This window comes from Arenicella sp. 4NH20-0111, assembly GCF_040366405.1.
Lineage (GTDB): Bacteria > Pseudomonadota > Gammaproteobacteria > Arenicellales > Arenicellaceae > Arenicella.
On record NZ_BAABWF010000003.1, the window covers coordinates 173,015 to 230,685 of the forward strand.

Here is a 57,671-nt window from a genome sequence, read left to right on the forward strand (position 1 = left end):
TGGGCAAATGACGGCTAGAGTTGAGGTTGAAATAGACGCGTTCACTCGGATTATTCTGATTCAACTACATCCTTGGGCAGCGTCGAGCCTATTTGACTTGCTTGGGTTTACCGATGAAGTACGCGAAGTCGATGACGCTATTTTTCAGGGAGGGGTTTCTCTTAATCCTGCTACTACTTGCTGTCCTAAAGAACTGGCGAATTCGCTAAATAGGTATTGCGATAAGACGGCGGCGACGCAGAAAGTTTCTTTAGTTGAAAGGGTATGTCGTCAGATAGGCGATGTTAGTTTTGATAATAATGTGACCAACTTAATGGCCAGTCAGCCTTATTCTAAGCGAACGCTTCAAACTGCTTTCAAGAAAGCAACTGGACTAACCATAAAGCAATACGCCGACATTATTCGATTGCGATCTGCTGTAGATTCAGTCTACAAAAATCAAAATGTGTCAGGCGCCGGTGTTCTGGCCGCTGTTGATCATCAGTTTTACGATCAATCCCATCTGGCAAAGTCATTTAAACGAGTTGTGAAGGTAAGCCCTTCCAAGTTCGATCGGACTAAATTTATTATGCCGACGGATGATGAATAATTGCGCATTTATCCTATTTCTTAGATAGTTGAGTCGCTAGAATTTTCTGTCTGAAAACAATTCTCAGAAAAGGTGTCGATCTTGAAAGTATTAGGAATGCTATTTGTTGTAGTTTGTGCCGTTTCACTTTGGGTTCTGGAGCCAATCTCGCTTAACCCGTTTTCAACACAGAGTTATCTCATTTCGTCGGACAGTTCTTTATACAATTGCTCACCGTCGCAAACCAACGACGTCGACATATTGATCACTGAGACTGTTTCTTCCAAAAAATTACTCGGAGTGAGTACTGGATTTTTTAGTAAGAAATGTGGAAGCTATTTAGCCAGTGTAGGGTTTAGCAATAAGTCAGATCGTCTGACCCTAGATTATCGAACCCCAGTACGTATAGCATCCATTGCTAAGCCGATGACCGCGGTCGCGATAATGCAGCTAGTTGAGCAAGGGGCGGTCGATTTAGATCAGGCTGTTAGTCAATATTTGCCACAAGTTAAAGGAACTCCGCTAGAGCAGGCGACGATTAGGCAGTTGCTAAACCATTCGTCAGGCATCGCACATTACGCTTCACCCTTGGCGTCAATGTCGTTCACAAATTATCCAACACTGATCGATGCAACCAAGACATTCATCAATAAGCCGTTGGCACACGCTCCTGGTACAGCCTTCAAATATTCTTCTTATGGGTATACTGTTTTGGGTGCTCTGATTGAGGAAGTTTCAAAGTTGAGCTATGAGCAATACATGCGAGAAAATATTTGGAGTAAGGCGGGAATGGTTGATACTAGCGTTGAGCGTTTCGGTCGCCAGGTGGATTCATCAAAACTCTATATAAAAGTCAGCTCAAAGTTTATTAGAAGTCCGGTGACTGACTTGAGCATTATTGCTTCGGCAGGCGGTATTCAGTCAACGGCAAATGACTTGCTCATGTTTGGGCGGGCGATCATAGATAATAGGTTGATCAGTCGCGACTCTTTAGAACAAATGATCGACGTCAATGAAGCGCTGTCTGAACGTATCGGCGATGACCCGTATGGTCTTGGTTGGGCCGTATTAAAAGATAGAAACCAAAACCGACTTATCGCGCACAGCGGGAATCAGTTTGGTGCCAGTTCATTTTTGTCTATTGATCTGGAGCGTGCATTTGTCTCGGCGGTGATTTCAAATGCCGCCAACTCGAAGGGCTCAGTTTACAAGCTTAATAGAAACATCATCAAGCGGATGGTCGTCGGCCAGAACTATTTATAGTCAATACTTGGACTAAAGCTGCTTAAGAATAATGTCTTTAATAATGCCAACGTGTTGATCTGAATCGTTTAAGCAAGGTATGTAGCTATAAGCTTCCCCGCCGGCGTCCATGAAATAGTCCTTATTTTCGCCTTCAATTTCTTCTAAGGTTTCCAGGCAGTCGGCACTGAATCCTGGGCACACGATATCCACAGATTTGATGCCTTCTCCGGGCAGGGCTGTAAGCGTTTTATCGCAGTAGGGTTGAAGCCATTCTTCGGCGCCTAGCCGTGATTGAAAGACCAGTATCCATTCATCCGATGTGAGTTCTAAATAGTCAGCAATACGTTGTGCTGATTCTCTACACTGCCATTCGTATGGGTCACCACGTTCAGTAAATTTTTTTGGTACGCCATGGAACGACATCACCAGCTTTTGTTTTTTACCGTGTATTTTCCAGTGGGTTTTGATTGAGTCCCCTACACCCGCAATGTAGCTTTTCTGTTGATAATAATCACTGACAAATTTAAGGTTGGGAACCCATCTTTGCTTTATCAAGGCGGCCGAAAGTGCATCGAATGTTGACCCATTGGTACTGCCTGAATACTGTGGGTACATTGGAATTACAATTACGGTTCTAACCCCAGACTGATGTAACTTTTTGACTTTGCTTTCAATACTTGGGTTCCCATAACGCATAGCAACTTCAACTTGAAACTTATCCCCAAGCGATAGACCTACTTTATCTGATAAGCGTTGACTGTTTAACAGTAACGGAGAGCCGTCCTCAGTCCAAATCTCCCTGTAAGTCGCGGCGCTTTTGTGTGAGCGGAAGTTGACGATAATGCCTCTCACCAAGATTGTTCTAAGCAATTTAGGCAGTTCAATAACGCGGGGGTCCATCAAGAATTCAGCTAGGTATTTTCTCAAACTTGGGCACACCGGGCGATCAGGTGTGCCTAGATTGCATAACAGCACCCCAACTCGTTGTGAACTGTTCGAGAAGTCACTTTCTTGGCCTAAGTATTTCATGTTGATGCGCAGTAAATTTGGATGCTGAGATGTTAACGGAACGTCGGTAAAAATTAGGTTAGATGAGGGAATAAACGTTTGCCCCCCGTTCAAACGCCCTTCAATGGTCTTGATGAGGCGGCGTCTCGCTTGCTGCCGCAATCTGCACAACTAGGGGGCTATAAGCTAGCGAGACAGCCGGAGTGCTAACGCTAGGCGTTGCCCGTGACTTTCAAGCCGGGTCTGATGTGATCGTTTGCGAAATCGACCATGCGTCGCAGAGATCGCTCCGCCTTGGCGCGAACCTCTTCTTCGATCACAATCTCGTTATCACCGGTCTCAAGAACTTTGGCCAATCTTTGTAAATCATTCATCTTCATCCACGGGCATTGTGCGCAGCTTTTGCAGGTTGCGCCATTGCCTGCAGTCGGGGCAGCAATGAATTCCTTGTCGGGAGAATATTGTTTCATTTTATGAAAAATACCGTCTTCCGTAGCGACAATGAATTTTTTGTTTGGCATTTCCCGTGTGGCGTTTAGGATTTTGCTGGTTGATCCGACTACGTCGGCCAGATCAACCACGCTCATTGGTGATTCTGGATGAACCAACACAGCTGCATCAGGGTGCTCCTTTTTCATGGACAAAAGCGATTCGGCTTTAAACTCTTCATGCACAATGCAAGAGCCTTGCCACATAATCATGTCTGCACCGGTTTCCTTTTGAATATAACCGCCGAGAAAACGATCCGGGCCCCATATTATTTTTTCACCCTTATCTCTGAGGTAAGTGCATATCTCTAGCGCTATTGAGGAGGTGACAACCCAGTCGGCGCGGGCCTTAACTTCAGCGCTTGTATTAGCGTAAACCACGACTGTTCGATCTGGGTGCTGGTCGCAAAAAGCGGAAAATTCATCGATAGGGCAGCCTATGTCTAGTGAGCATTCTGCTTCACTATCGAGCAGTAAAACTCGTTTTTCCGGGCTAAGAATCTTTGACGTTTCGGCCATGAATTTGACACCGGCAACCACAATTGTGCTGGCGTCATGTTCATACGCATAACGGGCCATTTCTAAGGAATCAGAGACCGTGCCGCCACTGGCTTCCGCTAAGTCCTGTAAATCATCGTCTACGTAATAATGTGATACCAAGATCGCATCTTGCGCTTTCAGTTTGGCTAGGATGTCCGCTTTCAGGTTTTCTTCGGCTACGTTACCTAAGGCGCTGTGCGTAATGGAGCGCGCTTGCGCGGCGGTCAGATCAATTTCATTTTCTAACTGTTGAGGTACATCGAAGGCTTTTGACATGGTTTACTCACACGGTCAACGTCGTAATCTAGAGCATAATCCTATCACAGCTCGTACAAAAGTATGAGTGGTTACGCCGTTTGTATATTCCTTTACGATAAGGTGTCTTAGAATAATGTCATGATGCCATTGTGTTGACGGTCCTTTGTTAGTCAATCGTGGCATATTTATAGAAATTTAACGTTCCGTTTAGTATGGTGAGAGACGTATTGCGTAACATGGCTTGAATTGGACATATGACTGAAAAAATTAAATTCGTAAGCACGGCATTTTGTGCGTGTTGGTTAGCGGCAGGCTGTGTTAGTGCAACTGAGCCAACAGTAACGTCTTTTGAAGATGCTGCTGAGCGCGCTGTAAAGAGTGAAAACAATGAAGTTGGGCGAACGGCGTACATTGATCCTGACACTGGCGAGTTGATTTCAAAGCCTTCGCAAGAGGCTGATAAGGGGCTTCAGTCAGAACGCGCTATAGAGGTTGCTCCTGCGGCACCCAAAGTGATAGAACATGATGACGGAATGGTGGAGGTTGTGCTGGATGGGCATATGCACAGCAGTCTGACTGCTGAAATAGATTGTGATGGTACCGTAGACACGAAACACGCTGATTCCTCGCACAATGAAGAATCGCAGATCGATTGTGAAAAATAGGGTTAAGATTTGATGCGTTCTTTAAGGTTATTGCCGGTATTACTGGCTTTTTTTGGGTTGGTGTCAACGGCAAGCGCGTTCGATATCGTTTTAAATGTGACGGATGGGGTTGGTGAAGGGTTTAATGACAACTCAGCGCCTTTTGCCGCGCAAACGGGTAACACGGGTACTACGTTGGGCGAACAGCGTTTGGAAGTGTTTCAAGCCGCCGCCGATTACTGGGAGCAACACTTATTCCTTACGGTTGATGTGGCGGTGGACATTAGCTTTGATCCATTGGACTGCCAAGCTAATTCTGCTGTGCTGGGATCGGCGGGTGCTACAACGCTTTTTCGGGATTTTGACAACGCGCCGCGAGCGGATACTTTATACGTTTCTGCGGTAGCAAATAATCTTGCCGGTCGACGTTTGGGCTCTAACTCATCGGATATTTCCGCTAGGTTCAACAGTAGTATTGATAACAATAATAACTGTCTAAACGGTACCAATTGGTGGTTAGGCATAGGTAGCTCAGCTCCCGCAGGAACAATTGGCTTATACGATACCGTTTTGCATGAGATAGGCCATGGGCTAGGCGTTTCGTCTGGCGTTCGACAAGATGGCGAGTTGTTGGCAGGGTCAATCGATGCTTATGCCTTGTACTTGTATGACGAATCTCTGGGTATGTATTGGCCAGACATGACGATTTCACAACGCATAACATCGGCAACGAATTCCGGCAATGTCACGTTTCGCGGACCTAATGCTGAATCGAAATCTGACCATATTACAAGTGGTAAGACCAATGGTCATATGCGCGTTTTCGCCCCGAATCCATATCAAACTGGTTCTTCAGTTTCTCACTGGGATACAGCATTGATCCCGGATGAATTGATGGAGCCGTCGGCGACGCCTACATCCGATGACCGTTCTACCGTGCAAATGTTAAAAGACCTGGGTTGGCAGTTGAAAGCTGATCAGCCTAACGCGTTAGCTGGATCGATTGCATTTAGCTCGGCGCTTATCAGTGTGACTGAAGGGGATGGTTCCGTATTGGTTTCTCTGAGTAGAACGGGTGGCACTGATGGCGATGTTTCTGTGTTAGTCGATTCGACGGACGGCACCGCATTCGCTGGTTCGGATTATTCGCCCTTAGAGAACCAGTTGGTATCTTGGAGTGATGGTGAGACCGGCACGAAAACAGCGCTGTTAACGATCGTTGATGACGCGTTTTTAGAATCTGATGAAACATTGAGTTTAGCCTTAAGTAACGTTTCTGGTGGTGCCGCTCTTGGTACCGCTTCAGCCATCGTTACCATCAATAATGATGATGTGATGGCGGCGCCAGTTCCTGGAACAATCGGGCTTGTAGCGGCCACGTTGTCGGCAGACGAAGATCAAGGCGTGGTTGCGATTGAGTTAGAGCGCAGCTCTGGTTCTGACGGAATGGTTAGTGTCTTATTAAACACGGCGAACTCGAGCGCTCTGGCTGGTTCCGATTACACAGCCATCTCTAATCAAGAGGTATCTTGGGCAGATGGAGAGAGTGGTGTTAAGAGTATTAATTTGTCTTTACTCGATGACGATGACGTCGAGGAGAATGAAAGCCTGGTGGTGTCTATTGGTACCGCTACTGGGGGAGCGTCCTTAGGTAATTCTTCAACCGTTATTACAATCGTCAGTGAAGACGTCGCGCCAATGCCTGAGCCTGGATTTGTCGGGTTTGTTAGCAGTGGCTTATCTGTTGATGAAGATCAAGGGATTGTTGCTATTCAAATTCAACGATTCTCTGGTTCTGATGGTGCAGTTACCGTGACGCTGAATAGCTCAGACGACAGTGCCATAGCGGGCATGGATTATATGGCCATCACCAATCAAATGGTGTCCTGGGCTGATGGAGAGTCCGGTGTAAGGTCGCTCAATTTACGTTTGATAGATGATGACGCCGCTGAGCCTGATGAGACCTTCACATTGACCCTCAGCGGGATTACTGGTGGCGCTTCGCTGAGCGGTTCTGTTACCACTGTGACCATTGATAGCGAAGATGTTTCGCCCGTTCCCGTGCCAGGAACAATCGGTTTTGTCTCCGCAGCCCAGTCGGTAAATGAAGATCAGAATAGCCCCAGCATACAACTTCAGCGCACACTTGGGTTTGATGGGTCTGTCACCGTAACGCTTAATACCGTTGATGGCACCGCATCGGCCGGAGTGGATTACTCTCCTATTTCCAATCAGGTTGTGTCATGGGCGGATGGTGATCAGAGCATTAAAACGGTAGACCTCTCTTTAGTTAATGATGAAGAGGTTGAGCTTGATGAAACTTTCACCGCAACACTCAGCAACGTGACCGGTGGTGGTGCTTTAGGTCAGTCAAGTTCGTTAATCACTATCGTTAATGATGATCTGGATCCTGGGTCAATTGGGTTCGTTGTTACTCAAAAAGCAGTATCGGAGTCAACGGCTTCAGTCTCTTTAGAAGTGAGTCGAGTGGGCGGCAGCGACGGCGCGGTTTCCGTCAGAGTTAGATCGTTTGATGTGACCGCCTCCGCGTCTGATGATTACGATGGCCCCATTAACGTGGTTTTGAATTGGAGCGATGGGGAGTCTGGTGTCAAAACTGTTTCAGTGATCATCTTTGAAGATGAAATCGAAGAAGAGGGTGAGCTGGTTGATTTTACTCTTAGCGATGTTGTCGGTGGTGCAAGCCTTACCAGTGATAGTTTCTCCTTGACGATAGAAGACTCGGCCCCATCAAATTCTGACGACGAGATTATTCTGAATACGATTATTCCAATAATAGCGGCTTCGGCTCGTCGCGCTAAAGAGAAAGCAGCTCGAGAAGAAGAGGCAGATTAGTTCGAGACGTCTTTCCACGGCAAGTAAGGTTATAGGATGGTCAACGGTCATATGGCGCACTGCGGTCAAATAAAAAGCCTCCAATATTGGAGGCTTTTTATTTTTCTGTTGGTTAAGCCACTAAATAGTCATGCTTCGTCTATAACAGCTTACCTTTAGAATGGCCTTGGAATACTCAATCCGGCCTTTCGGGCACGCTTTTTAGCTACTTTTTTGGTTGTTCTCTTAGCAACCTTTTTTGAAGCCTTTTTAGCGGCTGTTTTTTTAGCTACTTTTTTGGTTGTTTTCTTAGCGACCTTTTTTGAAGCCTTTTTGGCGGCTGTTTTCTTAGCGACCTTTTTTGAAGCCTTTTTAGCGGCTGTTTTTTTAGCTACTTTTTTGGTTGTTTTCTTAGCGACCTTTTTTGAAGCCTTTTTGGCTGCTGTTTTTTTAGCTACTTTTTTGGTTGTTTTCTTGGCGACCTTTTTTGAAGCCTTTTTGGCTGCTGTTTTTTTAGCTACTTTTTTGGTTGTTTTCTTGGCGACCTTTTTTGAAGCCTTTTTAGCGGCTGTTTTTTTAGCCACTTTTTTAGATGTTTTCTTGGCTACCTCCTTGGCGGCCTTTTTGGTCGTGACCTTATTGGCTGTTTTTTTAGAATCAGCCTCAGTTGTTTTGTTCTCTGCAGCCTTCTTCGTTTTCTTTTTAGTGCTTTTTGTAGCCATGAGTTCCTCGCTAAGGGTGATGTTAGGTAGCGTTACTAGCACACAATAATTTCAAGAAATATTTCAAGATTAGTACTAACGAAAAGTGCTTTGAACGTGCAATACACTTGAAGAATATGTTTGACCTTCGCCTAATGTCAAGTAAACCTATAATTCGCATGTTACAAAAACCGCTGAGCTGTATAATGCCGAGCTTTAAAAGTGTAAATATATACGTGCAGAATGTCTGAATTTTTCTTTTCTTACGGCTTGTTTATTGCCAAAGTTATTACCGGTCTCATCGCTCTAGTTTTTGCCGTTGCCATTGTGGGTAGCAGCAGAAAGAAAGAGGACGGATCTAAATTGAAAGTGACCAACCTAAACGAAAAGTTATCCGAGCTCACCGATGCTGTAAAGGTGGCGCTCATGGATAAAAAAGAGCTCAAGAAGGAACTCAAGTTAGAGCAGAAAGAAGCCGCTAAGCTCGCAAAGCAAAGTAAAAAAACCGGTGCCAAAGAAAAGCGTAAGCCTAAACTTTTCGTGTTGAATTTCGATGGTGATGTAAGGGCTAGTGAAGTTGAAACTCTTCGCGAAGAGATTACGGCGTTGTTAAGCGTTGCTCAACCGCAGGACGAGGTTTTGTTGCGGCTCGATAACTCAGGCGGAATGGTTCATGAACATGGCCTAGCAGCATCTCAACTTCAGCGTATTAAGGATGCGAATCTTACTTTTACGGTTGTCATTGATAGAGTGGCCGCCAGCGGTGGGTATATGATGGCCTGTGTGGCGGATAAAATTATCGCGGCGCCTTTTGCGATAATCGGTTCAATTGGCGTGGTAGCACAACTACCAAATTTCCACAGACTTCTTGATAAGGCTGGGATTGATTTTGAACAGCATACTGCTGGTGAGTTCAAGCGCACTGTCACCATGTTTGGTAAAAATGGTGAGAAAGAGCGTGAAAAACTAAGGACTGAATTACAGGAAACGCATAACCTATTTCAAGATTTTGTTTCTGAGAATCGTTCAAAGTTAGATGTCGATAAAGTTTCTACCGGAGAGCACTGGTATGGTAAGCAGGCTCTGGCTCTTAACCTTGTTGATGAGTTAAAAACCAGCGATGAATTTTTGACGAGTAGCGTAGATGTCTATGACATATATGAGCTGACGATGGAAGTTAAACAAAGTCTTCAGGATAAATTTCTTGGAGGTCTTTTTTCTAGTATCGATCGTATTAAAAATCGACTGAACGATGAGCAAAGCGCTGCACGTTATTGATTAGAGGAGCGTTTTTTCCCAAACGTTATGCGTTTAAATTGAGGAAAAACGCAATTTACTGCTCTGTGTAGTCAGGTAGTATTTACATTGTAGATACTTGGATTCACCAGTGTGCTCGCTGAGTACCGAGGTTGATATGACTGACATAATGAATAAGAGTAGTAAGCAACGTAGTATACAAACTGTCCTAGAACGTGGTGCAGAAGAAGCGAAATGTTCTAGGCGAGCTAAGAGATTGGCGCAGCATCAGCATTGGATGCGGGTGATGATGGAAGGACAGGCGACGCCAGACCTTACCTATCAAAAGCCTAAAGTGTAAAAAAAAGCCGGCATTTAAAAGTGCTGGCTTTTTTGTTTTTATCCTTAGGTCTTATTTGAGTAGATTTTAGGATTTAGCATCGGATCGTTGTACATTTTGAATTGACGATACAATTTGTTTTGCTTTTTTCCGTCGACGATTTCATTCATGAAGTGTTGCATCGACGTTCCTAAGTCTTGTTGCTGGACGGTTAGTCTGGCTAGCTTAGCTTTGCATTCAGTAACATGATCTGCCGTGACGTCTTTGCGTTCTGTTTGTTCTAACATATGGAAAACTTTCAAGCTAGCAATCGAGAGCCTATCAATAATGCTACCAATGGTCTCCGAGTTCCAAGGTAGTGCTTCGTTTTGAAACTCTGCCAATTGATGTTCGGCTAGCCAGATATCGATTTCAGTAATCAAGTCATTTCTGCATTGATTGTGCGCATCGATGTTGCGTTTTACTTGAGCAATTGTGGCATTGGAAGCGAGGGGGTCTCTTGCTTTATCTTCCTCGTGCCATAGGTCAAAGTTTTGCTCATGCTGACTGGCAATTAGTTTCGGAAGCCCATCGGCGGGCAAAATTCTAGGTGTTTCTGTATGCCATTCGTTGGTGTAAAAAGTTTGCAGTTCTATTGTTTTTTCAGCGAAAGATGATAATGAAATCATGTTTTTTTCTTTTTTGTTACCGATGTGACTATCGGGTTAACCCCGAGTCTCTTTAGTTTATTTTTAACAGTTTTAGCTTTTCTTTTATCTGGGAAGGGCCCAAGTCTTACTCGATAATAGGTACCTCGTTCTTCTGAGGTTCGAGATTGTGTCATGGACTTAAATCCTTTTAATGCGAGTCGGGCTCGCAACTTTTCTGCATCGGCATTTTTGCGAAAAGAAGCAGCCTGAACATAATAGTCAATGTCGGCTCGTGGTCGTGCTGGTTCGGCATCCGGCAAATCATCCGGCATGACCTTTTCGATTTCCGGTAGCACTTCATAAAAGTCGAATTCTTTTTCAGTGCTTTTTGCGACTAGATCTTGAATTGCTTGTGTGTCTTCATCGTCATTGACGGATTTTTGTTCGAATAAGGTTTTCAGGCCTGCCCCAAAACTTGACTCACCATTTTGAGACCCGTGGATCAGTTTTCCTAAGACTACGCCCGTGACTAATACCACAAGTAGAAGCCCCCACGGTACATCGCGTTTTTTAGTGTTTCTTTTCTTGGGTTTCGGTTTAGCTTTGATGCGCTTGGCTTGAGGCATGGTCTCTGTATCCGTTTCGGTTGCGTTACATAGACTCGGGTGCGCCGACGCCGATTATGCCTAATCCATTCTTGATCACCTGTTGAGTGGCTTTGCACAAAGCAAGCATGGCATGACGCTTTGTTTCTGGCGCATCTAACACTTTATGCGAGTTGTAATATGAGTGGTAGGCGGTGGCAACGTCTTTCAAATAGTATGTGATCTGGTGTGGTTCGAAGTTTTTCGCCGCTTTTTCTACCACTTCAGGGAAGCGTTGTAATGCGGTAATGAGTGTGACCTCTTGATCGAAGTTTAACTCTCCAAAGTCCGCTGTTTCTAAGTCTAGGATGTCAACCTTTTGATCGACTGCGGTTTCGAACAGGCGACAAATTCGCGCGTGCGCATATTGTACATAGTACATTGGGTTTTCATTGTTTTGCGCCTTAGCTAGATCTAAGTCGAAATCCATGTGTTGTTCAGATTTTCGCTGTGCATAGAAAAAGCGTGCTGCGTCAGAACCAATATCGTCTCTGAGCTCACGCAGTGTTACAAACTCTCCGCTGCGAGTAGACATGCCTACTTTCTCCCCACCTCGATACAACACAGCAAACTGAACCAGCAAAACCTTTAGCTTGTCTTGGTTCAGACCTAGAGCTTGTAGAGAGGCTTTTACCCTAGGGATGTATCCATGGTGATCTGATCCCCAGACATTGATCGAAAGGTCAAACCCGCGGTCAAGTTTGTCCTGGTGATAGGCTATATCTGAGGCGAAGTATGTGGGTTGGCCATTATCCCTGACCACGACACGGTCCTTTTCATCGCCGTACTTAGTTGTCTGGAACCACCAAGCGCCTCCTTTTTCGTAAACGTCTCCCGAGGACTTTAGCTTGTCAATCGCACGTTCAATTTTGCCGCTGTCAAACAATGAGCGCTCTGAATACCAAGTATCATAATCCACCCCAAACTCACTTAAATCTTGTTTAATGTCATCAAGTATCGAACTTAAAGCGAGTTTGAAAAACACGTCGAACCCTTCTTGATTTAGATGGTTCTTGGCAAATTCAATACGGTTGTCGAGATATTCCTCTTTGAATTTTTTCTCAAAAGAAGATTCAAATTCATCTTCGCTCTGGTTTAGCTTTGTTCGTTGAGCTTCCTTTTCGCTGGCCGATAGGTTTTTCAGTGTTGTCAATGCGGTCGAGTCATCTCGGCTAAGTTCTGAGGCAAGGTAGTCCTCGAGCGGGATCGAGAATCTATCACCATGCGTGCTTAGGATCTGCGTGGCGAAGTCCTTAACGTAATCCCCTTTGTAACAGTTGCTGGGAAACTCTATATCGACTTGGTTGGCTTGAAGGTATCTAAACCAAACGCTCACAGCCAGTATGTCCATTTGCCGGCCAGCATCATTAACGTAATACTCACGCTCTACCTTGTTACCAGCAGCGCTTAAAACGCGAGCAAGAGCATCACCGTAGGCAGCCCCACGCCCGTGACCGACGTGAAGGGGGCCTGTGGGGTTTGCTGATACAAACTCCACCATGATTTTTTGCTTGGAGTCTGGTTTCGCCAGACCATAGCGATCACCTTGGTCAAAAATGCTTGTCAATGTAGAGGTTTGGGCATCGCTAGCAAGAAAGACGTTAATGAAACCCGGTCCGGCTATTTCCACCTTAGTAACCAGTGGATCGTTGGGCAGTGCATCAACAATTAAGGAGGCCAGTTCTCTTGGGTTTTTGCGTGCAGGCTTAGCAAGCATCATTGCCACGTTACAAGCAAAATCGCCATGCTCTTTTTGCCGAGTGCGTTCAAATACCAATTTTACCTCGTGATCCTCAGGGATTACGCTGCTTTCTTTAAGGGTGATAATTGCCTGGCTGAACAGGCTGTCTAATTGGTCTTTCAAGGAATACTCTCTTAAGCAATGCTAAAATTGGCCAGATAGCCGAAGCGCGTAATTTTAACGGTTTCTATCGCTAGAAAATAGCTCAGCTCTCATTTTTATTGAGGTTTTAAGCTGCGTGTTTTCGTTGCCACCAGAAAGCCAAGCCTTGAGCGTTTAAATTCGCATCTAAGCCTATCCATTTATCAATCACAGTTTTATCGACAGTGGGTAGTTCATTACTGCAACGCCGAACGAGGTATTCCGTGATTGAGCTGGCAAGACGAGTTTCAAATGAAGCTTCGTCCCCTTCGGCTGCTTGCTGAGTGAGCATGACAAAATCATCTATTTGCTCATGCAAACCGGAAATCATTCTTTGATTGGGTGTTAATGCACTGTAGTGAGTTAAATACAACGTGTCAGGATTGTACTCCATCACTTTGTCGATCGAGTGGTGTAGTGCCTCTGGGTTGAATTGTACAGGCGTGGTCGTTGGCATGACAAAAGCGTGACCCTCGCTACGCAACGCTCGATACCCTATCCCTAGTGTGTCACCAGTGAATATGGCGTTACTCTCATGCTCAATAATACAATGATGGTGATTGGCATGTCCGGGTGTATCGATAAAGGTAAGGGGACGAGTTTTCCACGGCAAGGTTTCCCCATCTTGGGGTTGAATGACCCGGCTTGGATCAATTTTTCCGATTGTGCCGTACAAGCGATTGAATTCGGTATCTCCGTAAACGGCCATGGCCCCCGCGACCAGCTTGCTTGGGTCTATCATGTGTCGAGCTCCCTTGGGATGAACGACAAGCTCCGCATTAGAACACAAGGCCATTAACGAACTGGCGCCGCCCGCGTGGTCAAGATGAATGTGAGTGAGAATGATGTAGTCAACGTTATCGAAGCTCAGCCCGAGTGCGTCTATCGCCGTTTTAAGTTGAGGAACCGAAAATTGCGTTCCTGTGTCTATGATACTGAGTCTGTCTCCGTCTCTGATGATGTGAATAGAAGCAAGCTGCTCTTGATAATACAGAGCGTCTACGGTGTAAATGTTAGAGTCAGGGATATATTCACGCATGGTTCGGTCTTTAGATGATCAGAACGTAAGCATTGCTTACGTTGGATTAGGATATTAACGCCATTGATTGGTGTCACCAATGGAATGTGAAACTTTGATAAGTAAGCGAGATATTTGCAAGCATTTTGCAGTCCCACGGTTCTTATTAGTCAGTGTAACCTGAAAAACTTTAAAACTGAGGTCTAGAAAATAATGAAAACTGTTAAAACCACTGAGAAATCCACAAAAACACTGAGTGCCGCATTGGCGACATCAGTATTGGCAACCGCGTTAATGAGTGTGTCGCCAGTTGCGTCTGCAGCGTCTAGTGAGCGTTGTGCTGACATTGTTAAAGGTGGCAAAAATACCTGTGCATCTAAGTCGTTGGGTATTTCATGTCAAGGCAACGCGAAGGAAGATAATATGGTCGGCGCCTGGATTAAAGTTCCGGCAGGAACGTGCGGCAATATTGTTTCAATTTGCGCTGGCACAGCAGAGGCACCTGAAGGCACAAAGGAAAAGAAGCTAGCAAAAGCGTGTAAAAAGATCGCCGAACAAACTGACCCCGCTGTCGTCGGTGGGCGCTTGGTGGATAAATTCGGAGAGTCAATTTAAAGACTTGACCTGAAGATCAACAAACTATGATCTAATAAAACGGCTTCGACGATGTATCGCGAAGCCGTTTTGCATTTTGTGCAACCCTTTAAACTACCAAGAGGAATTTATAATGAGTATACAATCTAAAGCCCCTATCGCCGCCGCTTCTATCCTAGCCGTTGCCCTTGTTGCTGCCCCCGCTATGTCTCATGCGGGCAAAGAGGGTTATGAAAAGTGCCAAGGGGTTGCCAAGGCCGGCATGAATGACTGTGGCGCGAATGGACACGCGTGTGCAGGGCAGGCCGCGGTTGATGGTGATCCAAATGAGTGGGTCTACATGCCTGAAGGAACGTGTGAAAAGATCGTTGGTGGAACGGTAAAAACTAAGAAGAAAAAAGCGGAAGAAGCGTCTTAGCGACGACCGTTGGGGCTAGCTAAATAGACCGGCCAAGCGGAATACGCTTGACCGGTCTTAGTATAGGGATACGTGATGAATTGTGGGTTAGGCATTAGGCCAGAGTTATTTGAGAAGGTATTTGCAGAAAGGCCAGAGTTGGGCTTTCTGGAGGCACATTCTGAAAACTACTTCGGAGACTCTTTGGTTAAGGAAACGCTACTTGAGTTGCGTGATCATTACCCGATCAGTCTCCATGGCGTTGGTTTATCGTTGGGAAGAGCTGATGAGCTAGACAAACAACACTTAGCGTCGCTGTCTAGTTTAGTAGCAGAGGTGCGTCCATTCATTGTTTCTGAGCATTTGGCTTGGAGTGCCTACTCACATCGCCATGTGCCAGACCTGCTGCCATTGCCATTAACCAGCCAAGCACTTTCTATCATGTGCGACCACATCGATCAGATGCAACAAGCTTTAGGGCGGCAAATTCTGATAGAAAATCCATCAAATTATTTGGTCTTTGATGCCTTGCAAATTCCTGAGCCTGATTTTTTGAACCAATTAGCGGATAAAACTGGGTGTGGATTATTGGTGGACATAAACAATATTCACGTTAGTGCTGTGAACGTTGGTAGGGATCCCGTTGCTTATTTATCAGCGCTGAGTACGGACGCGATAAAGCAGTACCACTTGGCTGGATACACCGAAGTTACCCGCGACCTTGAAGGTGTCTCCGAAACCTTGTTAATTGATACCCATGATCACCCTGTGCACGAGCCTGTGTGGCGGTTATTCGAAAAAGCGATGGCTATCCATGGTGCGGTGCCCACGTTGTTTGAGTGGGATTCAGATTTTCCTGAGTTTGATGTTCTAATTGGCGAGTGTGAAAAGGCCGATAACAGAATTCGCGCCGCTCGACCTATAAACATAAAGTCAGTCGCAAAATTAGATGATGATTCTGGGCGCTCTGACAAACACTCGCTAGGGCCTTTTCAGGATCGTTTTTTGAATGATGTTTTTTCTCTATCGGACAATCATGATCAGGTAATCGCTGGGCAAAAACACAGAATCGGCGTCTATCAAAACAATCTTTTTGGTGCGATTCAGGATTATTTGGCTGAGGTCTATCCCGCAACTCGGGGTGTGGTGGGTCAGGATTTCTTTAAGCAAATGGTGCAGGTTTCGGTGCAAAAGTATCCTCCGAGCATCGGGGACCTGCATCGCTACGGTAAAGAACTCCGTTTTGTCATAGAGTATTTTGAGTCGTTGGCTGATTTACCCTACTTGCAAGATCTGATGCGGTTCGAGTGGGCACTGCATTTCGCTTATTACAGCAAAGTGATTCTACCTCTCGATCCCCGCTCAGTGCCTCAAGAAGATTTGTTGTCGTTGCCCGTTGAGTTGGATTTGAGTGTGACCGTTTGTGAGTCTGAATATCCAATATGGGAAATACACAGACAGTCTCTCCCGAGTTACTCAGGTCAAGTCGAAGTTACTCTAGATCAAAGTAGTGACACCATACTCATTTTTAAGCGTGATAGCGTCGTACAGGCCGAGATAATTTCTGATGAGCTAGCTAACACGCTGGCTCAGATTCGAAAAAGTGAAAATTTGATGCAAGCGATTGATGCGTTGGCAGGGTCTATAGATTCGAATGATGTGTCTGCGAACTTAGGGTTTGTTTTTGAAAATACATTGTTATGCAGAACAGTCGAATAGTTGGTATTCGGCCCAAGCAGTTTTGCATTTATGAATGCGGGCTAAACTAGCTCGATGTCTTAACCAAAACACCAGACTATTAAAAATGAAAAATATGTATCTTGGCTTTTGCGGGCTGTGTTCCGCGGTTGTTGCTCCAATAGCAAACCTTTGGGCTCGAATTTATCTTGGTTATTACGTGTTCTTTGTTTCAGGGTTGGCTAAGTTAGACGACTTTGAGGAAACCGTTGAGCTTTTCGAAGATGATTTCGCGTTGCCATTTTTGCCTGCTGAACCCGCAGCGTATTTAGCGACAGCCGGAGAGCTGGTGTTACCAGTATTGTTGATATTGGGTCTGCTTACCCGTTTTAGTGCATTGGGCCTTTTGATAATGAGTGCCGTGATTCAGATTTTTGTTCTGCAGGATCATCAGCATTATTTTTGGATGATTATTCTGGCGATGCTAGTTGGTCATGGAGGCAACAAGCTATCCCTCGACTATTGGCTATTGAAAGATAAATAGCCGATATGTTGGTTTAGCAGTAACGCCTTACCCATCATCCCCCTTTTTAGGGTTACTGCATTCTCGCCCTCAGCTTGAATTGAGCTGAGGGTTTTTTTTGCCCGTATTAGATAACTTTGTGATTGAGCGAAGCTTAACGGTGGTTCCTAAAGCCGTGCCTGCTTGGTATGCTTTTGCTATGAGAGAAGAACGTCATGTTATCGGGCGGTACGCACCCAGTCCCACAGGGCCGCAACATCTTGGGAATTTGCGTACTGCTTTGCTTGCTTGGTTGCATGCAAGGTTGCATCAAGGTGAGTTTTTAATTCGCATGGAGGACGTTGATACACCGAGGGTGGTAGACGGGTGCGACTCCCAAATTTTACGTGATCTGGAATGGTTGGGGTTAGACTGGGATGGTCCAGTTATGTATCAATCAACACGCGCGAATCGTTATCAGGAAATTCTCAATGACTTAGCTGAACGTGAACTTAGCTATCCTTGCTTTTGCTCTCGGAAAGACATTCGCTTGGCGAGCAGTGCGCCCCATGGAGCCATGGGGGGTTATCCCGGTACCTGTGCAAACATTAATACCAACGATTCCGAACGATTAATACATCATAAACAGTCAGCTATCCGAGTGAGAACGAAAGGTAGGTTAGTGGATGATTGCGGCGATTTTGTGCTTCATCGCGCTGACGGATTGTACGCCTATCAATTGGCCGTTGTGGTAGACGACGTTGATCAAGAGATCACTCATGTGGTTCGAGGTGATGATTTAGCCAGCAGTACTGCTCGGCAACTCTATTTGGCAAACCTAATTCGTCCTTCTCAGAATAGTATTGAATATCATCATGTGCCGCTAATGATGGATCCCAGTGGATACAAAATGTCAAAGCGTGATGGTTCCTTTTCTGTTCAACAGTGGCGAGATTCAAACCGTTCAGCGGAGGAGTTGGTCGGTTATTTGACTCACTCCATTGGGCTGTCGCAATGCTCTTCAGCTATCAGTGTGACGGATTTACGAAATGACTCGAGTTTGTCATCGCTAAATGCGGTATTAAACAATGAAGTCTGAAGTTCAAGACTTCGCGGCGATTGAGCTAAATCAGAATGCGACCAATGTGACTCTTGAGCCGGTGTTTGGAGGTGATATAAATGATTGCTTTGCGGCCTCCGGAGCAAATGGAGAACGTGTTTTTATTAAGGCTAATGAGAATAAACAGGTACTGCAAAGTGAATATCAAGCTCTATCAAGGTTGAGCCAATTGGGAGTCCAGTGTTTCCCTAGCTTTGGGGCTTACAAGGTCGGCCCGTCTGTAGCAATGCTATCGTTGGAATATCATGAGTTTATACCAGTTGATGAAACTAACGCGACTCAATTAGCTGAGACGTTAGCGGTTTTGCATCAAGTCAGCTCGAGTGAGTTCGGATGGCCAGATCATGGACATATTGGGATGTCTGTTCAATCCAATCACTGGTGTAACGACTGGTGTGATTTTTTTGTTTCTCAACGTTTGGCTCCGCAACTTGTGCGAGCGGCTGAGCAAGGTTTGTCAGCAACAGCGACTTTCGGGGTAGAGCGCGTCATGAGTAACTTTTCTGAATTAGTCGATGTAAGTAATATTAAACCGCGGCTTCTTCATGGGGATTTATGGACTGGAAATGTCGCCTACTCGTTAACCCGACAAGAGGCGCTTGTGTACGATCCTGCTCCGTACTATGGAGACTCGGAGGTAGATATAGCGATGTCGGTCTTATTTGGCAGACTGCCGTCAACATTTTATACAGCGTATCGTGCGTTGATTCCGGCGCCCCAAGACGTCAATGAAAGAGAGTCAATTTATAATATTTATCATGCATTAAATCACGTGAATCTATTTGGTTGCTCTTACGAACCCCTGGTTAATTCTCTACTTCTAAAGCTAAAAATTTAGTAATGTCTACCATGTGACAAAAAAACGATTTTTTTTATTTATTGGTATTGACGACTGGATCGTGTAGGCGTAACTTAGTTAGTCCAAGGACAAGTGTAAACAACTTTAAATTGGATTCCGAAAGGAAATTTGAGTCGTTATGGAACAAGCTCTGGGGGGAGCAATACTCAAAAGTTTTAAGTCTATCAATGAACGGATACAGAATTTCTCACTCTATGAGAGTCTTAGGTCATTAGTTAAAAGAGTAACCCCCAGTCTATTGCCGCATTATGCGCATCGTGTTCGATAATTTCTCGACAAACAGTTTCTACTCGTTCAAGTAATTCCAACCCGTATTTGGATGAGTATATTGGGGGGGCAGATGCCCTTCATTCATAAGCTTGTCGAAGGTTCCCAACCCCCCTTCGACAAGCTTTTTTTTATGTTTGTTTTGAAGAACCTTCTTCTTGCCTCATTTGTGATTAATTATTCATCAGCTGACCGGAGGTCAACACCGACAAATCCTAGAATTGTTGTCGGATGTTTGTCTGTGATTAGTAAAAAACCTGCATTGTCTAGCCGCGCAATGCCTTCCCAGTTTCTACCTTCGTCTTGTTCCATTATTAGCTGAATTGGCTCGCGGTTTGTTTTAACTATTCTGTTGTCGATCAATTCGTATTCAATGAGTCTCTCTGTATTAAAATAATGCTGGTGAGTCTTGCCTTGCCCGTATTCACGCGCGATAAAGTCATTTGATTTCTTTGCAAATTCATCGCCGCTGTATTGATAATTAATCACCCAAAATGTATTGGTGTCGCTGATGGCGCTGGCATCGGTGATGCGAAATGGTAAGTGTTCGAATTCAATTAGGTCTTGTTCACCAGTCAGTAGATTGACTCTATTTGCCTTTGGGAGTTTCACTTTGCGTTCATCGTTTACTTCATGCAATGTGATTAGATGTGTTTTTGTTAGGGTAATCGCCTCATCCGCCATGTTTATCATGCCGCTTTGAGATTTCACGTAGCGAATCTTGTCCGTTCTTACACTGAGAGTGGTTTTATTAAGGTCAAATTCAGCTGGCACGACGTAGGTTTGAAATATTCCCGCGTGATCTTTTGCTTCGATGCTTAGCCAGGCTGTATCTTGATTGCATGCAATCGCCTCATAACCATCGAATGAAGCCATTCTTGATCGTATTGCATTCTCGTGTAGCTCTATTCTAAGAGCTTCCAAGGGAGCCGGCTTAGGGGTAGATAGATACTCAATAATGCGTTTTTTAGGAATGGAATACAGGCTTTTCTTGCCGTGTTCATTAAATCGTTCAGGGTATTGAGGCAGCAATATTAAATGATCGTCACACCAGGTTAGCCCTGATACCTCAATCATCTTATTGTCCAACGGGTAGGCGAGCTCAATGGTGTGCACAGGGTATTCAACCGGCGAGGCGGAATGCGTCACTGAAGAAACCGTTAAGGTAATCAATGCAGCTAAAGTTAGGCGATGTTTCATGAGGTAGTTGTTTGGTTTAATCAAATAAAAAGGGCCAGCATGCGCTGACCCTTTCTTACTTATTGGCTTGTGCCTGATGGCTTAGAATTTAATTTCTAAACCAACACGAGCTTCCCATACTGAAGAATCAACACGAAGCTCGCTGGTGCCAGTCGGGTCGAACTCGTCGAACACCAATTGACCGCTAGCGTTTACTGAAGACTCAACAACCTGAGCGTTGATAAAACGCGCGTCGTATTGCTCGCCCCAGCTGTCGTTCAGCATATTCAGAACGTTGTTGATTTTGGCGTAGACACGAGGTCGGAAACCGCCGATTTCAGGCAGCTCTTGATCGACACGGAAGTCGATTCGTGCGCTTCTCCTTGAACCCGCGTCGTTGCGACCAACAAATTTGCCGCGAGACAAACCATTCTGATCGACAAACGCCTCGAATCCTGCTCGATCGAAATTGTCGCCGTAAACCACAGCGCCGTCATTGGACGTGGGTACGTACAACAATTGACGCGTACCGCGACTGTTGTCCTCAAGGCCATTGTTGCTCATGGTGAAGCTGGTACCTTGACCGTCTTTAACCACGCCATAAATAGCAAACCGAGTTGCTAAGTCACCGAACCAGTTCTTTTGGAACTTGTAACGGAATGTAGCTCGGTTCTCAACTTCGTATTCAGAGGTGCCAGCTTCAACCGAGTTCGGGTTGTTGGTTGCCACATTATTGAAGTTCGAAAACGCGACTGAAGAGTTCATGCCTGACACATCTTCAACGTCACTGTAAGCATAGCCTACCGTCAATTCGGCACCAGATTCGAAATACTTTGTGGCGCCTACGGACAATACTAATCCACTTGCGTCGCGATCAGAATTGGTGAGTACGTAGTTTTCAGATCCGATGACGGCTTCGTAGATAGGAGAGCCAGCCAAAGTCTGGCCTACGATGCGTTGTGCTGCGTCGATGTACACGGCAGAATCGCGTTGCTTTGTGTAAAGCAAATCCGTGTCGATTCTAAGGTCGTCGCTGACGTTAAACGTTGCGCCTAAGGCAACTTTTAGCTCATTTGGTTGTTTGTAGTTTGGATCAACCAATGCCAATCGACTGTTTGCTGCATCATCGGCGGTTACACTAGCCACACCATCAACTAGAGCTTGAGGAACGTCAAAGCCAGGTCGCCCTTGACCACTCAACGGTAAGTTGAAAATCGACTCGTCAAACGATTGCCTTAACTGAACGTTTGTGATGCCATCGTTACTGTATGAGTTAGAAATCCATACGTTTGGATTTCCGCCAGAGAACAGGCCAACACCGCCACGTAGTGTGGTTAAATCGCTCTTATTCCAAGTGAAACCTACGCGTGGCATCCACAGATCAACGCCGTCAATAGTGGCATTGTTCGGGAAGCCATTGTCTTGAGCAAAACGCTGGTTGAACGCTGGAGAGTCCGAAGTTTCAAACTTTTCATAGCGCAGACCACCTACAACGGTTAGATCCAAGTCACTGAAATAGTATTCATCTTGGATGTAGAATGTTTTGCGAGTGTTGCTGAAATTAGCCGCCGCGTCATTCACATTGTTGGTGCCGCCACCGCTACCGTAGTAGATACGGTTTGGAAGGCCAAGTTCAAATTTGTCGATGCCACTTAAACCGCCGTCAAAGCTATCGTCGAAAAAGTCATACTCGCCGCCGCGTGAGTGTTGAACGAACAGGTTAAATACTTCTAATTCGTCTTGCTCATACCCAAACGTAATAACGTGATCACCGGTCAGATACTGAAAGTTCAATTTGAACAAGTCTGACGTGTAATCTAAATCGTTGCCTTGACGCGAATCGTCTGCGCCTAGGTAAACCGTATTACGGTCGATGCTGATTTGAAAATCACCAAAATCCGGGTCGCCAACGGAAACTTGAGAATCATCTAATTCACTGCGGCTGATAAAAATCTCGGAAGAAAATTGGTCAGTCCAGTTTGAATTCAATTTGAAGATGGTTGTCTCATTATCGCTACCTTTGTTGTAAAAATGGTTTGAAAACTCAAACTCATCAAGGTCGCCGTCAGACGCACGTAACTCCACACCTTCGAACTTGTTATAGATCAGTGAAGCACGATGATTATCATTGATGTCCCAGTCTAAACGAGCCAATAGTTTTTCTACGTCGTTATTACCGTTGCCGGGCTGGCCACCTGGGTTATAACCGTAGTTAGATTGAGCGATGTTTAATATACGCTCATAGTCGGCTTGGCTTAGCCAGTCGCGTTCAACGCCTGCCCCTGAGCCCGCAAAACCTTGGGAAGTAAAGCGAGGAGATTCTTCTTCTTCGTAAGACACAAAGAAGAAAAGGTTATCTTTAATGATTGGCCCACCTAGAGTGAAACCATAGTAAGTTTCATCATAGCTCTCACTGTCGGCCTTGAAATCTTGACCGTCTACGCGAATCGTGTCGCCACGAAATCCGTCTCCAGAAATTTCATAAAACGCGTTACCGAAAAATTCATTCTCGCCCGACTTAGTTACCGCGTTGATCGAACACGCTGAGAAGTCACCGTAAGTCACGTCGAAAGGCGCCAACTCAACTGAAACTTGAGAAATTGCGTCGAATGGGAACGGTTGGCCGTTAGCCGTCGCGTAGCCATTGTTGTTTAGGCCAAAACGGTCATTTTGTGAAACACCATCGATAGACGTTCCGTTGAAACGTGGGTTTTTACCACCGCAGTTAACGCCGCTACCACGAGTAGAGTCATCGATGTTAATACGTGGGTCGTTTCCAAATACGTCCTTAATGTCGCGTTCGAATGCAACCGCGTCTTCGAGGTCAGTTAGGGAAAAGACGGCTGACGGGCCTGAAGAAATATCAGCCAGTGACGATGCCTTGCCAGTTACCACAACCTCTTCGATTTCCTGTGCTTGCGCAGCAAGAGCCACACCATCGATGGTCAGGTTATAAATATCACCCAGTGAGATATTGTCGACTTTGACGGTCTTACCATTAACGGAAACGATGAATGGTCCGCCAACTACTAGATTTGAAGCGAAGAAAGTACCTTGTGAATTAGAGTTCACACGTCGAGTTGAACCAGTACGTTGGTCAACCACAACTACTTCAGCATCGGAAATTGGGTTTCCTGCTGAGTCTAGTACTTTACCTCGTATCGATGATGTCGTGGTTTGGGCAAAACTGGCTGCAGCGAATAGGGTAATCGCGATGCCAGATACTGCCTTAGCCACACTTCTTCGTTTGGAGTGTTGCATTTGAAAATTCCTCTTCCGGGCTTACGCCCATTTTGTTTAAGTCTGTCCAAGCCCATGGGATCGCCCAAGGTTTAGAGCACTGTCTAGGAGTGAGACAGCCTGGTATCGTATAAACCGCATGTGATAGAAATATTACAAGATGTTTATACGAGGCGAATTGTCTTATAAAAGTGTGTTGTTGCCTACCCAAATAAAGGCTAAAGTGGCGGCTAATTCATTATTTTAGAAAATTTTGGTATGGATTTTTTCCTAAATTTGCAGAGCGCTCTCGGTCTTATAGCGTTTCCTTTAATCGCACTGTTGTTCTGTAAGGGTAAAAAGAAACTCAATATCAGGCTGCTATTGGCCGCAATCGGACTGCAATTTGCCTTGGCAATCTTGTTTTTGAAAGTTCCTCTGTTTCAAAGCATGTTTGCGGTGATGAACCAGGCTGTTCTCGCTTTGCAAGCGGCAACGAACGCAGGCACGGCGTTTGTGTTTGGTTTTTTAGGTGGCGGTGAAGCCCCCTTTGATGTCACCAAGCCACAAAACAGCTACGTCTTAGCGTTTCAAGCCTTTCCACTTATCATCGTGATCGGTGCATTAACCGCCTTGTTGTCGCACTGGCGGATTCTGCCAATCATCATTGAAGGGTTGGCGAAGATATTTTCAAAGAGCTTAAATATCGGCGGCGCTGTTGCGTTATCTGGTGCGGCCAATATTTTTATCGGTATGGTTGAAGCGCCGCTATTTATTCGAAACAGCATTAGAAAGCTCAGTAATTCTGAACTGTTTATGGTCATGACGCTTGGTATGTCAACCGTGGCGGGTACGGTGTTGGTGCTTTACTCAACGTTTTTGAATCAAGTGATTAGCGATGCCGTAGGTCATATTCTGACCGCATCGATAATGAGCGTACCGGCGGCGGTGGTGATCTCTTTGACAATGATCCCTCAAGAGGGTGAGCCGACCCCATCAGACGCGGAAGTCGCTTTTGACTTTAGTGGGCCTATGGACGCCATTTCACAGGGTGCGGTGAGTGCCATGCAAATGATGTTGGGTATTTTGGCCTTAATAATTACCTTCATCGCGTTAGTAACGTTAACCAACTCGGCATTGGGACTATTGCCTGAACTATATGGGCAGCCGATTTCTTTGGAGAGAGTGTTGGGATGGGTAATGGCGCCGGTTTGTTGGTTAATGGGAATTCCATGGCAAGAGGCGACATCCGCTGGAACTTTGATGGGCGTTAAAACTATTTTTAATGAATTCTTAGCCTTTATTCAACAGAGTCAATTGCCTGAAGACGCGTTAAGCCCCAGAAGTGACCTGATCATCAGCTATGCATTGTGTGGTTTTGCTAACTTTGGAAGTTTGGGTATATTGATTGGTGGTTTGTCCGCGATGGCGCCTGAACGTCGTGGAGAGATAACTCGAATGGGGCTATTGAGCATGGTTAGCGGTACATTGGCGACCTGCATGACAGCCAGTGTTATTGGCGTGCTCACGCTGGTTTAACCACACTCACTGCCTCATCCGTCGATCCGAAAGAATGGCCTCTGGTTATCTTTCAATGTTGACTGGAGGCATTATGAGGTGGCTCAGTGACGCTATCGACATCGCGCAACATATCAATTAATGGCTTCGGATCGTCGGTGATGATGCCATCGACATTCATGTTTATGAGGCGAAGCCATTCGCTTTCCTTATTTGCAGTCCATGGAATGACCGTGAGCCCCGCAGCATGAATCTTGTTTACCTCTTCGGCACTCAGGTAATGATGCATTGGCGAGACGATGTCAGCTTTTGCAGCCAGTGTCGGTGTAACCCAGTCGCTCAGGTCACTGTCAAAGAGAGCCGCCAACTTTATGTCTGGGTTTAATGATTTAGCGGCTAACAGTGTGCGGTGATCGAAGGATTGGAGTGTAACGCGATCACTTAATTCATATTCATCGATTAGGTTTAAAATGAGGGACGCGAATATTCTAGGATTTGGCTGTGCGTCAGGAAACTTCGGATCACTTTTAGTCTCAATATTAAATTTTACAACGTCGGCTTGAGAAGCCGTTGAATTGTTAACCAGTTCAAACAGTTCCCTGAGCGTGGGGATTTCGGTCAACGGTCTGAGTGTTTGCTCGGTGAATCTCGGATTGACCAAACTGCCACAATCCAACATTTTGAGTTCCTTGAGCGTTAGCTTGTTGATCAAACGTGCTTCCTGAATGGGAGATCCGTCTTTGTTTTGACAAATGGTGGTGTTTACTTTTTGATCATGCACGATAACAACATGCCCGTCTTTAGTGACACCGGTGTCGAGCTCTAAGGTATCTACGCCGACTTCAAGCGCGTATTGAAAACCGGCTAGGCTGTTTTCTGGAAGTACAGAACGTGCACCCCTATGACCTTGTACCTCTATGGCATGTATGCAATTGCACGTGAATAAGCCAATAACAAATAACGTTGTTGTGATTTTCATGATGATACCTATTTAAATGCGCATTCTTGTTTAGACTCAATGCTTGATGCTAGTCGATCAATTTAACAATACGATGACGCGATCGAGTTAGTTTGAGGACGCTTGATCCCAGATCCCTGGTTTGACCGTACCTTGTACCTTGCACTCGTCGATGACGAAGGACGGGTCTTCGTTGCGTTTGCGCTTGTTCATATAGTGTTGGCTAACCGCCACAATGGTAGGGGTTAGCAAAATGAGCGCGATGACATTAACGACAGTCATCAGCCCGAGAGCCATATCCGCCGCCGCAAGAACCTGCTTTAAGGTGGCGCTAGACCCCCAGAAAACCATGCCTAAGTAGGCGGCTGTGTAGCCCCAGTTGCCGGCCTTATTATCTAGTTTGAAAATTCTCAGGTTGCTTTGCGCATAAGCATAATTTGCGACCACGGAGGTAAAGGCGAATAACGTGATCGCGGTGGCAACGAAATGGCTGCCATAGTCGCCGATATGGGTTTGCATGGCATCTTGAGTAATTCGAATGCCGCCCAATTCACCCGTTCCATCAATACCCGCCAAGAGAATTATTACTGCGGTGCAAGTACAAAGTACAATGGTGTCAAAAAACACGCCCAGCATCTGGATATAGCCCTGAGTCGCCGGATGGTTTGGCATGGGGGCTGCACTAGCTGCGGCGTGAGGAGCGCTGCCTGACCCTGCTTCGTTTGAAAAAAGTCCGCGCTGTATGCCGTTTTTGATCGCCGCACCGATAGCCCCTGCACCCGCTTCCTGTAAACCAAAGGCTGAAAGCATAATGTCTGCCAGCATCGCTGGAACTAGGTCGATGTTGTAAATCGTAATGCCCACTGCAGTCAGTACGTATGCAGCGCCCATGAAGGGAACAACCAGCTCAGCAAACCGAGCGATGGCACGAAGTCCCCCTATAACAATGATGCCGGCTAACACCGTAATGACGATGCCAATGGATTGAGTAGAAAAGCCGTAGCTGTGGCTTATGGCATCAGCGATGGTGTTGGCTTGCATGGCACTGAAAAACAAACCGTAGCCCATAAAAATACAAATGGAGAACAGAATGGCCATCCATTTAAGCCCAAGTCCTTGTTGTATATAGTAAGCGGGTCCGCCGCGGAATTCTCCTTTGGGGTTTTTAACTTTGTAGACTTGGGCGAGCAAGCTCTCAGCATACCCTGTTGCCATGCCTAGTATGGCGATTACCCACATCCAGAAAATTGCGCCAGCACCGCCTAACGAAATTGCAAATGCCACGCCGGCTAGATTGCCGGTACCAACCCGCGCGGATAAGCTTGTGCACAAGGCTTGGAATGAACTGATGCCGTTTTTGTCAGATTGAGTGCTGTTTCGAATCAAACTAAACATGTGTCCGAAGTGCTTAATTTGAATCGCGCCAAGCTTAAATGTAAACCACAAACCAGCCATAACAAGCAAGTAAATTAAGACCTGCCATTTACCCCAAAGTACGTCGTTAATTAAAGCAATGGCCTGATTTATCATGGACTGTTCCGGTGTTTTTTATTCTGCGAATATCATACAGGCAAACACCGTGAATGGAATAACCGTGGATGAGCGATTTCAAGTTCGGCCGCTCATCCACGATACTCAATCAGCCACTTAACAACTCAAGTGACTTTGCACAAGCATGAGCCACTTCTTTTCCTTTTAGAGTAAAGTGTTCGGTAAAAAACGATTGATGTTCCTCATTTGAGTGGAAATGATGAGGGGTCAATACGGCCGAAAATATCGGCATTCCGGTGTCAAGTTGAACGCGCATTAGCGCATCGATCACCGTAGATGCGACAAAGTCGTGGCGGTATATTCCCCCGTCAACGACCAAGCCCGCAGCAACGACGGCGGCGTACTTTTCGCTTTCGGCCAGCGCTTTGCATTGCAGCGGAATCTCGTACGCTCCAGGCACCTCAATGAAATCAATATGTTTTTTACTGAGGATGCTGAATTCAGATTCGAAAGAGTTTCTTAGCTGGTTCACGATGTCTCGATGCCAGCCGGCTTGAATAAACGCGACTTTTTCGCGTGCTACGATAGATGAAATTGGAGTGTTCATGGTTTAATCTCAATTAAGTGAAAATCGTTTAATTGAGGGCAAATAAGGCATGCGCGCAGGTTTATATTGGCTGCAATAGCCAATCAATACGCAAACATTCACTCGAATTGCTCGAGCTTTAATACCTCATTCTCATAACCAGACTGTCACTGTCGGCCTTGGGATCTCACCAAAGTCTGCTTGTCCTCTCAAAGAAGTTTAAACCCGTCTAACCAGAACAACCAAACTGGTATTGTGCTGATAGAGTGTGCAATAAAAACCTCGCGCTGTTTTCCAAGAAAGTCATTGGAAAAAGCGTTGAGAGCGCCCGCGGGCTAAATGGGCCAAGCCATCATTACCGCCGGTGGGGACTTTCACCCCGCCCTGAGAACTCCACTGATGCCAGTGGAGACGCAATTATAGAGCAAAATGGTGAGTTAACTAGGTCGATTGTGTTGTAACACGTTAAAATACCGGTTGTTGCGATAATTGATATTAAAAATGATGACCGAAAACGATAATTTTTTTCGACCAATTCGAAGTTTCGTCAAGCGAGAAGGGAAGCTAACTAAGGGCCAGCAAAATGCCATAGATCAAGCGTGGCCCAAATTCGGAGTTGATCTGGATGAATCGCCCTTGGATTTGTCAGCCTTGTTTGGCAGGGATGCGCCAGTTGTGCTTGAAATCGGGTTTGGTAACGGTGTGTCATTGGCTGAAATGGCAGCCGACAGCAAAGAATACAATTTTTTTGGTATTGAGGTGCATAAGCCCGGTGTTGGTAGCTTGTTGGTGCAAGTCAGGCAACAAGAATTACAAAATGTTCGGGTGTCGGGAGACGATGCCGTGCAGGTATTGGAAAAACAGATACCAGACGAGAGTCTTGATCGAGTGCAAATATTTTTCCCAGACCCATGGCATAAAAAGAGACATCATAAGCGCCGTTTAATTCAGGCTCCTTTTGTTGAAACCTTAGTCAGAAAACTAAAGAACAACGGAAAAATCCATGTGGCAACCGACTGGGAGAATTACGCCGAGCATATTTTAGAGGTATTAAGTGATTGCCAGTCTCTTCGTAATACGGCCAACGGTTATGCGCCCAAACCCGATTATAGGCCGGGCACTAAATACGAAGCCAGAGGGGTTCGATTGGGGCATGGGGTTTGGGATTTGGTGTTTCAAAAGAGCGAATCTTAAAAAAAAGGCACACCAAATTGGGTGTGCCTTATAAACAATGATTGTTCTAACTTGAGTTTGCTAGCGGACTTTAATGGTTCCGCTCATGGTTTCTAAATCTACCGTTCCGCTGCCATTGCCGGTGGTGAATCTAATTTCTTCTCCCCAGCGACTGTCATCCTTTGCTCGGTCGTCACTGAGGCGGTTACTAATATCACCTCCAGGACCGGTGTTCAGCTCGAAGTCAGCGTTTACTTTGTTATCAAAGCTGAGGTCTAAATTGCCACTCACTGTTTGACCGTCCACTCTGCCGTCGTCAGCCAGTGCCAGTTCTACCTTGACGTCGCCAGAGACCGACAATAGGTTGGCCGATTCGACGTTGCCGATTTGCCCATCAATGTCTCCGGACACTGTTTTTGCATCAAATGTATAGGCGCTAACGTCAGCTCCTATATCACCACTGACTGTGCGTAATCTAATCTTGCCACCGGCATCTTCAACATCAATATCGCCACTTACTGTCTCCACATCCAAACGCTTTGACTGACCGCTATATTTAATGCGACCGCTTATTGAGTTGATTTCGATATCGCCGTTAATTTTACTGATTTCGATGCTTAGAGATGTTCCGTCAATATCGATGTCGCTTTCAAACGGTGCGAATAGCGTAAAATCAACGTTGCCTCCGGAATTATTGCCCCACCATCCTCGACTTTCGTCTTCTAGGTCAAGCTTGATATTTTTTCCGGACCTCTTAAAAGTCAATCGGTCATCGTCGCCGCTGAAGTCGCCGCTGAGTTTAACTTCGTTTTTATTCCAGCCCCGGATTTCGACTTGTCCAGCGGTGATACTAATGTCAATATCCCCTCCCTCGGTCCAAGGCAGTGTTTTGTCTACATCACCTGCAAAGGCGCTGAATGGCGATAGTAGCGCTATGGCCAGCGGTAGTAGTGCATTTTGTTTTAACATAATCATTGTGGTTGCCCTCAATTTCGGCATGTCCCTATATGGAACGGGTGGCTGTCGCCTTTATTTTATTTAGAAGCTCAGCTTCTTGATGGTACGTCTCCGCTAATGTGGTGGCGTACCTAGTATTGGTCGGCTGTGCGATAAGCGCTTCTTTCAATTGCATTGACGCTTTATCAAAAGTGGCCAGTGTAGCGCGCAGTTCTTGGGCTGTGGCCGGGTGCAACGGTGAGTTTTGATTCTCAATAAAGCTGACAAATTGTGACCTGACAGCCTTATGTTGTTGTTCCATTAGAGCAATATGGCTTTGTTGATACTCAACCATTTTTGCTTGTAATTCATATGTTTGATTTGCACGTTGTAATGACATACCAGACATCACGACCGAGACAACCGCCAGAACACTGCACGCCGCGATGGCGATAGGTGCCCAGGGCCTGCGTTTGGCTGGCTGCTTTGTAACGGCGATTGAATCGTCTGTTTCGCGTTTCGGCTTACCGCTAAAGCGAATATTGCTATCAATATCGGCCCAGAGGTCTCGATCAGGTTGTATGTCCCAATCTAAGTCTTTTAGCGTATTTTTAGGTCTATCGTTCATAAGTTTCTCGGTGTCTAGGCCGCCTCAGCTTGCGCTTTAAGCTGTGCCTTCGCTCGGTGCAAGTGAGTTTTTGATGTCCCAATTGCCATGCCTGTTATGTCGGAGATCTCAGTGTGTTTAAATCCCAAATAGTCATGCATTATTAAAACCACTCTTGCTTTGTCAGACAGGGTCAGAAGTGCTTTTTCGATATCGCCACAATGGGCTTTGATTGAATCTGAACTGCTTACTTTCTCTAACGTTTTTTCATGAATTGCTTCGTCGTACTGCTCGAGTTGCCATTTTGATGAACTGCGTAAATGGCCTATTACCACATTGCTGGTTAATCGATATAGCCAACTGCTGAACTTACTGTCACCTCGAAAGCTGTCTAATTTTTGCCATGCGCGAATGAATGATTCTTGTGCTAAGTCTTCAGCCAGCTCTTTTTGCCCACACATACGCAAGCACAATGCGTATACTTTCCCCACATTTGCCCTGTATAGTTTTTCGTAGGCAGTTCGATCCCCGTTTAAACTACGGATAACGAGCTGGTTCTCATCGTCGTGCAAGTACTTATTCCTGCTTGCTTTGTGCCTTGGTTTTGGCGCAAGCGCTATTTTTTGTTGGTTATGTCTATTTGATGCAGACTATAGTAAAAAGGTTTACTAAACTTGTGAAAATAATTGTGAAAAGAATACTCTATAGCAGAACAATGGCTGTAAAAACTCCGTTGTACAGGTTTGTTTTGCCTTCTTTAGCCGTTTTTTTTCTCTTTTCAAGCCCACTTTGGTCGCAAAGTGATGTTCGTACTGTGGGCGGCTTTTTAACCCTAGACACGGTTATTGAACAACCATTGGCGATCGAAGTTTCGATTAGGAATCATGGGTTTATTGTTGTACCGCCATCTTTCACCGTTTCCAGGCCTATTCTCAGCGCTCAGTCGATCGTGTTGAATCTGGAGCAGGGTCAACAAACAATTAGTTTTTCGGTGCCTAATGTGTCAACCAATGCCGTGGATTATTCTATTCGCATGCGTTGTCTTGGTTGTGAAAACACACTGCCAGAGCAATATTTTACAACCAACGGTCCTAGGCGGGGGCTTGGTGGTGGTGCTTACCTGGCGCCCGAAGCTCTGTCTGAGCAAATGCGACTATTTGTGGAGACACTGGGCGTCGTTTCTGGGGTCATAGAAAGCACAGAGGGTTCGTTTAGTAGAAGCAGCAAACTGACCGTAAGCGTACTAGATGCCCAATCAGGATTAGAGATTAGCTCGCAAAGGGTTGCGCTGATTCAAGGTGCTCAGAGCGCAAGTTTTTCGATCCGAGCCTTAGAGCGAAAACAGTCTAGTGGGTACTTGCTAACAGTAGCCTGCGTTCAATGTACCAAAAGGGAGCAGAGTCTGGTGAGGGTATTGGATCCCTTGGTCGACCATAATGAGTTGGCGTTTTCTGTTAGGTTGCGCCGCTTCGTAGGTTTAACCGCCATTGAGCGACTTCTTTTAGACGAGTTGTAATCGCGCTGTGAATAATGTCACGGCTTAAATCTACTTCGTCGGCTCAGCGCTCAAACTCTATCGTGTAGTTGCCACGCATTGCCGACGTTTCGAAAATTACCATCCATTGACTGGTGTCAACGGATGCGCGCAGTGTCCCTTGCCTATGGTAGAGGCTTTAATTGACGCCTCTCTTTGTCCAACGATTGAATTGTCTCGTAAATTTGTTACAGATGTATGACCAATCTATGCATGAATTATTCATTTCAATCGGTCTTTCAGAGGATCGTCAATTCGATTTATCCTGTTCAAACGTTCACATAATCGGCATGTTGTTCAGGCATAGTTCGATCATCGTTATTAGTTTTATTTGAACCAGCTTTTACGAGTTTTCCATGAATGTTCACGCCATTTTTCCATTTGATGTCAAACCTCAACACGAACCTGATGAGAATGAGTTTGGGGAGACCCCTTTACCTTATGCGCCAGTGGTTGAGGTTGAAGGGGGGGCTGGAGTCGTGCCTCAGCAATATTTGGAAGTTAGGCGCAGCCTATCTAATGTCGAAGCTATTTTGTCTAAGATTACTACGCCAGAGGGGTTTCTACTCTTTGCAGCGAAGGAAAATGACTTACTCTATCTTGTGACTGGCATTATCGGGCACGAAAATTATGGCAAGAAAAAAGAGACGGCAAAGCTCGTTTATGGACGTCGGTGGCTTATCGAGCCAAGTGCTCCGACATCTGAGGTTGTTCAAACGGCGATACTGGCGATAAAAAAAGCGCGTGAGCATGAGTTGCGTGAGCGCTTCGTCTATTATTCTGAGGTCACGTTGACAGAAGTTCCCAAAGTAGGGAGAGCCACGCCATTCAATTGTCATTTGGATCTTCCTCTCATGGTAGCGGAGTGTGAGGGCATTATCGCCTCGCCAGATGATGATTGGAACATTGATGACGTCTTGTCTAGGGTGCGCATTGATAACATGATTGCGACCTTGGAGGCCACTGCTGCAATCACAGGAGGGCGGGCGTTGTACGATATTAATATAAAGAGTGACGGCATTAAATCGACCTCTTTCAATGATCTTGATGGTGCGAGGCTAACGTTTTTGTGTCAAAAAGGAACACGTGCTGAGTTTCTTCATGAATTCTTCTGTGCATTGTTAAAACACAGCGATGAGTCCGTTGATGAGAGCACTCGTTTTGAAGGGTTCGCCAGATTTAGTAGATCTTTATGTCCTGAGAAGATAGGAAATTTTTCACGAAGAACGAGAAACATAACACCGGATAATGATCTTTTTGACGACTATTTCGAAGACATGAGTTACCGCGTGGATGCTGCAAAAGCACCGCCGTTAAACTCTGGGGCGCTGGGCGTTAAGCAGCGATTTACACTTGATGCGGCTAGACTATCTACCGCGGGGTTGGCAGGGTACCTACCAAAAGGATACCGGGGAGAATAAAAAATGGTACGAGGCTTCTATTGCGAAGCCTCGTACCCAAGGTGGAGCTTATGTTACTGAGTTGAAACGCCTAGTGCTTTAACAGTTTGTATGTTTAAGTATTGGTCGACTGGCAGATCATTATCCTGTTGGAAAGCATTGACTGCTTTTATCGTACTTGCCCCGATCACGCCGTCAGCTCCCAATTCTCCAATGTCGTAGCCTTTGTTTATTAGTGCTTTCTGGATATCGGCTACTCGTTGACGCGTCATGTTGGTGTCACACAATATTGAACGCCAAGCCATATACCCATCCGTAACCAATTCACGACGAGATATAGTCTTGTACTCGGCAGGTATTTCTGTCACAGATTCGCTTGCCGCGCTGACTAACTTAGTTACCTTAACTTCTTTGTATTCAGCGGGTATTTCGACCGTTTGAGACACAGCCGGTTGGGTCACGATGGTGCGGGCGACCGTCTTGTATTCAGGTTGCGTCTCAGTAAGGCAGATTTTGTTGCCGGTTCGAGTGTTTGCTGGGTGTTCAGTATTATGAACTTCATGCCATACAAAACCGGCTTCCTGCTTTAAGACCTGCTTTTGATAGGTGCTATAAACGGCTGGTACCGGGGTGCGCTCTTCACTTGCTGCGCTGACCACTTCGCGTACCGAAACAGTGGCGTATTCCGCTGGAATTTCAACTGTTTCAGTTCTTGCTGGCGATTTTAATACCGTGCGTTTGATGGTTTTGTAAGTCGCTGGTACTTCAACTAGACACATGATTTCGCCCGTGGCCTCATCGATTTTTTGGATCGGACCTTTACCTTTCTTCCATATCGTATGGGCTGGCTTATCAATGACTTGTTCTTCTACCGTTGCGTATTCAGCGGGTATTTGAACTAACTTGGTTGAAGCTTCTTTAACCAAGACGCTCTTTTCTACCATCTGGTATTGCGCTGGAACGATTGAAACATTTTCAGTCGCCGCTTTTACAAGTACTTCTTCAGAGACAGTTTCGTAAGAGGCCGGTTCATAATGTTCATGAAAGCACATGCCGACGGTGGCAGTTTGTAAATTGACTTGAGTGGCTGCAGCCGCGAGCAAAGCATCACTGGCTGGTGCGTCATCTTTGCTGAGACCAACTCGCCAAAGTTGTTCGCCATCGCGAACTTTTATTTGCTCTTCTTCTGTTCCGTATACGGCTGGAGTGGTCTCTATACGACTTGACGCAGCCTTTACCAGAACGGTTTCACTGACTGTTTCGTAGCTGGCCGGAATGACGTCTATTTTTTGGCTGGCTTCTCGCGATAACACTTCTTCTTCTACGTCTCTGTATTGAGCGTCAACCCACACTCTTGCGTAACATTCGCCAGGTGCCGCATTGGGTGGTAAGAGATCACCGTTGACCGCTAGCTCGTTGGAATAACCTTCCCCTGATGTCGATCCAGAGCTTCTATTGTTAAGTTCTGCCTCTCTTGCGTCCAGTTCGGCAGAACGCCGATCCAATTCAGCTAGGCGATCAGCTTCAAGTGCGTTAGTTGAAGTGTGTGAGTTTCCGCTTGAGGCGCAGCCGGACAGAAAAGTAACCGAAGCGAATGCGCAGGCTAGCGCTGATTTACGTAATGTCAATTTCATCTATATCCCCCAGATGTTGATACGTTGAGTTAAATGCAAAGTAGGATTACGAGTACGGCTTAAGAAAACATCGCAATCAGTGGAAATACTTCGCACTGCAAGGTATTACGGTTCGGCCTGTATGTATACGCAGTAACTGTTAACTAGTGTGAGAACTCTGAAGCAGTGTCAGTTATCAGTGAATTTGATGGTCGTACGAGGAAGAATAGGCTGTAAGCGAGCACTAAGGCGTCCCTGCCTTAGTGTGTTTTATCAAGTTTAGCGCTCCGCTATTTATAGGCTTTTACGCTAAATTCAATGCCTAAGGCTTAGTGAAAGCGGCGGTACAAGTGATGTAAAAACACACGTATCACGGCTTTCCAATAGATTTTACGAGCTTCGTTTCGTGTTAATAGGCCTTGTGAGTAGGCTGAAACTACTTGGCGTAGTACGCATCGCTTATAAAGATACGGATTGTCTTGAAATACTGGTTCGCAGTTAAGGTCGACTAATTGTTGGCCACCGCAACCCTCCTGGTTAACTTCCGTACCCAATGGCGTTCCCAAGCAGAGGTCATCTTCACGATCGTCGATCAAGTCACCATCATCGTCGACAAACTCAGGCGTCAGCGATAGGCCAACGATGACAGGATCGTGGTCTGATGATCTAAAGGAGTTGTCAAAATAATATGCCTCTGGGTTGAACTCCGTATTGTAGTCAAACACCGTGGACTCATCGGTATTGATGTGCCATGCAGTAACCCCAACCACTTGCTTCACGATATCGTTGGAGGCAAGAGCGTGATCGAGAGATCCCGCCTGTCCATCAAATGTATAGGTATAACCCAGATCCGCCGTAAAAGTTTGAATCAGATCGGTGTAGCCGTGGGCATCGAAGGCTAATAGCGGGTCCTCTTCTGCATAGGCGTTGAGATCACCCAAAACAAGTACGTCAGGGTCTTCTATCCCTGTAGGCGCGCTTTGTAGCCAAGCAATCAAGTCATTAGCCGCTTCCGTGCGTCTTAGGTTAAATGACCCTTGGCCGTCGCCTTGGTCGTCATTTTGATCACCCAATGGCGAGCTTGGTGCGCGTTTTGATTTGAAATGGTTGATTACTGCGGTGAACGTGGCGTTACGCTTTAGGTCGCGAAAGCTCGTAGCCAGTGGTTGACGAGAACGCCCGTTTGCCAGTGTTTGGTCGAACGCGCCGGTGTTCAACGTTGCCGGCACGCCAACGATTTCAACTGAACTCGGTTTGTAGATGAACCCAACAGCAATGGCATCGGTGCCAAGGTTTGTGATTCCGGGGGGCGTCACATACTGGTAAACATCGTCGCCCAGTTCCGCATTGATTGCCTTCGTTAGCAATGCGATGGCGCTGTTTTCACTATAACCATTGTTTTCAATTTCGATCAACCCTACTACGTCGGCGTTGATCGCGCTTATCGCTGAAACGAGCTTGCCGGTCTGACGTGCCAGTTCCACTTCGGTATCTGCGCCTCGACAATCTTGGGTTCCAATACCGCAAATGTCTGGCCCATTATCAATGCCTGTGAAGTAGTTTAGTACGTTAAAACTGGCTATGTTCAACTCGCCGCCCGTGGCGGTAGGCGTATTGGTTCGAGGGTTGCTGGCAACAAAAACTGGAGCTTGAGTAGGTTGTAAAATATAGTCGCTGGTTGCAGGGCTGTTAGAATCAATACGGCCATAGTCAATAACACCAACCAGATTCTTTACCTGATCGCCGCCTCGCACGGGTGTCATCGGGCTTGTGAAAAATGGGACTGTTTCAGGGTTTTGTAAACGACTGCCATCATCAAGAACCAATTTACGGCGCGCATTGCTGTCTTTAATCAAGAGCGCTTGTGGGGAGTTTGCTGGGAATAAGTTAGTCGGTTGATATAGTCTCCCGCTCTCTCCTTGATCATTAGGAGACGCTAAGGTGAGTTGTCCAAAGCGGCCTAAGAAAAAGGTTTGAGATACGGTCATGGTTGACTCAGTTTTCACCAGCATACCTTCAACGTTTTCCAGGTCGCCCTCTGTTGCCTCTGGCAGCACTAACGTGGTAGGTTCGATGATACCGGTTCCTAACTTAGTTAATGTTGAAACATTTTTAAGTTCGGTGAGCCCAAAAAACTCATCGATTTCAGCAATCAACTCGATTCTATCGCCTACGACGACGTCTAGCTCTGGTGTTAAGCTGGGCGTAAATACAAAAATTCCGTCTGAGGTAGATGTATTGTCATCCCCGTTTTCATCCTGGAGGTAAAATCCCCTTAATTGCTCGTTCGCTTGGAAGTCTGCGGTGACTACGCCGGTTGTTTTTACTAATTCACCTTCGTACGGGCTTGCAGGCTGATCGGATTGAATTTCAGGGATTGTGCGTTCCGCAATCACCGGATCGGTAGGGTCAGTTGTGCCGTCGTCTTGGCAGGTATTGTTCATTCCCGGCGTGTCGTTGCTCTCCGCGGGAACGAATTCACCAATTTGCCAACCATCTGGGCAGTTGAATACGTGCCCTGGGACAAAGCTCCCGTCAGGACCAATAGTGGTGGTTCCGTAAAACGCATCGCCCGTTGTAGGGGTTTCAACCAAAGCGATGGAATCTATGATTTGAGCTGCTATGCCTGGATCTAGGACTCCGTCATCATCTGCATCCAAATCGTCGCCGGAGGATACTGTGAGGTTGTTAATCAAGGCGTGTGTAACATTATCGCTATTTTCGAACGAAAAGCTCCTAACTAGCTCTGGGGTGGCCAACGTCAACGTGCTTTTTGCTATGAGTAGTAGCCCTTCTGAATTTAACCTTAGACCATCAAGGCTCACAGCTGTGTCCAAGGTACCATCGCCAGTGCTGCCGTCACCGATCACAATATAACTAAGACCATCTAACGATTCGTTGGGACTGCCTTTAAGTTCAAAGTATTCATCGACATCTGAACTGGGCTGGTCGATGCGAATTTCATTTATTTGTACGGCGTGTGAGCTGACCATGGTCATAGCCAGCGTCATCGCCGTGAGCGCTTTAAATTTCATGAGATGCCTCAATGTTGGGTGGGTTAAGATCGAATGCGTCGAAATTCAGCCTGCGTTGTTATTGATTGAGAACCTGAATCCTCCATTTCTGGTTGTTTCGGTGCTCGTAGGGTAGGGCTGGCTGATCAAGGACAAACGACTTGTCATTTTACGTAAGATGCGTATGTTTGATACCTTAGAAAAATAACGTTGCAATTTTATGACAAAAATTAGACAAGATGTAATAAAACTTTTTTCGACGTTAGCCGCAGTTGCAATGAGCTTGATGATTACAGCGTGCGTGAGTTTCGACGATTTAAATCAAGCAACCAAAACAGCAGCCTACGCCATGCCAGATAAGTATTCCGCACAAGCCGTGGTCGATGTGCTTGAGAGCGGGGGCAATGTGATTGACGCGTCAGTCGCTGCAGCGTTTGTACTTGCCGTCACGTTTCCAGAAGCCGGAAACATTGGTGGTGGTGGGTTTATGCTTGCTCGCATGAATGATCAGAATTTGTTTTTAGACTATCGAGAAGTGGCTCCCGCGGCTGCCAGTGCGGATATGTACTTAAATGCCAAGGGCGAAGTTCGCGACAAAGAAAGCTTGATTGGCGCTCGTGCGGCGGGTGTGCCCGGCACCGTTGCTGGCCTTTGGGCGGCGCACCAACGATTTGGCAGCAAGCCTTGGGCTGAATTAGTCGGACCGGCGATTGCCTATGCTAAGAATGGCTTTCAAGTTCACCCTAAAAAAGCGCAAGCGATCCCCGAAAATATGGAATGGTTTGGCGATCGCACTAATTTTTCTGAGTATTTTGGGGGTATGGCTGACGGCGGGTTGTTTAAACAGCCTGAGTTAGCAAAAGTATTGGAGCGCATTTCGACTAAGGGTAAAGATGGGTTTTATTTTGGTGAAACAGCCACATTAATCACCGAGCAATCGGACCGTAACGGTGGGCTGCTAAGTAAGACAGATTTGGCCGATTACAAACCGATCTGGCGTTCGCCTCTTAAAGCTAATTGGCGTGGTTATGACGTGGTGTCGGCTCCGCCTCCCAGTTCTGGCGGTTTTGCTGTTATTCAGTTACTTAAAATGAAGGAGATGTTGGATGCGGAGTTTGCATCTTTGCAGCCAAATTCGGCCCAATATATACATTTGATAGCCGAAATGGAAAAGCGAGTATTTTCAGACCGAGCAGAATATTTCGGTGATCCGGACTTTGTTAATGTGCCTGTGATCAAACTGATCAGTGAAGAGTATATCCAACAACGAGTATCGGAGGTCGCCTTTGATAGCATTAGCCAGCCTGATTCGGTACGGCCTGGGTTGGAGTCACCCAATACGACCCATTTTTCAATCGTAGATAAATGGGGAAACGCGGTTTCCAATACCTACACTTTAAATTGGAACTATGGGAGTGGGGTTGTTGTAGAGGGCGGTGGGTTTTTACTGAATAATCAAATGGATGATTTCAGCATCAAGCCAGGCGTTGCCAATATTTACGGCGTGGTTGGAGGTGCTGCAAATTCGATACAGCCAGGGAAGAGGATGCTGTCTTCGATGTCGCCCACCATTTTATTGAGAGGCGGTGAGGTCGAAATGGTTGTTGGAACGCCTGGTGGGTCCACCATATTCACCTCGGTGTTTCAGGCGATTGTTAATGTCGTTGATAATGGTATGTCGGCCAATGAAGCCGTGTCCGCAAGTCGGTTTCATCACCAATTGTTGCCTCATGACTTGATTACGATGAGCGTCAGTATTCCCTTGTCGGAGAAAGCTATTACGGATCTGGAGAAAAGAGGGTATCGGGTGAAACCTCATGGTTGGGAGTTTGGAGACGTGCAGCTGATTGATTATCGAAATGGTGAGTTAGATGCTGCCTCTGATCCCAGAGGGATTGGTGTTTCAGGAAAAATCCACTAAGCGTGGTGCATTTTTGTCGTGAAATGAGAGATTGATAGGCTCTACTTTAACCAGAAATACAGTACACTTTGTGAAATTTACTGTTAGATCTACTCGCACACAGGCGAGCCTTGAGGATTTGTGTTGAAAAGACCTGTAATTGCTATTGCTGGAGCATCGGCTTCTGGCAAAACTTTGTTTACCAGGACCGTGGTAGAGGAGTTGTGCGCTGAGTTTTCGCAAGACTCCTTGGCGGTGTTGGAGGAGGATGGCTATTACCGTGATCAAAGTCATTTGCCGATAAAGATTCGAGAGCAAACCAATTACGATCACCCGCGTGCCTTTGATCATGAGTTGCTCAATGAACATTTAAAGCAGTTAAAGCAAGGTCACTCAGTAGAGGTGCCTACCTATGATTACGAAGAGCACACGCGATCGAGTGTCGTTCGACAGGTTAATACGGCGAATGTGATCTTAGTAGAAGGGATTTTGTTGTTGGCCGACCCAGATTTATGCGACAGCTTTGATATTAAGGTTTTCATTGATACGCCGCTCGATATTTGTTTGTTGCGAAGAATTGAACGAGATGTCAATGAGCGAGGGCGCAGTTTGCAGTCGGTTGCAAAGCAATACGAAGCAACTGTAAGACCGATGTATCACGAATTTATTGAACCAAGTAAGCAGCAAGCTGACGTTGTCGTAACGGGTGGCGGTAAAAACCGAGTTGCTATCGAAATGGTCAAACAAAGCATTCGCTCTTCGTTGCGCGACTTAACGTAAATCCGTTACCTTTTGAAAAGGAAAATATAATGACAACTCTCATCACCATCATTGGAATGGCGGTTTTTTTCTTAATTGCAGTGCTTATTTCAACATCAAGAACCACCATTAGTATTAGGACTGTGGGGGCAGCCTTTGGGTTACAGTTCCTAATTGCCGGGTTTGCTTTGTATGCGCCGTTTGGTCGAGCCGTATTGGAAACGGTGTCAGGCGCTGTATCGGGAGTTCTTCAATATGGACAGTCAGGGATTGCATTTCTATTTGGTGATGTTGGAGCAGGAAAGGTGGGGTTTATCTTTGCGTTTCAAGTGCTGCCCATCATTATCTTTTTCTCCGCCTTGATCTCCGCTTTGTATTACTTGGGGATCATGGGGTGGGTTATTCGCATCATCGGTGGCGCTCTGCAAAAACTGTTGGGAACGAGCCGCGCAGAGTCGTTGTCGGCGACGGCAAATATTTTTGTCAGTCAGACCGAAGCCCCAATGGTTATTAAGCCCTACGTGGCAGGGATGACTCGTTCAGAGCTTTTTGCCGTTATGGTAGGTGGAATGGCCACCGTCGCGGGGTCAGTTCTGGCGGGCTACGTGGCGCTCGGCGTGGAAATGAAATACTTAATTACAGCGAGTTTCATGGCGGCGCCAGGCGGTTTTTTAATGGCCAAATTGATCATGCCTGAACGAGAGCAGGTCGTTGTGAACGATCAAGAGGTGATGCAAGCTGAGCACGACCAATACGTGAACGTGATAGATGCAGCCGCAGGCGGGGCGACCAATGGGTTAAATTTGGCCGTAAATATAGGCGCAATGCTCATTGCGTTTGTTGCTTTAATAGCGATGATCAATGGCCTGCTTGGTTGGTTTGGTGGGCTGATAGACTGCCCGGATTTGACGCTTCAAGCGATTTTCGGTTGGGTGTTTAAGCCCGTTGCGTTTTTGCTCGGAGTGCCGTGGGCCGAAAGTGGTGTGGCAGGAAGCTTGATTGGACAGAAGCTGGTGTTGAATGAATTTATTGCGTTCATTGATTTTGGGCAGCAAAAGGAATTGTTAGGAGCGCATTCTCAAGCAGTCGTCAGTTTCGCGCTTTGTGGTTTTGCGAATTTTTCATCGATAGCCATTATTTTAGGGGGCTTAGCCACCATTGCACCTGATCGGCGCAGTGATGTTGCTCAAATGGGGCTTAGGGCCGTTGCCGCTGGGTTTATGGCTAACCTAATGAGCGCGGCGATAGCCGGATTTTATATTTCGATAATGTGAGGCAAGTCAAGGGCTGAAGTGCGATAGCCACCCATCTAGTCTCCACGATTTGCTTTTTACTTTAAACCGTTTTCGGATAGCCGTTGATTTAAAAATTGGTCGGCGGTGATTGCTTTACTGTCGTTCGAACCACCAAATTCGGCCAGTCTGCCCAAGCTAGCATCGCTGTGTGGGTGTAAAAAAAATGGCATTGAATAACGCGCGGATTGGCTGTTATCAGGGTTTATGACTCGGTGTACCGTAGACGGTAAGGCGTTGCCGGTGATTAATGCCATCATGTCACCCGTGTCGACGACGATTTCATTGGGGTTGGTTTCGATGTCGACCCATTTGCCTTCTTTGTTCAGAAGCTGCAGGCCTGAGTCTGTGGCTCCCACTAGCAAAGTCATCAAATTGATGTCAGCGTGGGCGGCTGCCCTCATCCTCGTTGCTGTATCCATACCATTCACGGCTGGGTAATGAATTAACCTCAGCACTGAGTTGCCGTCCTCTATCAGAGATGGGAAGTATTCTTTAGGGATAGAGAAGCCTTCTCCAATCGCGTTTAGTAAGTTTAGAGCCAGCTCCTCTAGAGCAGCGAAAAGTTGACAAAACAGGGGCCGAAATTGAGGGATTTCTGAAGGCCAGAGATTCTTTGGGTAGCGTAAAAAGTAAGGGCTGTCTTGGTTAAGGTCTTTGCCGATATGCCAAAATTCCTTCAGATCTCCAGTGGTCTGACCTTTTGCTCGCTCTTTGCCAAAGCCTGTGTACCCTCGTAATCCGAGTTGTTTTAACGTATAGGTATTCTTCGATTCAAGAGGTAAATCAAACAGTTCTTTTGTTAGAGCATAGGCTTGATTTAGAACGTCTGAATCCAACCCATGATCTGTGAGGCGCACAAATCCGGTTTCACTCAATGATTCTTGCAAGTGATCCACAAACTTAATTTTGGTGGAACGATTAAGGTAATCTTGAAAAGAAAGAGTTTGAACAGCCATTTTTGAGTCGCTAAAATATTGTCATAGGTGAAATTAAACACGACACTGTCGTCAAGCTGTCATGCAATTGAAGCAGTATAAACAAATTTGATTTGGAAGAATAAATACAATGAATGATCAAGGTGATAATCGGATTACCAATAGAACCGCGGTAGCGAGCTTTTTTGATGTGTGTGAGCGTCGTTTCTCGCGTAGGGGCTTTGTAAAAGCGAGCCTAGCGGTTGGTGGCAGCGCGGCGGCTTTAACGCAACTCTCTGGTTGTGGCTCAGATGAAACCGAGATCATCGCGGAACGGGATAATCAATGGCGTGAAAACAATCCTTATAAATCTCGTTATGATTTTAAAGAGATTGAGCATGGGGCAGATCAACATCACCATGTAGCTCCTGATCATGATGCGCAAATCTTGATTCGGTGGGGCGATCCATTGTTTAAAGATTCTCCAGAATTTGACCCGCTTAATCAGACGGCGGAGTCGCAATCCAAGCAGTTTGGGTACAACAACGATTATGTTGGCTATTTGTCATTGGAACCGCTGTCAGGGCAACAAGCAAGGGCATTGTTGTGTGTGAATCATGAGTACCCTATTGCGGGATTGATGTTTCCCGACTTCCCGGCTGACGGTTATGAAAATATTACGGAAGAACAGGTTAAAGTCACTCAGGCCGCCGTTGGCAACTCCATCGTTGAGGTGGGGCTTAAGGATGGTAGTTGGACGGTAAATACGAAGTCCAAATACAATCGCAGAATATCGGCGTTAGATACTGAAATAGCCATTAGTGGCCCTGCCGCTGGACATCATAGGATGAAAACCTCGGTAGATAAAAGAGGTAAAACGGTAATCGGCACTATGAATAACTGTGCTGGAGGAATGACGCCCTGGGGGACCTACTTAACCTGTGAGGAGAATTTTAACGGCCATTTTTCTGGAGAAATTCCTGGTAACCATCCTGAGGCAGAGAATCATAAGCGTTACAATGTACCCACAGATTACACTCATTGGGGTGGGCATGATCGACGTTTTGATATTGGAATTGAACCAAATGAGCCGAATCGTTTTGGTTGGGTCGTGGAAATTGACCCTCTTGACCCGAACTCGAAACCGAAAAAAAGAACCGCTTTGGGACGATTTAAGCATGAAGGTGGTGAGTGTATCGTCGCGCCTTCTGGGCAATTGGTCGTTTACATGGGCGACGATCAACAGTTCGAGTACGTTTATAAATTCGTGAGTCGCGATGCGGTGGATATGGAAAGCCCTAGAGCAAATCGTGACTTGTTAGATGAAGGTACTTTATACGTCGCAAAGTTCTATTCTGAAGGGTATTTGGAGTGGATGCCATTAACGCATGATAATGGCCCGTTGCAAGCCGCGTTTGAGTCTCAAGCCGATGTGTTAATCGATGCGCGTAAAGCGGCCGACCTGCTTGGTGCCACGCCGATGGATCGTCCTGAAGATGTTGTGCCCAACAAAGAGACCGGCAAAGTTTACGTTATGTTGACCAATAACAGTAAACGAAGTGAAGGAAATCATGCCAACCCTAGAGCAGAAAATTACTTTGGTCACATTATCGAGATCACCGAATTGGACAACGATTACGCAAACGAGCGAGGGTATTGGGATATTGTGGTTAAGTGCGGTAACCCTGATATTCCAAGCCACCAGTCTGACTGGAGCCCTGAAACGACTAAAAACGGATGGTTTGCCAGCCCCGATAATGGGGTTGTGGACCCGCAAGGTCGATTGTGGGTGTCATCAGATCAAGGTAGTAAGACATTTATGACGGGCACAAACGACGGTCTGTGGGCGCTTGAAACTGAAGGAGCACTGCGCGGTACTGGCAAGATGTTTTTCCGAGTGCCAGACGGTGCTGAAATGTGCGGGCCGGCGTTTTCAGATGATGGAGAAAGTCTTTTTGTCGCTGTTCAGCACCCTGGAGACAAAGGTCGAGCAGGTGAGGTGAGGGTAGAGACGGCGGCGACGCGCTGGCCTGACTTTAATGAGAAGATGCCTCCAAGGCCGTCGATCGTAGCAATCCGCAAAAAGACCGGTGGAAAAATCGCTTGACGATTGATGCGTGCCTAGAAAAAAGCTTATTAAGGGCCTCTCTGTAGACGGCCCTTAAGATCAAGTTCGAACAGTGCAATAAGCATCGTGCAAAGCCTTGATATGGGGCTTGGGGTCGCTTACAGTAGCCGGCCGAGCAGTTTAAATAATTAGAGTGGACATGAAAAACCATTTGGGTCTGATTTACGCAATGTCTGCCTATTTATGGTGGGGTATTATTCCAATTTTTTGGAAGCAATTAGACCATATACCCAGTATGGAGATTGTTGCGCACCGTATGGTATGGGCTGCGTTAATCGTCGTTGCTCTGATCGTGTCGATGAAGGAGTGGAAAGCATTCGTTGCTGTATTCAAAGATAAAGTAACACTGCTTAGGTTGTGTGCAGCTTCTTTGTTGGTGATGACTAATTGGGCTATTTTTATTTGGGCTGTTAATAACGACCACATTGTAGAAACTTCTTTGGGGTATTTTATTAATCCGCTTATCAGCGTGTTTTTCGGACTGATATTTTTTGGGGAGACCCTCAGAAAGGGGCAGTCATTGGCCTTGCTGCTGGCTGCATTTGGGGTTCTCGTGATGATTGTTGCAACGGGTGGGGTGCCGATTGTGTCCCTGTCTTTAGCGATCACCTTTGCTTTATACAGTGTAATGAAGAAGAAAGTGTCATTGCCTGCGACGCATGGCTTGGCAATTGAAACTCTGTTTACTCTTTTACCTGCAGCCGCATATCTGTTGTTTTTAGACGTGCAAGGGACAGGGAGCTTTGCCCATGATGCTCAGTCCAGCATCATGTTGATACTGGGTGGATTGTTTACCCTGATACCGCTTTTGTTGTTCGCCGCTGCCGCAAAGCGAGTGAGTATGACGGCATTAGGAATGACTCAATACTTAGGACCAACATGCCAGTTATTGATAGGGGTTCTCATCTACAATGAACCTTTTGGATCCACTGAACTGTTGGCTTTCGGTTTTATTTGGTTTGCGCTGGCCATCTACTCAGTGGATCAATTGAAAGCGCAAAGTGAACGTCGAAAAGCCAGAAAACTGGCTTCGGCTTAAACTGCCTTTGGTTGTTCGTGTAGTCTAGGAAAGCGAATCTATTCCATTGGGGTTGCCCCAAAAGGAGGACGATCTCGCTTTCCGTACCTTGGTCCTTTACTTACTCAAATACGCCATCGCTTCTTCCATGCCTTTTAGGCTCAATGGGAACATATTGTCGTCCATTAAATCTTGGATGATTCGGGTCGAGTGCGTGTGTTGCCAGTACTCTTTTGGCGTTGGGTTTAGCCACACCATTTTATCGTAGTGTTCATTGAATCGCTTTAACCAATTGGCGCCTGGTTCTTTGTTCATGAAATCAATGCTGCCACCAGAATGCGTGATTTCATAGGTTGCCATCGCCGCGTCACCGACAAAAATTACTTTGTAATCGCTGCCGTATTTTCGAAATATATCGTGGGTTGGGGTGACTTCGTCGTAGCGCATTTCACTGTTTTGCCACAGCCCATCATAAATAAAATTGTGGAAGTAGAAATACTCCATGTGTTTGAACTCAATCCGAGCGGCGCTGAACAGTTCTTCGCAGGTTTTAACGTAGGGGTCCATGGAGCCTCCTACGTCAAATAAAAGCAGTACTTTAACCGAATTGTGGCGCTCTGGAACCATCTTGATATCAAGAAGTCCTGCGTTGTGGGCAGTGGATTTTATTGTGTCATCTAAATCCAACTCTTCTTCAGCTCCGGTTCTAGCAAACTTTCGTAAACGCCGTAGTGCCATCTTAATATTGCGAGTTCCAAGTTCAATGCTGTCGTCAAGGTCCTTAAAGTCTCGTCTGTCCCACACTTTGACTGCGCTTTTACCTCCTCCTTCGCCCCCCACTCTGATGCCTTCGGGGTTATAGCCGCTGTTACCAAATGGCGATGTTCCTCCTGTTCCAATCCATTTACTGCCACCCTCATGCCGTTCTTTTTGTTCTTCCAAACGCTTTTTAAAGGTTTCAATCAATTTCTCCAGACCGCCAAGGCTTTCTATCTGCGCTTTCTCTTCCTCTGTCAGGGTTTTTAGGAACTCGTTACGTAACCAGTCTTCTGGAATAAGCGCCTCAACAAAGTCTTCAAGTTTTTCTAATTCCGTGAAGTGAGCCTTAAACGCGCGGTCAAACTTGTCAAAGTTTTTTTCGTCCTTAACCATGCACGTTCGAGCAAGGTAATAAAATTGCTCTATATCTGCGAACACGATTTTGTGTTCTAAAGCGGTAATAAGATCAGAGAGCTCCCGGAATGTTACCGGAAGCCCTTGATGCCGAAGTGAATCGAAAAAATTAAGCAGCATAATTAAGCTATCGTTTATTGGTTTCGAGTTTCACGGCGATGCATGAACGCTAGGCGCTCTAACAACTGCACATCTTGTTCGTTTTTAAGCAGGGCCCCGTAAAGCGGAGGTATGGCTTTGTGGTTATCTCTGTCTTTTAATATGTCGTCTGGAATATCGTCAGCCATCAACAGCTTTAACCAATCTATCAGCTCTGATGTTGAAGGTTTCTTCTTCATGCCCGGAATTGATCTAACTTCAAAAAACACATCCAAGGCCTCCTTTACTAACGTTTTCTTTGCGTCTGGGTGGTGTACGTCGACAATTTGTTCCATCGTGGTTCGGTCTGGAAAATTGATGAAGTGAAAAAAGCAGCGACGTAAGAATGCGTCTGGCAATTCTTTCTCATTATTGCTTGTTATAATAATGATAGGCCGATGTTTGGCTCTAATTGTCTCGCCAGTTTCGTAAACAAAGAATTCCATCTTGTCGATTTCAACTAACAAATCATTCGGAAATTCGATGTCTGCCTTGTCGATTTCATCTATCAGCAACACGACTTGTTCATCGGCTTCAAATGCCTCCCAAAGTTTCCCTTTTTTGATGTAATTCGAAATGTCGCTTACATCGCCATCACCAAGTTGGGAATCACGTAGGCGTGACACGGCGTCGTATTCGTATAAACCCTGTTGAGCCTTGGTGCTGGATTTGATGTGCCATTGAATCAACCGTTTGCCTAGTGTTTCGGCTACTTCTTCTGCCAGCATTGTTTTACCGGTACCCGGTTCACCTTTTATTAACAGTGGTCGTTGAAGAATGATGGATGAATTCACGGCCAAACTTAAGTCTGCCGTTGAAATGTAATTATCACTGCCGTTAAATTGCATGCTTTACTCTTTAATTCTATTGTCGATATAGTAATGAGATTATAGGCTAGACACCTAAAAAATAACTCACATTTTGTATGCTTACTCCAACTCACCAAGACGATTTGTTTTCTCTTGACGGTGTTCATCAGGCGGTCACCCTTGATGGTGATGGTCTGGAGGCTTTCTACCAGCCAAGATTCGTTGCTAGTAATGTTGCCAACACGTGGTTTGAAGAGCTTCTCCAGACCACCCATTGGCAACAGGACACAGTCACAGTCTATGGCAAGCGCCACCTCACTCCCAGGTTGAGCTGCTGGATGGGAGAGTCGTGGATGTCATATTCCTATTCTGGGCAGACTATGCGGCCGCACCCTTGGCAAGCTTTGCCATTAGAAATCAAACTGAAAATCGAAGCTGCAACAGGCGAGACATTTAATAGCGTTTTAATTAATTATTATCGAGATGGGCGAGATTCTAACGGGTGGCATTCGGATGACGAGCAAGAACTGGGCGCAAAACCTGTTATCGCTTCATTGAGTTTAGGGGCTGCTCGCGACTTCCACCTGCGTTCTAAATCCAATCATGCGCTACAACATCGTCTTAAATTGGCTTCTGGTAGCCTGTTGATGATGTCCGGGTCGACCCAAGATTTTTGGCAGCACCAAGTGCCCAAAAGGGCTCATGCTGATGCTCGGCTTAATCTAACGTTCCGAAAAATTGTGCGGACTTAATTGCTCAAAGATTGCTTTAAATCGGACCCTCACCGCGCGTTTTAAGTGCACAGTTAAGGCTCGTGAAGTTTGGATTTTGAGAAATAGCTGTCGTGTTAGCGCGCGAGTTTTCTTTTGTCTTGGTGGCGATGTTCATTGATCGTACGGTCCGATTAAGGAAGAAAGAGAAACACAATTATTGTAATTTTATTTCACAATTAGTCGTACGTTAGTCTATTTACGATCAATTTTGGTGAAATAGGACCTGTTTTTTGACATATTTTTACATAAATTGCGAAACAGCCAAAAAAGACAGCTCTAGTCTAAATGATGTAAGTGGCTGAATTAAATGCACATTCATTATCTTGTTGTGATTTATAGGCGTGGACGATGAAATATATTTACAAAAAAATAGGTGACACGATTAAAATATTGTCATAAGGTTGTGTTAAGTAGCTAAAAAGTTACTAAGCGTGATGCAAAAGAACCTCGCGCAACTGGATGGAGAATAAAATCAGCCAAAAAGAGCTGAAGAAGTAATTCCAAAATCATTACTCGGGTCGATAATGGCAGTTGAGATTATCTTTACTCGTGTCAAATGGTAAACGGTTGCCATAAAGTAAGAAGGCCAAACTGCGTCAATAAAAAAAACCGTTTAAGAAGGAGATTAGATAATGACTAAGTGCATATCTATGACTAATAGTGGACGCTCCTCTATGAAGCACCCACTCAAAAAAACCTTGCTCGCCATGTGTGTTGGCGCAGCCATTCAACCCGCGTCCTGGGCTCAAACCGAATCTAATGAACCTGCTACTGACGGTGACGTGTTAGAAGAAGTAACCGTCTATGGTGTTAGATCCAGTCTGAAAACCGCTCAGGATATCAAGAAAAATGCTGATACCCATGTTGATGCCATTTCGGCCTCTGATTTAGGGGCTTTACCAGATGTTTCGGTTTTAGAAGCATTGCAACGAGTTCCAGGTGTCTCAATTGAGCGCTTCGCAGCACCAACTGACCCTGATCACTTTTCCACTGAAGGTTCTGGTGTAACGTTACGTGGCCTGCCTAATACTCGGTCTGAATTCAATGGCCGCGATACTTTTTCTGCAGACTCAGGAAGGGGATTGTCCTTTCAAGATGTGTCGCCTGAACTGCTTGGCAGTGTTGAAATTTTCAAAAATCACACCGCCGACATGGTTGAAGGTGGTATTTCCGGCACAATTAACCTGAACACACGTAAGCCGTTTGATTCTGAAGAGCGAATTCTTAATTTTTCAGCGCAAGCAAATTATGGCGATCTAGAAGGTGAAGTAACGCCGTCTATCTCGGGTCTTTACAGCGACCGTTTTGAGGTCTCAAGCGGGGAAGTCGGCGTTCTTTTAAGCTACGCGAATTCCGATTTGGATTTTCGCTCTGATGGTGCTCAATTTGGCTTTCACACGCAAGATGATCAAGGGCGTTTCGCGCCGATCAATGCTGGGATTCGAACGACGTCAACTAATCGTAAGCGCGAAGGTATCTCGGCGGCATTGCAGTACGAGAATACCGATAAAACGTTTTCGGTATTGGCAGAATACATAAGCTCTGATTCTGATAATAACTGGCTAGAGTATGCGTTTTTCTCAGACGATGCTGGTGGATCTGTTGGGTCAGACGCCGTGTTCAGCGGTAACCGTTTTGTTGGTGGCACAATCGAAGGTGTTGCCGGCGGCCTAGGTCCACAAACGAGAGCTCAAACAGGTAACAAGCAAACCGAAGAATTTTCTCTGAATTTTGGCTTTCAACCAACTGAAAGACTGGCCTTAAAGGCTGATTTTCAGTACGTGGATTCAACAACAGACGTGTTAGATCTTTCCGTTTTCGGCGGCGTCGTCGGTGGTGGAACTCGAATTTTGCTCTCTGAAGCAGATGCTCCGACGGTGAGGTTTTTAGCGCCACAGGGTTCGGGTCAATCTGATGCGGAATTTTTCTCTGACCCCAATAACTACTTCTGGCGTGCGGCGATGGATCACATCGAAGAGTCAGAAGGAGATGAAGTTGCGGTAAGACTTGATGCTGAGTATGACCTTGAAATGGACTTCTTCAAGTCTGTGGAAGTGGGCGCGAGATATTCAGAGCGTGACCAAACAACACGCTGGTCGAACTACAACTGGGGTAACCTCTCTGAGACTTGGCGTGGTGGTGTTTCTACCTTTGCTGGCAGTACAAATGCAAACGGCTTTCAAAACGATCAGACGGGCGCGTTCTCATTTGGTGATTTCCATAACGGAAACGTGGGCGGTCTTCCTGGCGGAACCGGCATTTTCGCGGATCCGAGTTTAGTGACGAGCTTTGATAACTTTTTGGCGGCATTTGGTGGGCAACGCCATGTTGCAGACTTGGCTGATCGAGGCCAAGATGGCGGTTTCTACACAGACGCAGAAATCAATTCTACGGTTGAAGAAAATACCGCCTTTTACGCTCGCTTGAACTTTGGTATTGACGGTGAAAGACGATTAGATGGTAATGTGGGCCTGCGCTACGTGAACCTGGATACAACGGTCACGGGTGGTCAAACCTTCCCTAGCATTACTGGGCTGGCTGCTGCTTTGCTGCCAGCTGACGTTGTCGCTTTTGGTAACGGATTTCGAGATACACGTGCAGCCGAAAGTTCATACGATACGGTGTTGCCGAGTTTAAACATCAAGTATGAGCTTAATGAAGACTTGATTGTTCGTTTTGCTGCATCGAAAGCCATTTCGTTTCCAGGCTTGGGCAACTTGAGGTATAACTACAATATTTCCTCAAATATCCAGACTGATGCAGACAATAACACCGCAACGTTGCGTTCGTTCTCTCAGAGCTCTGGAAATCCCTTCCTCAAGCCTCTCGAATCAACCAACATCGACTTGTCGCTAGAGTACTATTTTGACGATTCTGACTACGTGTCTTTAGGTGTTTTCCACAAAGACATGAAGAACTTTTTCTCAAACAATACCGTTGAGACTTTGGTAACAAACCCAAGTAATGGGGTGACTCAGTTAGTAAATATAAATCAGCCGATTAATATTGATGACGCCAGCCTTTCCGGTTTAGAGTTCTCTTATCAGCAATTTTTTGATGAGTTGCCTGGTATTTGGAGTGGATTGGGAATGCAATTTAACTTCACTTATCTTGATCCAAGCAATGTGCCTCAACAGAACTTAAGACCAGAGCAATCGGGCTCTCAGAGTGATGCAGATCGTGCGGCAGTACCGGACTTTGATTTACCATTGCAGGGCTTATCTGAAACGCAGTACAACATCGTTGGCCTTTTTCAGAACGAAAAATGGGAAGGTCGCTTAGCCTATAACTGGCGTGATGACTACCTACTAACCATTCGTGAAGTAAACAGCCCAGGTAGTGGTCCTGGTGTGCCTACTTTCGCCGATGGTCGTGGGCAATTAGACGGCTCGGTATTCTACACTGTTAACGATTCTTGGCAGGTTGGATTGCAGGGCAGTAACTTGCTTCAAGACGAAGTGGTGACATCAAGTTTGGCTGAAGATGGCCAGACGCGAGTTTTGCGCCATTCGTTTATTTATGATCGACGATTTACTTTTGTAGTACGCGGTCAGTTCTAAGTTAGCTGGACTTTAAGTCTGGGAAGCCACTTCAAGCACTCTTGGAGTGGCTTTTCTTATTGGGCATTAGATTTTATGTTTGTAGTGCTAGTGTAGACTCGTTGGGTCTCTGCCTATTGTTGTTCTTTTTAAGTATTGTTAATGTCATTGTGACTATTGCTTGTTTGTCACGGTATTGTTAAAACGTTCATATGCAAATAGATACAGATTCAGTTAAGAGAATTGTCATTGTTGGCGGCGGCACGGCCGGTTGGATGACCGCGGCGGCATTGATTAAGGTGTTGGAAAAGTCGGCGTGCACGGTGACTCTTATTGAATCCGAGCAAATAGGAACGGTCGGTGTGGGTGAAGCCACCCTACCGCATCTTAGATTTTTTAATCAAAGGCTTGGTATCGATGAGCCTGATTTTATGCAACGCGTAAACGCCACCTATAAACTTGGGATTGATTTCGTAAACTGGGGCAGAATTGGCGACTCGTATGTCCACCCTTTTGGGGATTTTGGCAGCCCAATTAATGGAATTCCGTTTCATCATTACTGGCAACATGCGGCAAACAGTGGTTTGGCCAGCGATGTCGGTAATTACTCTTTGCCGGTTGCGATGTGTCTTGCAAATAAGTTTGCGTTCCCTGCTCAAGACTCGTCGCTAGAATCCACATTTTCATTTGCCTACCACATTGATGCTGGTTTGTACGCAAAGTATCTCAGAGACTATAGTGAACCACGAGGATTGGTTCGTCAGGAAGGCAAAGTCGTCCAAGTAAAGCAAGATGGTGAGTCAGGCTTTATCACCTCGGTCGAGCTTGATTCTGGCTTAGAAATAGCCGGAGATCTGTTTATTGATTGTTCGGGGTTTCGAGGGTTGTTGATCGAGCAGACGCTGGAGACAGGGTATGAGCATTGGAAAAAATGGCTTCCGTGTGATCGAGCGATAGCTATCCCATGTTCCTCGATTGAGCCGCCAATACCGTACACGCGAGCAACAGCGGATAAGGGCGGTTGGCGATGGCGAATACCCTTGCAACACCGTGTGGGTAATGGGCATGTCTATAGTAGCGACTTCATTAGTGATGATGAGGCTGAAAACGCGTTAAGGATCGGTTTGGATGGCACGCCAGAGGCGGAGCCAAACTACTTAAAATTTAATACCGGTCGACGTAAGAAAATGTGGAATAAAAATGTCGTTGCCATCGGGTTATCTGGTGGCTTTCTCGAGCCACTAGAGTCGACAGGCATTCACTTAATACAGCTTGGGATCATGAAATTGATTGAGTATTTTCCTAATCTAGGAATGGACTCGTTGTATGAGAATGAATTTAATCGCGTGATGCAGATGGAGATAGAGCGCGTAAAAGACTTTCTGATTTTGCATTACAACGCCACTGAAAGAAATGATACTGATTTTTGGAATCACGTCAGAACGATGGAGCTACCTGATTCGCTCTATGAAAGGATGGATCTGTTTAAGAGCACCGGACAGGTGGTTAAGTATCAGGAAGGCTTGTTCTTAGAACCGTCTTGGATTGCCGTGTACTTGGGGCAACGAGTTCGCCCGCAAGCAATAGATCCGAGAGTGCAACGTTTGCCAGCCTCGCAGATAGCAACCAAGCTTCAAGAGCTTAAAAGTCACATTGACGGTGTCGTTGACGGCATGCCACTGCACGTAGAAGCATTGCAAACACTCGGTGATCCTGGCCAAGATGGGTGGAAAAATGCATCGATGAATCTCTATGGCCATTAAGGGACTGCGTTATGAATAATGTAATCGAACGCATTGCGGTAATCGGAGGCGACGAGCACGCTTGGTCAGTCGCTGCGCGCTTGCTGGTTGGTCTGCGTGGACAGGGCATTAGCATTGTTGTTGTCGATGAAGAGCCTGAGGATCCACGAGGCGTTATTCCAATGGGTCTGTCGGCTCATTCTTTTCACCGTAAGATAGGAATAGATGAACCAACCGTGATTCGACAAATGGACGGCGCATACAGTTATGGTGTGGCGTTGAAGAAAGAAAATCAAGATGAGGATTTCTTTTCGTTCTCGCCCAGCGGTGATTTGATTGATCGGGTCCAATTTCATCATTACGTTGCTAAATATAGAAATGGCGGCGGTTTGGTTTCGCTAAGTGACTATAATCTTGCCGCCCTGGCAACCAAGGAAAATAGATTTGCACACCCGAAGCCTAATTCTCCTCTGGAGAAACTGGACTACGCGTTTAACGTAAGTCGGAAGAAATACATCGATTTATTGCGAACCGCGGTTCTTGCTCGTGATGTTTCTCACGTTTGTTCCAAGGTGCGAAGTATTAGCCGAAATGACCTCTCCCTAGTGACAGCATTGTCATTAGCCAATAACCAATCGTTGGAGGTGGATTTTGTATTCGATTGTACTGGGCTAACCGGAGATACAGGCTGGGAAAGCTGGGGTGACTATTATTCATATGACCGGCAACTACGGTGGATTGAGGGTGTGGATGGAAGCGCTCCTGATTCTAGATTGTCGCTCGAGCAATTAGAGTTGGCGTCGCATAACTATTGCTCTTCGGCAAAGCATGTTGATCATTGTGTGTCTTTCAGTAGTCGCTCTTTGACTGACGCTGGGGCTTCTGAGTTAGCGGCTAAGCTCAGCCCCAATTTTGATGAGCAGAGAGTTAATTTTTTGGATCGGCCGCCTCGGATTAGAGCCGAGTTTTGGCATGGCAATGTCTTGAACATTGGCGCAAATGCTGGCTACGCTGGGAATCAACTCTTCTCTGATTTATATCACACCCATAGCGCGATTGAGCGCTGGTTAGAATTGTATCCGAGTAAAGGTGAAAACGCGTTGCTTGCTAAGCAATACAACACTGTATGCAGGCAAGAATATGGGCATGTTCGCGATGCGCATGCGATGGTAATTAGTGCTAGCCAACATTGCAGCCGAGCTATCTCGCTTTCAAAGTCGTTAAGTCATCGTCTATCCTTATTTGAAGGAATTGGGAGTGTTGCATTCTACGAAAACGATGTTCTTGAGCCCCATCAATGGGTAAACCTCTTGTGTGCATTAGGCTGCTTGCCGAAGCGCAGCGACGCGTTGATCGATCACTTAGAGCAAGATGACTTGCACAATCTATTGGTCAGAGTTAGAACGCAGCTCCAGGCGCATGTCTCGGAGCTTCCAGATTATGATCAACTATTAAATGCCATTCGGCAGGCTTCTTAAACCAGTCTATGCAAAAATTTTTAGAGAATAGAATTCAAGATGTTGTCATTGTCGGAGGAGGTACCGCCGGTTGGATGACGGCGGCTGCTTTGTCTCAAGTATTGCCCAGTGACTATTGTCGTATTCGTTTGGTCGAGTCTGAAATGATCGGGACGGTCGGCGTTGGTGAAGCGACTATTCCCCAAATAGCTAAGTTTAACGAGCTAATTGGAATAGATGAAAATGAGTTTATGAAACAAACTCAGGCTACGTTTAAACTGGGAATCGAGTTTAATGATTGGGGGAAAATTGGCGATTCATACATTCACCCATTTGGCGTATTCGGAGCGCCAATAGGTCAATTGCCGTTTCATCATTATTGGTTGAAAATGCACCAAAAAGGGCACTATGCAAAGCTTGATGACTTCGCTTTGGCGTGTGTAGCCGCTCCAAATGGGAAGTTTACTCGGCCCCTAAATATTCAAAAATCACCGTTGGCCCAAATCGTCTATGCTTTTCAGTTTGATGCCGGACTATACGCGCGCTTTTTGCGTGGAGAGTCTGAACGCAGAGGCGTAGTACGTATTGAAGGGAAAGTGTTAAATGTGAATAAGCGCCAGGCTGATGGTTTTATTGAGTCAGTTGAGTTAGAGGACGGGCAGTGCTTATCGGCGGATTTGTTTATTGATTGTTCTGGGTTTAGAGGCCTACTCATCGAACAAGCGTTGGAAGTAGGTTACGAAGATTGGTCACACTGGCTGCCGTGCGATCGAGCAGTCGCAGTTCCGTGTGCGGCCACATCAGCCCCGCAGGCTTTCACGCGTTCAACCGCTCGCAGTGCCGGATGGCAATGGCGTATTCCTTTGCAACATCGAGTGGGTAATGGCCTTGTGTATTCTAGTGGCTTCATGTCACAGGAAGACGCTGAAAAAAGCTTGCTCGCTGATTTAGAAGGGGAATTGTTAGGAGAACCTAATAAGTTGCGATTTACCACTGGCCGACGAAATAAGTTTTGGCATAAAAACGTGGTTGCGATCGGCCTATCCAGTGGCTTTATTGAGCCATTAGAGTCAACCAGCATTCACCTAATTCAATCTAGTATCTCGAAACTCGTCGGGTTGTTCCCTGATCGAAACTTTAATCAAACGAACATTGATAAGTTCAACCAACAATCTGTTCAAGAAATTGAATCCATTCGAGACTTTATCATTGCCCATTACAAGGCGACTCAACGTGACGACAGTGAGTTTTGGAACTATTGCCGAAATATGTCTGTGCCAGACAGCTTACAAGAAAAGTTAGATCTCTTTAAGCACACGGGTCGGTTGTATAGAGAAGGTGATGAG

Annotated in this window: 45 protein-coding genes, 1 pseudogene and 1 riboswitch (2 of these 47 running past the window's edge); of the genes and pseudogenes, 27 read left to right on the top strand and 19 right to left on the bottom strand. The window is 45.9% G+C overall.

Annotated features, from left to right (window positions below; all coding sequences use genetic code 11):
- Together ABWW54_RS08170 and ABWW54_RS08175 are read left to right on the top strand one after the other, a co-directional pair.
- Window positions 1-589: the 3' portion of a helix-turn-helix domain-containing protein gene (locus tag ABWW54_RS08170; RefSeq protein ID WP_353411756.1), read on the top strand. It extends 212 nt beyond the left edge of the window; the window shows 589 of its 801 coding nt (coding positions 213-801); the start codon falls outside the window, past its left edge; its stop codon occupies window positions 587-589.
- Between the two features lie 81 nt (window positions 590-670).
- A complete protein-coding gene (locus ABWW54_RS08175; protein ID WP_353411757.1) occupies window positions 671-1,831 on the top strand; it encodes a serine hydrolase domain-containing protein in 1,161 nt (386 codons plus the stop codon).
- Window positions 1,832-1,843: 12 nt separating this feature from the next.
- Here ABWW54_RS08175 and hemH read toward each other — a convergent pair whose 3' ends face one another.
- Window positions 1,844-2,983, bottom strand: coding sequence for a ferrochelatase (gene hemH / locus ABWW54_RS08180; protein ID WP_353411758.1), 1,140 nt, complete (start codon window positions 2,981-2,983; stop codon window positions 1,844-1,846).
- 50 nt (window positions 2,984-3,033) lie between these two features.
- On the bottom strand, window positions 3,034-4,125 hold the full coding sequence (nadA, locus tag ABWW54_RS08185) for a quinolinate synthase NadA (protein ID WP_353411759.1): 1,092 nt from the start codon (window positions 4,123-4,125) through the stop codon (window positions 3,034-3,036).
- A 236-nt stretch (window positions 4,126-4,361) separates the two neighbouring features.
- Between nadA and ABWW54_RS08190 the strand changes: the two genes are divergently transcribed.
- From ABWW54_RS08190 to ABWW54_RS08210, 5 genes and pseudogenes are all read left to right on the top strand, one after another.
- Window positions 4,362-4,772, top strand: a complete 411-nt coding sequence (locus ABWW54_RS08190; RefSeq protein ID WP_353411760.1) for a post-PEP-CTERM-1 domain-containing protein — start codon at window positions 4,362-4,364, stop codon at window positions 4,770-4,772.
- 12 nt (window positions 4,773-4,784) lie between these two features.
- Window positions 4,785-7,607, top strand: a complete 2,823-nt coding sequence (locus ABWW54_RS08195) for a Calx-beta domain-containing protein (protein ID WP_353412076.1) — start codon at window positions 4,785-4,787, stop codon at window positions 7,605-7,607.
- 213 nt (window positions 7,608-7,820) lie between these two features.
- Window positions 7,821-8,219 (top strand): annotated as a pseudogene (locus ABWW54_RS20145) (hypothetical protein); the annotation flags it as partial.
- Between the two features lie 311 nt (window positions 8,220-8,530).
- Window positions 8,531-9,565, top strand: coding sequence for a protease SohB (sohB, locus tag ABWW54_RS08205; RefSeq protein ID WP_353411762.1), 1,035 nt, complete (start codon window positions 8,531-8,533; stop codon window positions 9,563-9,565).
- 148 nt (window positions 9,566-9,713) lie between these two features.
- Window positions 9,714-9,884, top strand: a complete 171-nt coding sequence (locus ABWW54_RS08210) for a hypothetical protein (RefSeq protein ID WP_353411763.1) — start codon at window positions 9,714-9,716, stop codon at window positions 9,882-9,884.
- A gap of 44 nt (window positions 9,885-9,928) precedes the next feature.
- Here the strand turns inward: ABWW54_RS08210 and ABWW54_RS08215 are convergent, their stop codons facing one another.
- From ABWW54_RS08215 to ABWW54_RS08230, 4 genes are all read right to left on the bottom strand, one after another.
- Window positions 9,929-10,531 (bottom strand): DUF4254 domain-containing protein, encoded by a 603-nt coding sequence (locus ABWW54_RS08215; RefSeq protein WP_353411764.1) that lies wholly within the window; start codon window positions 10,529-10,531, stop codon window positions 9,929-9,931.
- Window positions 10,528-11,118, bottom strand: coding sequence for an SPOR domain-containing protein (locus ABWW54_RS08220; RefSeq protein WP_353411765.1), 591 nt, complete (start codon window positions 11,116-11,118; stop codon window positions 10,528-10,530). Before ABWW54_RS08220 ends, ABWW54_RS08215 begins: the two co-directional genes overlap by 4 nt.
- Window positions 11,119-11,143: 25 nt before the next feature.
- The gene (gene argS, locus ABWW54_RS08225) at window positions 11,144-13,000 is read right to left on the bottom strand and encodes an arginine--tRNA ligase (protein ID WP_353411766.1); all 1,857 of its coding nucleotides are present in this window, start codon (window positions 12,998-13,000) and stop codon (window positions 11,144-11,146) included.
- A 106-nt stretch (window positions 13,001-13,106) separates the two neighbouring features.
- Window positions 13,107-14,057 (bottom strand): MBL fold metallo-hydrolase, encoded by a 951-nt coding sequence (locus ABWW54_RS08230; protein WP_353411767.1) that lies wholly within the window; start codon window positions 14,055-14,057, stop codon window positions 13,107-13,109.
- A gap of 192 nt (window positions 14,058-14,249) precedes the next feature.
- Here ABWW54_RS08230 and bufA1 point away from each other — a divergent pair, with 192 nt between their 5' ends.
- From bufA1 to ABWW54_RS08260, 6 genes are all read left to right on the top strand, one after another.
- Entirely contained in the window at window positions 14,250-14,651 is a 402-nt protein-coding gene (gene bufA1, locus ABWW54_RS08235; RefSeq protein WP_353411768.1) for a BufA1 family periplasmic bufferin-type metallophore, read from the top strand.
- 112 nt (window positions 14,652-14,763) lie between these two features.
- Entirely contained in the window at window positions 14,764-15,048 is a 285-nt protein-coding gene (locus ABWW54_RS08240) for a BufA1 family periplasmic bufferin-type metallophore (RefSeq protein ID WP_353411769.1), read from the top strand.
- 75 nt (window positions 15,049-15,123) lie between these two features.
- Window positions 15,124-16,746 (top strand): MNIO family bufferin maturase, encoded by a 1,623-nt coding sequence (gene bufB, locus ABWW54_RS08245; protein ID WP_353411770.1) that lies wholly within the window; start codon window positions 15,124-15,126, stop codon window positions 16,744-16,746.
- Window positions 16,747-16,831: 85 nt separating this feature from the next.
- Window positions 16,832-17,248, top strand: a complete 417-nt coding sequence (locus ABWW54_RS08250; protein ID WP_353411771.1) for a DoxX family protein — start codon at window positions 16,832-16,834, stop codon at window positions 17,246-17,248.
- A gap of 97 nt (window positions 17,249-17,345) precedes the next feature.
- Complete coding sequence (gluQRS, locus tag ABWW54_RS08255; RefSeq protein ID WP_353411772.1) at window positions 17,346-18,305, top strand: tRNA glutamyl-Q(34) synthetase GluQRS; 960 nt, start codon at window positions 17,346-17,348, stop codon at window positions 18,303-18,305.
- Window positions 18,295-19,164, top strand: a complete 870-nt coding sequence (locus tag ABWW54_RS08260; protein ID WP_353411773.1) for a fructosamine kinase family protein — start codon at window positions 18,295-18,297, stop codon at window positions 19,162-19,164. The genes gluQRS and ABWW54_RS08260 overlap by 11 nt, the downstream gene beginning before the upstream one ends.
- 465 nt (window positions 19,165-19,629) lie before the next feature.
- Here the strand turns inward: ABWW54_RS08260 and ABWW54_RS08265 are convergent, their stop codons facing one another.
- On the bottom strand, window positions 19,630-20,652 hold the full coding sequence (locus ABWW54_RS08265) for a hypothetical protein (protein ID WP_353411774.1): 1,023 nt from the start codon (window positions 20,650-20,652) through the stop codon (window positions 19,630-19,632).
- A gap of 81 nt (window positions 20,653-20,733) precedes the next feature.
- Window positions 20,734-23,892 (bottom strand): TonB-dependent receptor, encoded by a 3,159-nt coding sequence (locus tag ABWW54_RS08270; protein ID WP_353411775.1) that lies wholly within the window; start codon window positions 23,890-23,892, stop codon window positions 20,734-20,736.
- A gap of 237 nt (window positions 23,893-24,129) precedes the next feature.
- Between ABWW54_RS08270 and ABWW54_RS08275 the strand changes: the two genes are divergently transcribed.
- Window positions 24,130-25,389 carry a NupC/NupG family nucleoside CNT transporter gene (locus tag ABWW54_RS08275; RefSeq protein WP_353411776.1) on the top strand — a complete coding sequence of 420 codons (1,260 nt, stop codon included), beginning with the start codon at window positions 24,130-24,132 and terminating at the stop codon, window positions 25,387-25,389.
- Window positions 25,390-25,441: 52 nt separating this feature from the next.
- On the opposite strand, the gene ABWW54_RS08280 is transcribed toward ABWW54_RS08275, so the two are convergent.
- The 3 genes from ABWW54_RS08280 to ABWW54_RS08290 all read right to left on the bottom strand — a co-directional run bounded on the left by ABWW54_RS08280 (window position 25,442) and on the right by ABWW54_RS08290 (window position 28,424).
- Window positions 25,442-26,347, bottom strand: a complete 906-nt coding sequence (locus tag ABWW54_RS08280; RefSeq protein ID WP_353411777.1) for a glycerophosphodiester phosphodiesterase — start codon at window positions 26,345-26,347, stop codon at window positions 25,442-25,444.
- Window positions 26,348-26,434: 87 nt separating this feature from the next.
- Window positions 26,435-27,856 (bottom strand): alanine/glycine:cation symporter family protein, encoded by a 1,422-nt coding sequence (locus tag ABWW54_RS08285; RefSeq protein WP_353411778.1) that lies wholly within the window; start codon window positions 27,854-27,856, stop codon window positions 26,435-26,437.
- Window positions 27,857-27,965: 109 nt separating this feature from the next.
- Window positions 27,966-28,424 carry a 6,7-dimethyl-8-ribityllumazine synthase gene (locus ABWW54_RS08290; protein WP_353411779.1) on the bottom strand — a complete coding sequence of 153 codons (459 nt, stop codon included), beginning with the start codon at window positions 28,422-28,424 and terminating at the stop codon, window positions 27,966-27,968.
- A gap of 124 nt (window positions 28,425-28,548) precedes the next feature.
- Window positions 28,549-28,799, bottom strand: a riboswitch (FMN riboswitch).
- Window positions 28,800-28,904: 105 nt separating this feature from the next.
- Here ABWW54_RS08290 and trmB point away from each other — a divergent pair.
- The gene (trmB, locus tag ABWW54_RS08295) at window positions 28,905-29,597 is read left to right on the top strand and encodes a tRNA (guanosine(46)-N7)-methyltransferase TrmB (RefSeq protein ID WP_502907784.1); all 693 of its coding nucleotides are present in this window, start codon (window positions 28,905-28,907) and stop codon (window positions 29,595-29,597) included.
- 60 nt (window positions 29,598-29,657) lie between these two features.
- Here the strand turns inward: trmB and ABWW54_RS08300 are convergent, their stop codons facing one another.
- Genes ABWW54_RS08300 through ABWW54_RS08310 form a run of 3 tightly spaced genes read right to left on the bottom strand, consistent with a single transcriptional unit; the run spans window position 29,658 to window position 31,691 of the window.
- Window positions 29,658-30,551 (bottom strand): DUF4097 family beta strand repeat-containing protein, encoded by an 894-nt coding sequence (locus ABWW54_RS08300; protein ID WP_353411780.1) that lies wholly within the window; start codon window positions 30,549-30,551, stop codon window positions 29,658-29,660.
- 28 nt (window positions 30,552-30,579) lie between these two features.
- The gene (locus tag ABWW54_RS08305; RefSeq protein ID WP_353411781.1) at window positions 30,580-31,140 is read right to left on the bottom strand and encodes a hypothetical protein; all 561 of its coding nucleotides are present in this window, start codon (window positions 31,138-31,140) and stop codon (window positions 30,580-30,582) included.
- 14 nt (window positions 31,141-31,154) lie between these two features.
- Complete coding sequence (locus ABWW54_RS08310; RefSeq protein WP_353411782.1) at window positions 31,155-31,691, bottom strand: RNA polymerase sigma factor; 537 nt, start codon at window positions 31,689-31,691, stop codon at window positions 31,155-31,157.
- Between the two features lie 143 nt (window positions 31,692-31,834).
- On the opposite strand from ABWW54_RS08310, the gene ABWW54_RS08315 reads away from it, so the two are divergent.
- Together ABWW54_RS08315 and ABWW54_RS08320 are read left to right on the top strand one after the other, a co-directional pair.
- Window positions 31,835-32,635, top strand: coding sequence for a hypothetical protein (locus ABWW54_RS08315; protein ID WP_353411783.1), 801 nt, complete (start codon window positions 31,835-31,837; stop codon window positions 32,633-32,635).
- 374 nt (window positions 32,636-33,009) lie between these two features.
- Window positions 33,010-34,074, top strand: coding sequence for a hypothetical protein (locus tag ABWW54_RS08320; RefSeq protein ID WP_353411784.1), 1,065 nt, complete (start codon window positions 33,010-33,012; stop codon window positions 34,072-34,074).
- A gap of 53 nt (window positions 34,075-34,127) precedes the next feature.
- Here ABWW54_RS08320 and ABWW54_RS08325 read toward each other — a convergent pair whose 3' ends face one another.
- A complete protein-coding gene (locus tag ABWW54_RS08325; protein ID WP_353411785.1) occupies window positions 34,128-35,687 on the bottom strand; it encodes a peptidoglycan-binding domain-containing protein in 1,560 nt (519 codons plus the stop codon).
- A gap of 308 nt (window positions 35,688-35,995) precedes the next feature.
- Complete coding sequence (locus tag ABWW54_RS08330) at window positions 35,996-38,701, bottom strand: ExeM/NucH family extracellular endonuclease (protein WP_353411786.1); 2,706 nt, start codon at window positions 38,699-38,701, stop codon at window positions 35,996-35,998.
- Window positions 38,702-38,957: 256 nt separating this feature from the next.
- On the opposite strand from ABWW54_RS08330, the gene ggt reads away from it, so the two are divergent.
- The 3 genes from ggt to ABWW54_RS08345 all read left to right on the top strand — a co-directional run bounded on the left by ggt (window position 38,958) and on the right by ABWW54_RS08345 (window position 42,613).
- Window positions 38,958-40,601 carry a gamma-glutamyltransferase gene (gene ggt, locus ABWW54_RS08335; RefSeq protein ID WP_502907790.1) on the top strand — a complete coding sequence of 548 codons (1,644 nt, stop codon included), beginning with the start codon at window positions 38,958-38,960 and terminating at the stop codon, window positions 40,599-40,601.
- 123 nt (window positions 40,602-40,724) lie between these two features.
- Complete coding sequence (udk, locus tag ABWW54_RS08340) at window positions 40,725-41,360, top strand: uridine kinase (RefSeq protein ID WP_353411788.1); 636 nt, start codon at window positions 40,725-40,727, stop codon at window positions 41,358-41,360.
- A gap of 29 nt (window positions 41,361-41,389) precedes the next feature.
- Window positions 41,390-42,613 carry a NupC/NupG family nucleoside CNT transporter gene (locus ABWW54_RS08345; RefSeq protein WP_353411789.1) on the top strand — a complete coding sequence of 408 codons (1,224 nt, stop codon included), beginning with the start codon at window positions 41,390-41,392 and terminating at the stop codon, window positions 42,611-42,613.
- 56 nt (window positions 42,614-42,669) lie between these two features.
- Here the strand turns inward: ABWW54_RS08345 and ABWW54_RS08350 are convergent, their stop codons facing one another.
- Window positions 42,670-43,590, bottom strand: coding sequence for an isopenicillin N synthase family dioxygenase (locus ABWW54_RS08350; protein WP_353411790.1), 921 nt, complete (start codon window positions 43,588-43,590; stop codon window positions 42,670-42,672).
- A 109-nt stretch (window positions 43,591-43,699) separates the two neighbouring features.
- On the opposite strand from ABWW54_RS08350, the gene ABWW54_RS08355 reads away from it, so the two are divergent.
- Window positions 43,700-45,655 carry a PhoX family protein gene (locus ABWW54_RS08355; protein ID WP_353411791.1) on the top strand — a complete coding sequence of 652 codons (1,956 nt, stop codon included), beginning with the start codon at window positions 43,700-43,702 and terminating at the stop codon, window positions 45,653-45,655.
- Window positions 45,656-45,815: 160 nt separating this feature from the next.
- Window positions 45,816-46,715, top strand: coding sequence for an EamA family transporter RarD (gene rarD, locus ABWW54_RS08360; RefSeq protein WP_353411792.1), 900 nt, complete (start codon window positions 45,816-45,818; stop codon window positions 46,713-46,715).
- A gap of 96 nt (window positions 46,716-46,811) precedes the next feature.
- On the opposite strand, the gene ABWW54_RS08365 is transcribed toward rarD, so the two are convergent.
- Window positions 46,812-47,987 carry a vWA domain-containing protein gene (locus ABWW54_RS08365; RefSeq protein ID WP_353411793.1) on the bottom strand — a complete coding sequence of 392 codons (1,176 nt, stop codon included), beginning with the start codon at window positions 47,985-47,987 and terminating at the stop codon, window positions 46,812-46,814.
- Between the two features lie 14 nt (window positions 47,988-48,001).
- A complete protein-coding gene (locus ABWW54_RS08370) occupies window positions 48,002-48,853 on the bottom strand; it encodes an AAA family ATPase (RefSeq protein WP_353411794.1) in 852 nt (283 codons plus the stop codon).
- A 77-nt stretch (window positions 48,854-48,930) separates the two neighbouring features.
- Between ABWW54_RS08370 and ABWW54_RS08375 the strand changes: the two genes are divergently transcribed.
- From ABWW54_RS08375 to ABWW54_RS08395, 5 genes are all read left to right on the top strand, one after another.
- A complete protein-coding gene (locus tag ABWW54_RS08375) occupies window positions 48,931-49,566 on the top strand; it encodes an alpha-ketoglutarate-dependent dioxygenase AlkB family protein (RefSeq protein ID WP_353411795.1) in 636 nt (211 codons plus the stop codon).
- Window positions 49,567-50,261: 695 nt separating this feature from the next.
- The gene (locus tag ABWW54_RS08380) at window positions 50,262-53,147 is read left to right on the top strand and encodes a TonB-dependent receptor (RefSeq protein WP_353411796.1); all 2,886 of its coding nucleotides are present in this window, start codon (window positions 50,262-50,264) and stop codon (window positions 53,145-53,147) included.
- A 191-nt stretch (window positions 53,148-53,338) separates the two neighbouring features.
- Window positions 53,339-54,889 carry a tryptophan halogenase family protein gene (locus ABWW54_RS08385; protein ID WP_353411797.1) on the top strand — a complete coding sequence of 517 codons (1,551 nt, stop codon included), beginning with the start codon at window positions 53,339-53,341 and terminating at the stop codon, window positions 54,887-54,889.
- 11 nt (window positions 54,890-54,900) lie between these two features.
- Window positions 54,901-56,346, top strand: coding sequence for a tryptophan 7-halogenase (locus ABWW54_RS08390; RefSeq protein WP_353411798.1), 1,446 nt, complete (start codon window positions 54,901-54,903; stop codon window positions 56,344-56,346).
- Between the two features lie 8 nt (window positions 56,347-56,354).
- Window positions 56,355-57,671 carry the 5' portion of a tryptophan halogenase family protein gene (locus ABWW54_RS08395; RefSeq protein WP_353411799.1) on the top strand. The gene runs 204 nt beyond the window's last position, so only the first 1,317 of its 1,521 coding nucleotides appear in the window; the start codon lies at window positions 56,355-56,357; the stop codon falls past the right edge of the window.

Bases quoted from the DNA above. Each gene is read 5' to 3' on its own strand.
- ABWW54_RS08290 (WP_353411779.1), bottom strand. From the start codon at position 28,424: ATGAACACTCCAATTTCATCTATCGTAGCACGCGAAAAAGTCGCGTTT.
- ABWW54_RS08230 (WP_353411767.1), bottom strand. From the start codon at position 14,057: ATGCGTGAATATATCCCTGACTCTAACATTTACACCGTAGACGCTCTG.
- ABWW54_RS08355 (WP_353411791.1), top strand. From the start codon at position 43,700: ATGAATGATCAAGGTGATAATCGGATTACCAATAGAACCGCGGTAGCG.
- ABWW54_RS08250 (WP_353411771.1), top strand. From the start codon at position 16,832: ATGAAAAATATGTATCTTGGCTTTTGCGGGCTGTGTTCCGCGGTTGTT.
- ABWW54_RS08300 (WP_353411780.1), bottom strand. From the start codon at position 30,551: ATGATTATGTTAAAACAAAATGCACTACTACCGCTGGCCATAGCGCTA.
- ABWW54_RS08270 (WP_353411775.1), bottom strand. From the start codon at position 23,892: ATGCAACACTCCAAACGAAGAAGTGTGGCTAAGGCAGTATCTGGCATC.
- bufB (WP_353411770.1), top strand. From the start codon at position 15,124: ATGAATTGTGGGTTAGGCATTAGGCCAGAGTTATTTGAGAAGGTATTT.
- ABWW54_RS08320 (WP_353411784.1), top strand. From the start codon at position 33,010: ATGAATGTTCACGCCATTTTTCCATTTGATGTCAAACCTCAACACGAA.
- ABWW54_RS08350 (WP_353411790.1), bottom strand. From the start codon at position 43,590: ATGGCTGTTCAAACTCTTTCTTTTCAAGATTACCTTAATCGTTCCACC.
- ABWW54_RS08240 (WP_353411769.1), top strand. From the start codon at position 14,764: ATGAGTATACAATCTAAAGCCCCTATCGCCGCCGCTTCTATCCTAGCC.
- nadA (WP_353411759.1), bottom strand. From the start codon at position 4,125: ATGTCAAAAGCCTTCGATGTACCTCAACAGTTAGAAAATGAAATTGAT.
- ABWW54_RS08220 (WP_353411765.1), bottom strand. From the start codon at position 11,118: ATGCCTCAAGCCAAGCGCATCAAAGCTAAACCGAAACCCAAGAAAAGA.
- ABWW54_RS08375 (WP_353411795.1), top strand. From the start codon at position 48,931: ATGCTTACTCCAACTCACCAAGACGATTTGTTTTCTCTTGACGGTGTT.
- ABWW54_RS08280 (WP_353411777.1), bottom strand. From the start codon at position 26,347: ATGAAAATCACAACAACGTTATTTGTTATTGGCTTATTCACGTGCAAT.
- ABWW54_RS08380 (WP_353411796.1), top strand. From the start codon at position 50,262: ATGAAGCACCCACTCAAAAAAACCTTGCTCGCCATGTGTGTTGGCGCA.
- ABWW54_RS08385 (WP_353411797.1), top strand. From the start codon at position 53,339: ATGCAAATAGATACAGATTCAGTTAAGAGAATTGTCATTGTTGGCGGC.
- rarD (WP_353411792.1), top strand. From the start codon at position 45,816: ATGAAAAACCATTTGGGTCTGATTTACGCAATGTCTGCCTATTTATGG.
- ABWW54_RS08305 (WP_353411781.1), bottom strand. From the start codon at position 31,140: ATGAACGATAGACCTAAAAATACGCTAAAAGACTTAGATTGGGACATA.
- ABWW54_RS08390 (WP_353411798.1), top strand. From the start codon at position 54,901: ATGAATAATGTAATCGAACGCATTGCGGTAATCGGAGGCGACGAGCAC.
- ABWW54_RS08190 (WP_353411760.1), top strand. From the start codon at position 4,362: ATGACTGAAAAAATTAAATTCGTAAGCACGGCATTTTGTGCGTGTTGG.
- bufA1 (WP_353411768.1), top strand. From the start codon at position 14,250: ATGAAAACTGTTAAAACCACTGAGAAATCCACAAAAACACTGAGTGCC.
- ggt (WP_502907790.1), top strand. From the start codon at position 38,958: ATGAGCTTGATGATTACAGCGTGCGTGAGTTTCGACGATTTAAATCAA.
- ABWW54_RS08210 (WP_353411763.1), top strand. From the start codon at position 9,714: ATGAATAAGAGTAGTAAGCAACGTAGTATACAAACTGTCCTAGAACGT.
- sohB (WP_353411762.1), top strand. From the start codon at position 8,531: ATGTCTGAATTTTTCTTTTCTTACGGCTTGTTTATTGCCAAAGTTATT.
- ABWW54_RS08370 (WP_353411794.1), bottom strand. From the start codon at position 48,853: ATGCAATTTAACGGCAGTGATAATTACATTTCAACGGCAGACTTAAGT.
- ABWW54_RS08265 (WP_353411774.1), bottom strand. From the start codon at position 20,652: ATGAAACATCGCCTAACTTTAGCTGCATTGATTACCTTAACGGTTTCT.
- ABWW54_RS08275 (WP_353411776.1), top strand. From the start codon at position 24,130: ATGGATTTTTTCCTAAATTTGCAGAGCGCTCTCGGTCTTATAGCGTTT.
- ABWW54_RS08285 (WP_353411778.1), bottom strand. From the start codon at position 27,856: ATGATAAATCAGGCCATTGCTTTAATTAACGACGTACTTTGGGGTAAA.
- ABWW54_RS08330 (WP_353411786.1), bottom strand. From the start codon at position 38,701: ATGAAATTTAAAGCGCTCACGGCGATGACGCTGGCTATGACCATGGTC.
- ABWW54_RS08260 (WP_353411773.1), top strand. From the start codon at position 18,295: ATGAAGTCTGAAGTTCAAGACTTCGCGGCGATTGAGCTAAATCAGAAT.
- ABWW54_RS08365 (WP_353411793.1), bottom strand. From the start codon at position 47,987: ATGCTGCTTAATTTTTTCGATTCACTTCGGCATCAAGGGCTTCCGGTA.
- ABWW54_RS08315 (WP_353411783.1), top strand. From the start codon at position 31,835: ATGGCTGTAAAAACTCCGTTGTACAGGTTTGTTTTGCCTTCTTTAGCC.
- trmB (WP_502907784.1), top strand. From the start codon at position 28,905: ATGATGACCGAAAACGATAATTTTTTTCGACCAATTCGAAGTTTCGTC.
- ABWW54_RS08345 (WP_353411789.1), top strand. From the start codon at position 41,390: ATGACAACTCTCATCACCATCATTGGAATGGCGGTTTTTTTCTTAATT.
- ABWW54_RS08195 (WP_353412076.1), top strand. From the start codon at position 4,785: ATGCGTTCTTTAAGGTTATTGCCGGTATTACTGGCTTTTTTTGGGTTG.
- ABWW54_RS08325 (WP_353411785.1), bottom strand. From the start codon at position 35,687: ATGAAATTGACATTACGTAAATCAGCGCTAGCCTGCGCATTCGCTTCG.
- ABWW54_RS08215 (WP_353411764.1), bottom strand. From the start codon at position 10,531: ATGATTTCATTATCATCTTTCGCTGAAAAAACAATAGAACTGCAAACT.